The following is a 57671-nucleotide window of genomic DNA, read 5'->3' on the forward strand; positions in this document are numbered from 1 at the left end:
TGTTAATAAAGCACCTATTCTTTAATTTCAACTACAATCCTGACCTTATATTTCTCAATTTCAATCTGTTAATCTTCCGAACATGACTGGGCAACGCCCAGGTATACAGGTGCAAGGGTTTTAGCAGAAACGCTTGAATTTCCTTGCACTTGACAGAGCAAATATGTTGTTCAATTATTAGGGAACCAGATGTTTATGTTTTATTCAGCAAGCCCTATGCTAGATTTTCTTCAAATAATAAATTCTCAGAGACATACTAAAACATTTTTGATAGCCTCATTTTTTCAGAATGCTTTCAATTTATAGACTTAGACGATATAAAGTAAATTTTATTTTCATTTTTTATTGAAAAAGAAATAATAGTACTACTTTTAAAACCAGTTTTTTATCAAATACTTATAATCTAAACTATTTACAGTATGAAAAAATTATCTCTCACCAATGCAGAGTTTAACCATTTGCGCGACATTTACTTAGGCGAATTGGATAAAGCATTAAAAAGGGTTGAGCACCTAACAGCCATACTAAAGAAAATTAATGCCGATTTTGATCCCCCCAAGGAGGAGGAGCTTATGGCTCAATACCAAAAGCTAAAGCCAACCAAACCTTCGGCAGAGAAAAAGGCTGTGCCCAAAAGAAAAGTTGCAACAAAGAGTGCAGCAAAAAGAAAAGCTGGAGCAAGAACCAGAAAACCAATAGTTGATAAGGGGAGAGGTAAGGATAAAGTGAAATGGAACGATTTTGTTATAAAAGCTATCAGCGATAAGAAGTCGCCATCTTTATCGTCCGAAATTTATGAGCTGGCACTAAAGGAGTTTAAGGTTCCTCAAAGCGATGCCCCCAAGGTAAAGAGGGTAATTTCTGGGGCACTATCTAAATTGGTTACCATGGAGAAGAAGTTGCAAACGCAGAAACTTCCCAACTCACGCGAGAAATGGTATGGTTTGCCCGGTTGGTTCAACGAGAAGGGTGAGCTTAAGCCCGAGTTTGCTGCTAGGGAGAGTAAGTAAAGAGAATTGCATAAAGCCAAAAACGCAGGATCTCTTCCTGCGTTTTTTATTGCCTATCGCGATGCTGCCACCAGTTCTTCGAGTAGGTGAGGGTTCTTTTCGATGGAGTTGCCAACCACAACCATCGATGCGCCTGCCATTCGTATTGCGTTAGCTTGCTTTGGCGTTTTTATGCCTCCTCCTACTATCACTGGGATATCAATACTATCGCAAACAGTTTTTATAAACGTTTCGGGAATGGAGTCCTGGGCGCCGCTTCCCCCTTCGAGGTATATGGTTTTTAAACCCAGCTGTTCGCCAGCCAATGCCGTTGCAAGGGCAATGTCGGGTTTGCTGCTGGGAATAGGCGATGTGTTGCTCATATACTGTGCCGATGAGGTTTGGCCAGAATCAATCAGCATGTATCCGGTAGGGATAACCTCCATCTTGCTTTCCTTTATTGCTTGCGAGGCGATTACGTGATTGCCGATGAGGTATTCAGCGTTACGACCCGAGATTAGCGAAAGGAGTAGTATGGCATCGGCAGTTGGGGTAAACTGAAAAACACTACCGGGAAACAGCACCGTTGGTATTCTGCAGTTACTTTTTATGGTTGCTATGGTTTCCTCCATTCCTCGTTTTACAAGGCTGCCTCCAACCAGTATTAAATCAACACCAAGGCTCTCCGCCTTTGTAACCAAATCGGGGAGGTTGTCCGTTTGTTTATCGGGGTCAATAAGTAGCGCAAATGCGCCCCTTGAGCTTTTTATGGTGGAGTATACCATGGCTTACCAAACTAAAGTTTTAGGATTACAGCACACCCATACCACGTTAAAGTACTCCAAGTATTGGTAGTTGAGAAGGAAGTGTTGAATGGTATTGCCAAGGCGAACCGAAGCCTCTAGCTTTCCTTCGTCAGATAAATGTTCGATAGGTTTTAGCTCCATATCGGAGCCGCCAAGGCCACTCATCCCCGGTAGCTTGTAAATGGCTTCCTTTGCGCTCCATATCAGAGCAAGCCTCCGATTGTCGTCGTTATCAACCCATTTCTTTTCTCGTTTCGAGAGATATTTATCCTTAACCTGGGCAAATGGCCGGGCAAACGATTCAATATCGATGCCTACATGGAACTTCTCACTCATGATAACCGCAACAAATGGATAGGAGTGTGTTATGGAGATGTGCGACCGCGAATGGGCTAAAAAGGGACGCCGGGTAGGGTGATACATCACATGCCCCTCGTACCCAAACTCCCTAAGTAGCGAGCGTGCGGCCAACCACTCAAGCCTTCGTCTTTCGTTGGTAATACGGGCAAGCCCCGGAAAATATGTGCCACCTACCTTCTGCTTTAGGGTCTCCTCGTCCTCTTCAAGTCGCCACACGCCAAGTATAAAGTCTTCAGTTCTATGTAGGTGTTTTATGGCCATAGTAATTATTCTAGTGGTTCCACTCTATGGTTTCCATTATGTGTACAACATCTTTCCCAAAGAAATCGATGGCCGGTGAGAGTGAATCCTTATTGGGATTTACCGAGAAGTAAAGGGCTCCTCTAACAAAGTGTTTTACCGAGTCGGTTACATAGAACTGCCATGAGCTGGCAGTATTCCCCTTTAGGTTATATAGCATTCCGTAAACCTTTTTCTCTGGATCTTCAAAAAACTTCTCGCTAATTGCTTCGGCCTTAAGCGCATGCTTGTAAGCTAGGGTGCGAGAGTCTTCAGTTAGCGAATCGAGTCGGTTTTGTGCCTCCTTATAGCTTATGTGTATACGCGCCTTGTACTGTGGAAAATCGATATTCACCCAGTAATCCTCTGCAATTTTTGAGTCGTCGTTAACAAGCGTTCCGTAGGTTGGGTAGGAGAAACGGTAGGGATAGTGCGCCGAGTCTAAAAGTTGGTACTCCTTCTCAGGAAAGTCGATACGGAAGTAGCCACGGGGTTTGGGCGTTGAGCCTCCACCACAAGCCTGGAGAAGGATTACTCCAAGGATAACGAAAAATATGATTCTGATTCTACTCATGCTGATTTATATGCTTGTCGATGGACACTTTTATTCTTCGAATACGCTTGTTGTCAACCGAATCGATGGTGAACTTGAAGTACTTATGATTTATTGTATCGTTTTTACTTGGCAGGTGTCCAATCATTTCAAGTATAACGCCGGCAAGAGTTTCGGCCTCACCCCTTACATCATCAAAAACCGAATCGCTTACATTTAGCACCTTGGCAAAATCGTTGAGCAGTATTTTCCCCTCGAAAAGGTAGTTGTAATCGTCAATCTTAGTGTACAACGATATCTCCTCATCCGATTCGTCCGATATCTCCCCAACTATCTCCTCCAGTATATCCTCCAACGACACTATCCCGCAGGTTCCTCCATATTCATCTACCACAATGGCAAGGTGAATACGGTTTGCCTGGAATTCCGACAGGAGCACATTTATCTTTTTGCTCTCGGGGATAAAGTATGGCTCCCTAAGCAGCTTTTGCCAGTTAAAATCGTCTGGTTCGTCAATGTGGGGTAGCAGATCCTTAACGTATAGCACTCCCCTTACCTCATCGAATGAGTTCTCGTAAACGGGTATTCGGCTGTACCCCGACTCAACCACTACCGATTTTAGCTTGTTGAAACCAGTTGTTTTATCGAGGGCAACAACATCAAGCCTTGGCTTCATGATCTCTCTAACCTCGGTATGCCCAAAGGTCACAATCCCTTTAAGTATCTTTTTCTCCTCGGGATGATGCCCTGAGGTAATCTCAAGTGCATCGCTAAGCTCATCGATAGATATATTTCGCTTTTGGGAGAACCTCCGATTCATTTGTGCCGTTGACGAAACCAGCAGGTAGTTGAAGGGCCTAAACACCTTGGTGATGATAAAAAGTGGAAGGGCCATAAAGCGAGCAAAGGATAAGGACTTGCTCGTTGCCAGAATTTTTGGTATTATCTCGCCAAATAGCAGTAGGATAAATGTTATTACCACAACTTGAACAACAAAACCAATGATTGGCGATTGGCTAAAATCGATTGTTGCGTTGGTAATGAATGCCGAAAGTATAACAATACCAACATTGATGAAATTGTTCGCAATAAGTATGGAGGCAAGTAGCTGCTCCGGTTCTTGGAGCAGCTTTATCGCCACAGCATTGGTTTTGGTAGGGTTATCCTCCAGGTACTTTAAGTTAGCAGGACTTAACGAGAAGAATGCCGATTCTGAACCCGATACTAAGCTAGATAATACTAGGAGAATCACTAGCACTACGATGCCAAAAATTATTCCCAGAGTGATGGGGTAAAACGAGATGTCGGCCAAGATTAATATGTTGGCTAAAAAATGATCGCCAGATTCCAAAATGCAATAGTTTTGTTAAACACTAAACCTCCTTGATTTAGAAAGGAAGGTCATCTTCGGGTTCAGGCATAGGTGGTTCGGGCTTGTCGGTTCTTTGGGTGTTGGTTTCTGGGGCGTTTTGCTTAGTATTGTCCTGAACCTCACCCGTTGAAGGGCCTAAAAACCTAAAGTTTGTACAGTACACCTCGGTGAAGTACTTTTTCACACCGGTCTCCTTATCGTCGTATGAACTTGTGCGTAGCCTGCCCTCTACATAGAGCAACTTGCCCGACTTTACGTACTTCTCCACAATCTCAGCCTGATTTCGCCAAACCACAATGTTGTGCCACTCGGTTTGGGTAACCTTCTGACCGTTCTTGTCGGTATACGTTTCGTTAGTAGCCAAGGGAAAACGCGCTACGGCAATGCCACCCTCTAGGTGCCTTACATCGGGGTCTTTTCCTACATTGCCCACCAGAATTACTTTGTTTACGCTCATAGCTAATTTAATTTAGGGTTTGTACAACATACAAATATAAGCATAACAATTAAAAATGAGCACACCTAAAGGTTTAATATGCTATCTGTCATTAACCCAGTTGATACCTATTCGGCTTGTTTTTTTCGCCATCCTACTTCGTAGTAGGTTGGCTTTTCTTCAATGGCTTTTTGCAAAAATTCTTGCGGATAGCCTGTACCCTTTGGCCATGAATCTATCCTAATCTCCTCCCGAATATACCTGTCGTTGTATTTAACCAGCAGGTGCTTTGCAAGCTCTCTCCATTGCTCAGCAACTTGCTCTGCATTGTCGGCGCTAAACGATGTGAGGTAGTCCTCCATCACCAATTTGTTGGTCTCGTGTAGCACTTCGGCTGCCTTGTCGATGGCTGGAACCATAGCAAATACACGATCCTCCAGCTGGCGCTGCACCTTAAGGATATCATCAATAACAAGATTGTACATACCGTACGAGATATTATTAACGGTTGAGAATACCCAGAAGGCCGATTCCCATGAAAATTCAATGGGGCTTCCTCCCTTGAGCGATGGGGGTACTGCATTGGTTGCCATGTAAAACGGCATCCAAACGGTGGAGTAGGTGTCGTCAACCGAGTACCACGCTATTCCGCCTATGGCATCGGGTAACCAGCTTCGTGCCTGTGTGATGTACGAGAAAGCTGTTTGGGTTTGCGATACGGTGCGCTCCCAAGCGTATTGGGTTGAATCGCCTTCGAGGGTAAAGGTTAGGGGACGCCAGCGATATGGATTACCAAATGGGCCAGCTGCGATGCCTTCGCCTGTATAGTATGGTGTGTTATGGAAATGATCGCGATGGAAAGCAATTACATCCTGAACGCTAATCTTCTTGTCGGGCTTAATGAATAAGGGGTAGGGCTCGGCACCCTCAACGCATCGCCAGTAATCGGCCGAATACTCTGCCGATGGAGCAGCTCTGTTGAAGATGCTCCAAACACGGCCCTCGCACATTAGAAGCGAGCGTGGAGAAACCGGGGCGTAGGCATCAACAAAGCTAAAGTCTTTGTCTTTACCCTTGAACCAACCCATTTGGCGAGCAAAATCAACCACATCGTCGGCCCACATCCAATTGTCCTTATCTTTCCAATTAACTTTTCTAATCCTAGCTTGGTTTGCATGAGCAGCTATGTAACCATCGGGTACCCTGGCTGCTACCCACACTGCACCCTTGCCGTGTTCGCCTTTCCCAATAAATTCGAGCACCCATGCTTCGTTCTTATCAGCAATGGTGAACGACTCGCCGGTATCGCTGTATCCATACTCCTTAGCGAGTTCATCCATTATTCGAATGGCATCGCGAGCAGAACTTGCTCTTTGCAGGGTTATGTAGATTAGGTTACCGTAATCGATAAAACCATTTCCACCATGAAGTTCTTTTCGTCCGGTGAAGGTGGTTTCGCCTATGGAGACCTGCTTCTCGTTCATATTGCCCACTACCTTATAGGTTCGTGGTACCTGCTTAATGGTGCCAATGTATTTACCCTCACGGAAGCTATATAGCCTCAGCGAGTCGTCATTGGCATACTCGCCCCCTGGGTAAAAATGTAGTGGAGCCATAAAACCAACCACATCGTAGGTCCAGCTGGTTATTACGCTACCATCGGCACTGGCGCCTTTCGAAACGAGAACGCTTGTGCACCCATTGCTAGGCATAGGAGCTATTAGTAATAAGAAGGTAATTGACACGAATAGTTTGGCAAGCAAAGTTTTCATAACTTAATTTTTTATTGAGAAAGCTACAAATATAAGTCCTTGCTTTTTGCTAAAAAAGTAGAATCGTGCTCAATTCGTGTTCAATACTTAGAAAGGCTGCACCACGTTGGGCTAGCCGTTGTTCAGAAAATATTTGGCAGCTGGTTCTGCAGCCAAAAAATTATCGATAAGCTTGGGGGTGGAGTAGTGGCTTACCTCGGACGTTGGCACCATGGTGCACTCCTGGGATAGCTTTTTGGAAATGGAATTAGTTCTTCTATTTATACAGGTTTAAACGTTTACTACTCAACTGCATTGGATACACTCTTTGTTAGCAAGTGTTGTTTATTTGAAACCATGCTTTTTATCTATTCAATAACTTGTTTTATTATGGCAAAGTAAATTTCAAGTGGGAACAAACCTACTTCAGCCCTTCTTTTATCAACATTTTCTGGTTCAATTAGAAATGGTGCATAGTATTCTCCTGTTTCTTTATTGCGTTCAACTTGAGTACCGTATATCTGCTTTTCCCCATTTGCTAATGCAACCCGATCCTCTAGGTATGCCAAATCTTTTGAAAAAGCATTTCCTTCCTGAACCGCCTGTCTCATCATTGGCAAATATTTCTCTTGAGTTGCAAGGTCAGAATGCTGAATAACAAGAAAAAGAGTAGAATTACCTTTTTCGCCTACGACATCAACGCCAAGCCAGCCATTCTCATCCAGTATATTTTTAACTACTATTTGATTTAAAGAGTCTTTTTCATTGATGATTTTCCATAAAGATTTTACTTCATCAGATTCCCCACCGAATTTCTTTTCAATTTCTACTAGTAGGTTGCGATACTTTTGGTCTTCATAATAAATGCTATCAAGGATTGCTACTAGAATTTCGTTTTCTTTCTCCCCTGTATTTACTTTTGTAACCGTTACTTGACGTTCTTCCTTTTGATTAAGATTGTGAGTTTTCTTAATCTTATCAAAACACATTTCTGGTTCTTGTCCATTTGTGACATTAAGAATTGTCAGGCTTAAGGCTATCAGTAAGTTGATTCTTTTCATTCTCTTTTTTCTTCGATGTAGTTTTAATTATGGCTTTGATTTCCCCTCCAAAAAGCATTTGCACCCAAGTGCACTAAAGGGGATTATAAAAGTACTTGTTTACCTTATTAACCCAGACTCTCCAACTATTGATATTTTTAATAAAAATTGGTACTTTGCAATAGCCCCTGAAAATCTATTCCAATTACTGTCCTAGCGCCGAAAGGTGTAGTGTGGTGCCACTAAGCTTAATTTTATAGGGCCATTGTTCTTCGAGTACAGGCTCGGCTTTTCTCCCCCACTGCATCTCTATTGGCCAATGATCAGTAGGTGCCCCGCTAACAACCAGCCATAAGTGTTCGGTATCCTTAGGGACATCAAATTCAACTTCATCTTTTGGCTTGCTATACATTGGGCTATAAGCACGTTTACCGTTTTTTAATGAAGCCACAAACCCATAGCGCCATCCAGCGAATTGAGTTTTTATCTGATTGTAGCCTTGAGACCCAGCAATCCCTTCAAACATAAGCTTAATCTTAGTTCCACTAGCAGGCAAGTTTAGTTTAATGCCATTATAGCCATAATTTTGGGGGCATTTAGTTGAGTCGATCCTAAACCAATCATCTTCCATTTGAATAAGTGTTGTGTAATGCTGATTAGCATAGTTACTTGCTATCTCATTAACTCTTTTCAGATCCCAAGTTATGAATTTGCGTGATGCATCAAAAATTTCATCATTAAACTGTTCCTGCGAGATATTGGTTATACGCTTGTATGTTGCAACTGGGTCTTCATCAGCCTCAGTTCTTCTACTTAGCTCTCCATAAAAATCTTTTCCATGCTTTTGGGACCAGTACTCTAACACGTAAGGCGAATGATACATATTTGTGGGGTGCAGGAACGCAAAATGCGTCTTTCCCATAAACCCTTCAAGGTGATAGTTTTCAAATGTCATCCACTCAGGATATACCTGCCAAAGCATATACTGAGCAGACATCTCCATAATTGGGCCTCTAGGACCAACTCCACAATCAAATCTACTTAAATACTGGAAACTATGAGCCATTTCATGAGCAAGAGCTCCGTAGGGAGTTTTGTTAATTCTAACGGCAGGAGTCCAAATAGCACCCACCTTTTCCTCTAGTCCACCGCCAAAAGCCGTAGCCTCATCGCCGCCAAAAACAAATACAAGTAGCTTGTATTTATCGCTCAGCGATTCCCCTTTCTTCACCATCTTGAGCTCATTCACATAGTATCTATAAATCCTGTCGCATTCATTAAGCGCGAATGTTACATCGAAGCGTTTACTTTCATCGGGGTTAAGCAAGGGATTTGCACCATACTCTTTATGCCAGAAAATGGCCACATTATTGGTTTCCTTCATTCGTGAAAAGCTAAAATCGCTTTCGTTGTTCTCGTAATCATTCCCTTCGGGCACATATATTATCTGAGAGGGTAGGTACAACTCCTTCAGAGGTTCTTCAATTTTAGGCTCGCTCACATTGCAGCCACAGGCATACAAAGCCATTGCAAGTATAGTAATAAGCGCAACTTTCTGAAAAGTATTAATTCTTCTCATTACTTTTTGGGGTTAGAAATGGTTGAAAATAAACAGAATATTTAGTAAATAATTTCGATCCTGAATTTATAGCTATACTCCTGTGGGAATAGGGTATAGTGTGGGTATGCTCTTTGCCCCCAGCTAGTGTCGCCACCCACCCCCGTTTGGCCTAAATCTATGTTGATGCTTATCAAATCTCTTGGGGTAATATCAACATAATGCCTTTGCCCTTTGGTAAGGCCTGGGTCAAAATCGTCGATTCGATTATGATGAGCGCTAAAACTAATCAACGAATCGGCAACAAATCGTATCCCATTCCCTTTATCGTTGGTGAATTCAACAAAGCGCACATCGGTTCGGTAGCCATTTTCCTGTGGACGAATATATGGGAAATACAGCTCGCTCACGGTAGCATGGTAAACGCCCACGGTTGATGCTGTTTTTCGGTCACTATAATTCTCATGAGGGCCTCGTCCAAACCACTTCACGTTGCTGTACTCCGATAGTATTTCGAGATTGGTGCCAAACCTGGGGAGCTCGGGCAAGTTGTCTTGGCCTGGGGTAAATTCTGTTTCAACCCAAATCCCATTTTTTGTTGAGATTGTGTATCGAGTTTTAGCTGTTGAGGCAACATCGGGTAACCAGAAAGTAAACTCTACATAAACGCTATCGGGTGTTACAAGCTTTACTTCCTTGCTAGTCAAAATTCGGTTCTCGCTTGCATTCTTCCAAGGCTCGCATCGCTTTTGCATTCCGTTACCAAAATCATTATCGGTAGGAGCACGCCAAAAGTTGATGCTAGGGCTTTGCTTAAGTATATTCGTACCTCCGGCCTCAATGCTTTCAAGCGTACCACGCTGTGTGTTAAAAGATAAACCCCACGCTGAAGTGTTAATTTTCACCAACTTGTCATCTTGCACCACAGATATCTTTGCCTCTTTTTGAGCTACATGAGCACTTGGCGCTAGAGGGCCAACGGCAAATTGCTCATAGGCAACTAGGTGCCCTACAGGAACCATTGCGGTTTCTTTGGTTGTGAAAACATAAAAGTTTATATGATACTCGCTTTCTGGTGTAATGTGCTGCTGTAAGTGAGGTAGTTCAATGGTTTGAGTATGGTATGGCTTCAAGTTCATTATATCTAACATCCCCATAGTATGTTGCTTTCCATTTTTAAGCAGTTCCCATTCCACACGGTAGTCCGACAGATTTGTGAAGTCGTACATATTGGTAATGGAAAAACTTAAATTGGCAGGATTGCTTGACCTAAACAAAACGTTTTGATAAACCTTTTTCACCTCGTACAATGCGGGATGCGGGCTTCGGTCGGGGTTTACCAGCCCATTAAGACAGAAGTTGTGGTCGTTTCGAACGCCTTTAGGCTCTAGGTCACCGCCATACCCCCAAAACTCAACCCCATTTTCTTTTCGTGTAAGAAGTCCTTGGTCAACCCAGTCCCAAATAAAACCCCCTTGAACTTGTGGATGCTCGTATATAAAGTCCCACAAATCAACCAAATTGCCATTGCTATTTCCCATTGCATGGGAATACTCGCACCAAATGAAGGGTCGATCTTGAGGTTTAGAAAGGTACTCCTTACTAATATGATCCATTGAGGCATACATCCAACCAATAATATCGGTATGCCGTTCTAAAATATTAGTCATGCGTTCAGCACGGTCGTAATGAATTGGCCGTGACTCATCGCGCGATTTAATCCATTTGTATCCTTGTAGGAAGCTGATTCCGGTCCCCGCCTCGTTACCCATCGACCAGACAATCACTGAGGGGTGGTTCTTGTCTCGCTCCACCATTCTTTTCATTCTATCTATATGAGCAATTCTAAACTCTTCCCTGTTGGCCAATGTTTTGTCAATTTCGTAGCCGTACCCGTGAGATTCAATGTTGGCCTCATCCCAAACGTAAAGGCCATGCTCATCGCACAGGTTATACCATAAGGGATCGTTGGGGTAGTGTGATGTTCGTACAGCATTGATGTTATGCTGCTTCATTAGTTGTATATCTTTTACCATAGATTCTTCAGAAATAACATGTCCAGCTATAGGATCATGCTCATGCCTATTAACACCTTTCATTAAAACGGGTTTTCCGTTAATTAGCAGTTGCCCATTGGCAATTTCTGATGTTCTAAATCCAATCTTCGATCCTGTAAGCTGTACCGTCGCGCCCTTTCTATCCTTAAGTGCGAGTACTAAGTGGTAGAGCGAGGGGGTTTCGGCCGACCATGCTTTTACATCTTTTAAAATGTACGCAAATGACACAGATTCATCCTTGCTGGTGAAGGCCACAGGCTTAGTCTCTTCGTATACTAGTTTATCGTTATCGTAAAGCATGGCCGTAAGAGCCATACTAGAGGGTAGCCTTTGCTCGTGACTGTGCAGGTCAACCGTTAGGTCAAGAACTCCATTTTGGTAAGATTTATCCAACGTGGACATTGCAAAAAAATCGCGAATTCGAGTTTTGGGCGTTGAGTACAGGTAAACATCGCGCTGAATGCCGCTGAGCCTCCAAAAATCTTGATCTTCGAGGTAACTCCCGTCACACCAACGGTACACCTCTACAGCAAGGGTGTTTTCCCCTCTTTTCACATAATCGGTTATCCGGAATTCAGCAGGGGTTTTGCTACCTTGGCTATAGCCAACCTTTTGCCCATTAACCCAGATGTTGAAAGCGGAGTTAACGCTTCCGAAGTGGATAAATACTTCTTGATTCTTCCATCCTTTGGGAACGCTGAAGGTTACTCTGTACGATCCAACGGGATTGTATGTGCTATCAACATAAGGAGCATTCTTTGGGAATGGATACCCATTGTTAATGTACACTGCATAGTCATACCCGTGCATCTGCCAGTTAGCCGGTACGGGAATCTGATCCCAGCTCGACACATCATAGTTCGGCTTGTAAAATTCACTGGGGCGCTCACTTGGCTTGGCCGACCAATTAAACTTCCATTGTCCGTTCAGTAGGATAAAACTTTTGGAGTTGATGTAGTCGCCTCGTAAAGCCATATTCAGATTATCGTACTGCATAAATGTGGCTCGGGGAGGCTCTGTGTTAATGCTTATAACATTGGGGTTATTCCACTCATTGGCAGCTAAAAGTGAGCAGTTTACCAGAGGTAACAACATCAGGTACAGAAAAAATTGTTTTGAACTCATAGGGCGTATTTTTGTGCACAATAAATAATTCTACTCAATTGTCAGAGGGCATAAACCAAATTTTCTTTTTCTGATTCACTTCATTTGCTGTTAGCTAGTGGCTTACTCCCGGATGTGTCGTGAATTTCCAGCGAAACGCTTATGCAACCATTTGTTGAGGGCAATTAGTGTAAACAGAACCACAAGCCATTGCATAATCATGTTAGCTGTACTAGATAATTTTAGTGGATTCCACCAGTTCTGCGGATCGGAAACTACTGATCCATAGATTAACCAGCCCAAAATTGTAAGTATTACAAATGGGTTTAGGTAGGTCATTACATTGTACCACCGACCAATTGTAATTTTTGAGCCAGCCTGGTTTATATGATCTCTACGGAGTTTCTCCACACCAAACTTTATGATTACTACCGAAGTGAAAAGTCCGCTTAGCAGTAGAGCAACACCCCACACGGTGTCTTGGTTGTTAAGAAAATCAATGCTGTAGGCTGAAGGGATACCGCATATAAATGCAACTCCGCAAACAATAGCCACTGCTTTTTTTCGAGGGAAACCTCCTGTAGTTAGGTTGGCAACACCCACTTCAACTTGCGATATGAGTGATGAAATGGCAGCAAATGACAGGCACAGAAAGAAAACAATGGCAATTACAGCTCCTCCTGGCATTGAGGTGAATAGTTCGGACATATAGATGAACGTAAGCCCCACATTTCCCGATTCAAGGGCCTGTTGAGCGTACTGCATATCGGGTGCCAATGCAAAGATTGTTGGCAAAATGGCAAGACCAGCAATAACTGCAACCAGCACATCGGCCATTGCTACAATATACATGCTACCCCCAATGGGACTTTTTGGCTTGGTGTAAATAGCATAGGTCATCATGAGAGCCCACCCAGCACCAGTTGACCAAGCTGCTTGTGTAAAACCTTCGAGCCAAATTCTAGGGTTTAAGAGTGAACTTGTATCTACCTGGAATAGGTACTTAACGCCTAATGATGATCCTGGTAGGGTTAGCGCCCAAACAGCCGCTACAACAAGCAGTACTCCAAGTATGGGCATTAAAATTTTTGTAAAACGTTCTATCCCTTTAACTATCCCTTGGTAAAGTATAACAAACGTACCGAGCATTGCCAGAAAATGGTAAAATATTGTTTCTGTTGGGTTCGTTGAGAAGGTCTCCCAAAGAGCTCTGGTGCTAACACCTGATGTAAACTTACCTTGAAGGGCTACCATAACGTATTTTAATGTCCAGCCTGTGACCACAGAGTAGTAAAAGGTTATGGCAATGCATACAAATGCTAACCAAGCCCCCACCCAGGAGTGTCCTCTTCCTGCCACATCACCTATTGCTCCAATGGATCCTTTTCGGGAATATCGTCCAATTGCCATTTCAGACATTAGCAGAGGAACCGAGAAAACAATCACTGCAATAATTAGTACAATTAGAAATGCACCACCACCGTTAGCAGCAGCCATTCGGGGGAATCGCCATATGTTTCCTGTTCCAACGGCCATAGCCACTGCCGCCATTAAAAACCCTAACTTATTTGAAAAAAATTGTTGTTTCCCTTTCATCCTATAGGAGGTTAATGGAAAAATTGGATCAGATGAAGTTCGCCTATTCTAAATTGTAACCTTTAGCAAAACGCCAGGTCGATTTGAAGTTCTTCTTCACGTCTTGCTCAAGGAGTACTGCTCGTAAAAGTTCCACAGGGATATTATTCTGCTGCATAATCTTATCGTGAAACTCTCGGAAGGTCATCTTCCCCGAATCCACCAGTTCGGCCCGTAGCGCCTGAAACTGAATGCCCCCAATCATATAGGCAAGCTGGTAAAGCGGGTCGTAGCGTTGTGTAAACGACCGGCGTACCTCTGCCTCGGCATTAGCTTGCTCGTGCCCCACCTCATTCACCAGAAAGTCAATACATTCTTGTGGGGTCATCTCCTCCAGATGATACCTGAGTGAAAAAATTATACGTGCTGCCCTGTGCTTACGCCAAAACAGAAAGCCCATCTTGTCTTCAGGGGTTTTGGGCAATCCCTTTTCGTAAAGCAAAAATTCCCAGTACAATGCCCACCCCTCGAGCCAGAATGGGGTTCCCAGCTGGTTCCTGTAGGGCTTGTAGCGCTGGTTCATATATCCTTGAAGATGATGACCAGCAATTAGTTCATGATGTACGGTGGCCATACAGAAATGTGGATTGTTACCCCTCAGGCTCATCAACTTGGCTTCATGCGGCATGGTGTTGGTGGGATAGGATATACTAATTCGTTCTCCTCCCAAGAAGAAGGGATTGATCAACTGCATTTCAGGAGACATCATTTCCATCCGCCAGGTCTCTTTGGCCATATCGGGGATAGTAAGTAGGTTGTTGTCTTCAAGAAACGCAATAGCCTCCTCGGCAAGTTTGTTGATTGTAGCGGGTAAATCTCCTGGGGGGAGATACTGATCCTTAACGTGTTCAAGTGCTGCTCGCCAGTCGTTACCAAACCCCATCTCTCTGGAGGCGGCTATCATCTCTTGGGTACACCATTCGAATTGTTTTTCGCCTATTGCTAGCAGCTCCTCGGGTGAGTAAGGGATAAACTCGTACTGTAAACGCTTGATTAGGGCTTTTCTTCCTTCGGGTTTTCCCACGATGTCGCTTCCATCATCTTTTGCTAGCTGAGAAGTGTAGTGGTTTTTGAGGGCTTCCTCGTAATCACCTAATGCTTTTTCTAGGCTTTTGTATGCCGATTCGGTCCACCAAGTAAACTCTGGATGGTAACCAAAGTAAAATTTCCAAGCTTCGGTAAGGTTAAGCCGTAAATCCTTTACAACGTTCGACGCAAGCTCTGCTTCCATCCACGATGAAAACGCATTCTGTGGCGATAGCTGAGTGAGGGCGTACCTTACCTTGCCTTCGGTTTCATGAAATAGAGCCGCCTCTTTGGCTCCGGTAACAGGGCTGGCTCTTCGCCTTGCACGAATGAACGCGTACAAATCTTCAGCAAAACTTGTTACGTGTTGTACTTGTTTAAAGTCTTCAGTTCGCAGATTGTGTAGAAATTGATCCCTCTCCAACCTGTTCTTGAACAGCACATAGTCTACCTTTCCGTCTCCAGACAGGCCTTTGTAATCGATACTTTTTAAAACGTTAAGCCAGTAGGTGTAATGCTTGTTGATGCGTTCGTAGTATTCCTGTGTTTCCTTCAGGGTATATTTCCTTTCTAGAGCGCCACGATCGGCATGATACCTTGCGATGGGTTCATATAGGTCTGCTGGCTGGCCCAGTAATGCTATGTGGCTAAGGATGGTAATAAGAGTTAGCCCCCAAATTCTTTTCATTCTAGTAGCAATTAAGGTTAGTAACATCTCAAAGAAATGGAATGCATTTTTGCATTCCTATTTCTTTGAAAGACAAGCGTTGATCGGTGTAAATAACCCTCGGTTGGGGTAATTGCTCAAACGGTTTACTTCTTCAGAGTGAACCTATATATTGTTTGGGAGAAGTAAGTTTCGCCCGGGTTCAGTAACGTGGATGGAAAGTTCAATTGGTTTGGGGAGTTTGGAAAGTGTTGGGTTTCCAAACAGAATGAACTTCTGTGGGTGTATGGTTCACCTCTCTTTCCAGTTTCGCTTCCAGTAAGGAAATTCCCTCCATAGAATTGAATGCCCGGTTCAGTGGTAAGTACCTCCATCATTCTTCCTGTTTCCGGTGAGTATACACTAGCAGCAAACTCGAGCTCAGATGCTGTAGCACGGTTTAGCACAAAATTATGGTCGTACCCTTTCCCAAACTCTAGCTGGGTGTCCTCATCGTCAACTCTTGCCCCAATAGTATTATACTCTGTAAAATCAAAGGGAGTATCTTTTACCGAAAGAACTTCTCCTGTTGGAATCAGATCTGCATCAACAGGGGTAAAGGATAGCGCATTGATTTTAAGCTTATGGTTATTGATGGTTTTGCTACCCTCACCGTCTAGGTTAAAGAATGCATGGTTAGTAAGGTTCACGTGGGTTTTCCTATCCGTAGTAGCATTGTAGGTAATAACCAGCTCATTGGCGTCGGTTAGCGCATAGGTTACCTCGGTGCGTAAATCCCCTGGGTATCCTTCCTCCAAATGCTTCGAGAGGTAAGTTAACTTCAGGGTTTTATCGTCAATAAGTTGAGGTGTCCACACAACGGTGTGGAAGCCATTGTCTCCACCGTGCAGGTGGTTTGGCCCATTATTAATGGGGAGTTGGTACTGTTTCTCATCAATAGTAAAAGTAGCATTGCCAATGCGATTTCCATACCGGCCTATGATTGCTCCAAAGTAGGGCTCCCCCGACCTGAGGTACTCATTTATTGAACGGTATCCTGTAACAACATCATCAAACACACCATCCTTGTCGGGTACTATTATGCTAACAATCTTTCCGCCGTAGTTGGTTATATCAACCCTCATCCCATTGGCATTCTGAAGGGTAAATAGGCTTGTCTTTTGCCCATCAAGTTCGGCATCAAAATCATCAGCAGCTAGTAGCACAAGTCCGGGTGCATACTTTACCTTTTGGCCGCTATTGCAACTTCCTATGATGCAGCAAAACGAAAGGGCAATTAGCATAATTGTAACTTGTTTTGAGGTCATAACGAATATTTTTTAGCGTTTGTAACAGCATTGGGTTAATACATCTTTTCAATGTTATGGCCTAGCTGCTGGTATTTTTCGTAAAGCCGTTGATACATATCAACGTACTCTGGACGAGGAGTATACTCTTTCTCGTATCCATTGCCCATCAGCTCTTGTGCCTCTTCGAAGGTTTGATGCACACCTGCAACCACAGAGGCCGCCATTGCCGATCCAAGGGCACACGTTTGATCGTTTTTAGCCACCAGGATGGGCATGTTGAGTATATCGGTAACGATTTGCATTACGAACGGCGACTTTTTGGAGATTCCGCCCAGAGCAATAACTCCCTCTATCGGGATTCCCTCCTCTTTAAACCGCTCAACAATGCGTTTTGACCCAAAGGCTGTAGCTTCCACTAGAGCCCTAAATATTGCTGGGGAATTGGTTCCTAAGTTTAGTCCAGCAATTACACCCTTAAGGTTATGATTTGCATCGGGGGTTCGCCTGCCGTTGAACCAGTCGAGGGCAACAACACCTGTTTCCTCAGGATTTATTGACTCTGCTGCTTTCGATAGCTCAGCGAGGATGGAATCCGAAACAATATCAGTAATTTCCTGAGCTTGTTCAGGAGCTACTCCGTTGATATTGGGAATAATATGTTTAACTGGCCACATCAACACATCCCTAAACCATGCGTACACATCGCCAAAGCCTGACTGGCCAGCCTCTAGCCCCATCATACCCGGAATAATTGAACCATCCACTTGACCGCAGATACCTTTTACACACTTTTGGCTTACAGCAGCTGTAGGAGCAACCACCATATCGCAGGTTGATGTACCCATTACCTTGCTCAGGTAGAAGGGCTTAATCTGTGCACCAACGGCACCAAGATGTGCATCGAAAGCCCCAACACCAATTGCCACATCGGAAGGTAAACCTAGTCGATCGGACCATTCAGAGGAAATGGTTCCAAAAACCTGATCGGAGGTATAGGTCTCCGTGTATAGTCTTTCGCGTAAACCAGCAAGTAGGGGGTCTAGCTTAACCAAAAATTCTTCAGAGGGTAATCCATCCCATTCGGGATGCCACATTGCTTTATGACCTGCAGCACATCGGCTGCGCTTTATTTGATCCACATTTTTAGTACCACATAGCAGTGCCGGAATCCAGTCGCAATGCTCCACCCATGAGTATGCAGCGTTCCTAAGGCTGGGGTCGACTCTGAGCATATGTAAAATCTTTGCCCAGAACCATTCCGAGGAGTAAATTCCCCCCTCGTACTTGGTAAAATCCACACCGCCCCATGTTGCCGCTAGATTATTGATTTCATCAGCTTCTTTAAGGGCGGTATGATCTTTCCATAGAATGAACATAGCGTTTGGGTTCTCCTTAAATTCTGGTGTCAGAGCAAGGGGCACACCCTCCTTGTTAACAGCCACAGGGGTTGAGCCCGTAGTGTCTACCGAAATCGCAACAATACAGTGGGCGATTTCCTTTCCGGCCTCTTCTATGGCTTTCCCAACGGCTTTTTCAAGGCTCTCGATGTAATCAAGAGGATGTTGGCGAAACTGATTGTTAACCTTGTCGCAGTAAAAATTATGGCTCCATCGTTTGTAGTATGAAATTCCCGACCCCACTTCTTCTCCATTTTTGGCATTAACAATTATTGCCCTAACGGAATCCGTCCCATAATCGAGGCCTATAACATATTTATTCATTGAATCTGTTTTTTTTGTAAAGTAATACTTACTTCTTTTGTCCATAGTAGGCATCCTTCCCATGCTTGCGTAGAAAATGTCTATCGATCAGATGTTGGTCGATAGGTGTTTCATTACCAAGTAGTTCGGTGTGAAAGGCCATCTTGGCTACCTCTTCAAGTACAACTGCGTTATAAACAGCATCCTTGCCATCGTTACCCCAAGTAAATGGGCCATGGCCGTGGACAAGAACCGCAGGCATAGTTTTGGGGTCAATGGATTCAAATCTTTCGACAATTACATGGCCTGTGTTTTTCTCGTAATCATTTTGGGTTTCGTCGGCGTTCATTGGCCTTGTACATGGAATCTCCCCGTAAAAATGATCAGCATGTGTCGTTCCGTATGTTGGTATAGACTTTCCTGCCTGAGCTCGTGATGTTGCCCAGGGGGAATGGGTGTGAACTATCCCTCCAATATTGGGAAACTTTGAGTATAACTCTAAATGGGTAGCAGTGTCCGACGATGGATTTAACTCGCCAAACACCCTATTACCATCCAGGTCAACAACAACAATGTCGTCTACCTTCATATGCTCATATTCCACCCCGCTAGGCTTAATGGCTACCAGGCCTGTGCTTCGGTCTATGGCACTTACATTACCCCAAGTAAATACAACCAACCCATATTCCTTAAGCATCAGGTTAGCCTCAAGAACTGATTTTCTCAGGTTAAAAAGCATATGTATATGTTTTACTTTTTGTTAAGTTGATAATACATTTCGTTCCAACGTAGCTGATCTTTAAAACTATGGATCTCCGTCTTCTCATCAATTTGAAGGTACTCCACACCAGCCATATCAGCGAAGTATTGCATATGTGCTGGCTTGATGTCGAAGCTAAAGCCAGTATGGTGTGCTCCGCCAGCCAGAATCCATGCAGTTGCTGAAGTCCTAAGATCTGGATCAGGTATCCATAATGCTCTGGCAACAGGAAGTCTGGGGAGTTGCTCGGGCTTTACGGCTGTTACAGTATTTACAAGCAAGCGGAATCGATTACCCATATCGAGCATAGTTGCATTGAGAGCTTTCCCCTGTTTGGCGCTAAACACCAATCGAGCAGGGTCTTCTTTCCCTCCAATTGAAAGAGGGTGTACTTCAAGGCTTGGTTTGGTTTCGGCTATGCTTGGGCATACCTCAAGCATATGGGCTCCAAGAACTTTCATCTGATGCGGATCAAGGTGGTAAGTATAGTCCTCCATGAATGAAGTTCCACCATTCATCCCTTGAGACATCACCTTCATACAGCGAAGTAGGGCAGAGGTTTTCCAGTCACCTTCGGCACCAAAACCATAGCCTTTTTCCATTAAGCGTTGCACTGCCAGACCTGGCAGCTGCTTTAGTCCGTGCAGATCTTCAAATGTAGTGGTGAAAGCCTTGAAACCACCATCCTCAAGAAAATGGATCATCCCAAGCTCTATGCGGGCAGCTTCAACAAGTTGAGACTTATTGAACGAGTTGGCCAGGAATTTGGTATCGAGGCTGTAGGTTTGGGAGTACTCATTTATCAATCCCTCAATCTCAGAATCGGAGACCTTATTTACAAATCGAACCAGTTCTCCAACACCATAGCCAGCCACAGACCATCCGAACTGGATGCGTGCTGAAACTTTGTTTCCTTCGGTTACGGCTACATCGCGCATATTGTCACCAAGCCGAGCAACCTTTAAACTTTTTGATTCATTCCAACCTAGAGCTGCTCTCGACCAGCTGTTCAAATCAACTATTAGCTGTTCGTCTTGCCAGTGTCCCACTAGCACTGCGCGGTTCAAGTTCATACGGCTACAGATATAGCCAAATTCACGATCGCCATGGGCTGATTGATTCAGATTCATAAAATCCATATCCATATCATTCCACGGGATATCGCGATTAAACTGGGTATGAAGATGCAGGAATGGTTTCTGGAGAATTTCTAAACCGTTGATCCACATCTGAGCAGGCGAAAAGGTATGCATCCAACAGATAACCCCAATACAACTACGATCAGCATTAGCTTCAAGGCAAATCTGGGCAATTGCTTCACTTGAGGTTAAAACCGGTTTTGGCATAATTTGAACCGGAATATTTTGACTGTTAAAGAACTTAACAATTTCGTTACTATTTTGGGCAACTTTTTCTAATGTTTCATCACCGTATAGGTGTTGGCTTCCGGTTAGAAACCAAAGAGAGGTTGTGCTATTCATTTATTGTTTTTTTTGTGTAAATACTAAACCAGTTCAAAGTAGTCTCCATTGCTGATCAGGTAATCGTACTTTTCCTTATCAAACATGTAAAGGAATGCTCCTCTTTTTGAACTGGACTTATCCTTCTCATCTAGCATGGAAAGAACCTTCATCGACAGAATCTTCTTTCTAAAGTTTCGCTTATCAAGGGGGTGTTGATGTATTGCTTCGTATAGTTTTTGCAGCTGAGGAAGCGTGAACTTCTCGGGTAATAGTTCAAAACCAATGGGTTCAATCACAGTTTTTCGTTTCAGCCTTTTCATTGCTTTACTAACCATTTCGTTGTGGTCGAAGATTAGTGGAGGCAACTCATCAATAGGAAACCAAACGGCACCATGCTTCTGCCCTAGCTCCTCATCATAATCAGCTATGTTAATCAATGCGTAGTATGCAATAGATATTACCCGTGCTTCAGAATCACGTTTTACTTCCCCGTAGGTTTGTAGCTGTTCAAGGTAGATGGTTTTTAACCCTGTCAAATCTTCTAAGATACGGTAGGCAGCGTCATCAATCCCCTCATTCTCTCGAACAAATCCCCCCATAAGCGAGTAATTATCCTTATGCGGTTCAAATTTTCGTTTAATAAGCAGCAGCTTTAATTTACCTTCGTCAAACCCAAAGATAATGCTGTCTATTGCTACGTAATGCTTTTCAAATCCTTGATAGTGCGAGTGTTTTGCCATTGTTACCAGAAATAAATATAGAATACTATTGTAATACCTAAAATGATAATGGTGTTAATTACATCCCATTTATTCCAGCTGGCTCGAGTTTCGGCTAGTTGTTCAGCGGTTGCTGAGCCATATGTAAGGCCTACAGTTTTGGATGCATCAGCTGGTTTGGTAACGAAAGATACCAAAACAATAACTACAATACAAAGGAAGAACAGGTAAATTGAATAATGCAGCCAGTTAGGTTGAAGTATTACTTTATAGAAAAGGCTATCGGGGCTTAGGGAGTTGGCGAATATTGTAGCAACAAGCCTTGTCATTCCGAGAATAAACCCTGTAAGTAGACCCGTAAATCCAGCTGTTGGAGTAGCCCTTTTCCAAAAAACCCCAAGTAAGAACACCGATGCAATACCAGGGGCGAGTAATGATTGAACGTCCTGAAGGTACGCATACAGCACTTGGCCTATTCCTCGCATTACTGGGATCCAAAGCATACCCAGAATCACTATAACTACAGTTGCAATTCGACCAACTTTTACCAAATGCTTCTCAGAACTTTCGGGTCGAATCTTTTCATAGAAATCTTTTGTGAAGAGAATAGCTGAGGAATTAAATAGCGAAGCCAACGAGCTCATAAGCGCAGCTATAATTCCTCCAACCACAATTCCTCGAACCCCAGCAGGGAGCAAGTTGCTAACAAGAGTGGAGAAAGCAGCATCGGAACTACTAAGTTCAAGTAAACCCTTTTGACTTAGGGCGTATGCAATCATTCCGGGAACTAAGAAAATAAATACTGGTAAAAGCTTGAGGTAGCTGCCAAAAATTGTGCCTCGGCGAGCCTGTTTCTGATCCTTGCCAGATAGTACCCGTTGTACTATGTATTGATCGGTACACCAGTACCAAAAACCGATTATGGCAGAGCCGAGTAGAACCCCGGTCCACGGAAAGTCGGCATCGCTATGTGATCGCATTAGGCTTGTCATTGAGTCACCATGCGCTGTTACCTTTGCGCCACAAATGGTCATCATCTCATTCCATCCGCCAAGTTCCTGTAGGCCTACCACGACGATAACAATTGATCCAAGGAGCAACACTGGTAGCTGCAAAACGGACGTGTAAAGTACGGCTTTCATCCCACCCAAAACGGTGTATACCCCCGTAACTAGTACTAGACCAACAGCACCAATCCAGAAAAAGTCAATCCCCATCCATTCTTCAATACCAAATACTTCCTTGAAGACGATACCCCCTGCGTAAACCGTTACAGCAACTTTTGTTAAAACGTAACTAACCAGGGAGATAATGGATAGAAAATTTCGTGAAGCGGTATTATAGCGTCTTTCAAGAAATTCAGGCATAGTAAAAACTTTACTTCTAGAGTAGAAGGGTACAAAGACCCACCCAAGTATAAGTATTAACCATCCCTGCATCTCCCAGTGAGCCATGGCCATCCCAGTTTCGGCACCAGCACCAGCAAGGCCCACAAGGTGTTCAGAGCCTATGTTTGAAGCAAAAATTGATGCTCCAATAGCAATCCATCCTGCATTCCGCCCGGCCAAAAAGTAATCGGAAGAGGTTTCTTCTTTCTGGCGAACTACCCACCAGATTACAAGAATCATTAGAAGGATAAATGCTCCTAAAACCAGCCAGTCTAAAAGTATCATATTCTGCTAATTAAAATATTATCAATAATCCTAACTTGAATTACGTGTAAAAATAACACTAATATTCAAACTAAAAAAGAAATGGTAATCAATTATCAGATTGAGAAATTTTGCCAAATACTGGAGTTTACCCTTTTGTGTTTCTTTGTGAATTCTGTTATCAACAGTAAACAAAGGAGAAGGGTTTCATACCCTTCTCCAATGATAAACCAATAAAAAAGCGTAAACCTAAAACTTAACTCAACCTAAACCTAAACCTTATTTTATGAATTTCCCTGTCCTGGATAACCCGGATTTTGCTTCAAGTTGGGGTTAGTAAGCATTGCGCCTTCAGGAATGGGGAAAATTGATTTCTGTATAGAGGTAGGATTGTGGTTCATCCAAGTTTTGGTATGGAACACACCAAACCGGATAAGATCTTGCCTGCGCCTTGCCTCTAAAGCAAACTCCCATCCAAGCTCATCGAGGAAACGACCATACTGAATATCGGCACCTCCCTCGGGGCTAGTTACAACGCCATTCTGATACCATCCATAGTTGTAGCTACTGCCCATTTCTAACTCAGCACCAGTTACAGTGGCTTTACTGGGATTATCCTTAAAAGCACGTTCCCGAACCTCCGATACAATTAGTGCAGCAGGGCCTGATTGTCCCATACGAAGCAATGCCTCGGCTTTCATCATGAGTATATCGGCATAGCGGAAGATAACAAAATCGTTGCTTAAAGCAGCCTTGGCACCCACCTTTATTTCGTACTTACCAAGCCTATAACCATTCTCCATAGTAGGAAGATCACCGTAGTCGCCTCCCATACTGGGCAGGTAGTTATCGTAGGTAAAGAGCACCTCATCAGTGTTGTACTTATACTGATCGCCCATTATCCATGTATCCTGCTTACGGGTATCATCAGGATCGTAAGTATTAATAAACTGAGGAACTCCGCAGCTGCCTCCCCAAGGTTGTGACTCCATATTAAGTACAAGCCTGTGGTTGGGGTTTAGGCTCTTCATATGCTGACTCCATTGCGTAGCCAAAACATCATCGTAAGGCACTGCCCAAATAATTTCCTTCGACCCCTCGTTGTCGGTTAGGAAGCTTGTTTTGTAGCTATCCTCTAGCATATATGGTGCGTGGTCAATTATCTCTTGGGTATAATCTATTACCTTTTGCCAATCGGGTGTACCTGTGTATACCTCCTTATTTAGGTAAAGCTTAGCTAATGTAGTAAAGGCAGCCCACTTTGTAAATCGGCCATACGAGTTAGTATTCACCTCTGTTTCCAGATGATCTAGCACGTCAGTTAGCTCAGTTACAACAAAATCGAATACTTGTTGCCGTGTGAACTGTTGTGGTGGTTCTTCATCGGTAAAATCAGTTGCAATAGGAACATTACCATGGCTATCGACTAAAATGTAGTAGGACCATGCCCTAACACCTCTCAACTCCGCTAAAGTTTTATCGTAGATTTCACCCTCAAGAGGTATGTCACCGGATTCAATTTGGTAGATAACCCTGTTCGCATTATTAATAATGCTCCAGCAGTTATTCCACAGGTTGGTTGGTTGCCATTGGGTATATGTCCATTCATGGCGGTGCATACGGTGATAGGTTCCCCCATCATACCATCCATTTGGCCTCGCAGGAGTAACTACTATATCGGCGGGCTCCTCCATCACATCAAAATAGCCTTGCCATCCCATCATCATAGCTCGCATAGGAACATAAACGGGCGCAATTAGGGAAGCTAAATCGTTTTCCGTTGGGTTAAAATCCTGTGCTGCCAGCGATGAGTACACAGTTTCCTCTAAATCTGTACATGAAGGGGTAAAGGTAAGCAGAGGAAGCGCAACCAGAATTGCTGTTATTATTCTTTTATGTTTCATAACAATCAAATTTTGATAATTAAAACTTAAGATTTACACCAATGGTAAAAGTTCGTGTGGTTGGGTACTTATCCCTTTGGTCATTCCCTGGGTACAAACCAGTAAAGTTAACCTCGGGATCAATGCCCTTGTAGCCCGTAATGGTAAAACAGTTCTGAGCAGCAACATACACTCTTGCCGAGCTGATATGCTTAATGTTTTGCGTAGCAAAATTGTAACCTAATGCAATATTGTCAATTTTCCAGTAATCACCGTCTTCAACGTAGTGGCTTACGTATGCAAGGTCGTTGTTTAACACAGCTTTATCGTACACTTTATCGTAAGCTGAGGCAAGCATATTGTATTGGGTTACTCTGGGGTTCTCGTAGTATAAGCGAGTGAAGTTTAAAATTTGATACCCAAAAGCACCGCGCATCGATATGTCAAGATCAAAGTTCTTATATGAGAATTGGTGATTCCAGTTAAGCACATGCTTAGGAATACCATTGCCTAGCACCTGCTTGTCGTCTGGAGTAGATTGATCTATTGGAATGCGTGTCCCGTCGGGCTTTTCTATAATCCAACGGCCATTCTCGTCAATATCAACCGACTTATATCCCCAGAAGTTGCCAATTGAACCACCTATCTCAATACGGTGGGTGTACTCCTGTACTGGTTCACCTGTATGGCCCTCGTAGAAAAAGTCTGCATCGGTTGAGTAGGTGTCGTTCGATAGTGATAGAAGCTTCATACTATTAGTAGAGTAGGAAATACTAGTACTCCACTCAAAATCTTTCCCCCTAACTGGCACCAGACGGATAAGTGCTTCAATCCCTTTGTTCTCAGTTTCGCCCACGTTAGCCAGCATACTGCCAAATAGGAATGGAGGAACGGGCACGGTGTACCACCAAAGCATATCGGTAGTATGCCTTTTGTACATATCGAAACTACCGCTGATCCTATGATTTAGTAAAGCAAACTCCAGTCCAAGGTTATACTCCTGTTTTTGCTCCCAGCGTAAATCTGGGTTTGGGTTCTGTGCGGGTGTTAACCCTTGTATCCACTCGCCCTGATAGTAGAAGCGCGAAGCGTAGCTCAGGGTGGTTAGCGACATGTATGGGTCGTTGGGTTCAGTTCCTGTTACCCCAAAGCCTGCACGTACCATTAGGTTATTAAGAATTTCAAGATCTTTTAAAAACGACTCTTGGCTTATTCTCCAACCAGCCGAAACTGAAGGGAAAGTTCCCCACTTGTGGTTTGCACCGAATTTCGAGGATCCCTCCCTACGTACGCTGGCCATTAATAAGTAGCGATCGTCGAAGTTATAGTTTAATCGGCCAAAGAATCCGATTAGTTTATTCATACTTCTATAACTGCTTATTGGAGCTTCGCCACGAATTAAGGCGTTTCCTGACCCCATATTGTTGTAAGTGTAGTTGTCGGTTGGGAAGTCCCAGTTCTGCATCCAGAAGTTGTCGTACATACTCTCTTGATAGCTATATCCACCTAGAGCTGTAAAACGGTGCTTATCTAGCTCAAGGTTATAGTCGGTGGTGAATTCTAGCAGTAAATCATCTGAATTAGTAGCTCCTCTAGAGGCAAACCCATTCCTTCCATACTTGGTGGTAGATACGTGGTTCTTAGTTTGATAGAATCCAGTAGCATTGCTATTAGAACTTTTCGACACCAGTAGCTTGAGGTTCAAATCTTTTATGGGCTGGTAAATGATATTACCAGATAACCTTTGGCTTTTCCGCTTGAATTCACCATCGGTTTCCTGGATGTAGGCTGATGGGTTGTCGTAGAAATATACATCACGTTCAATCCAGTTTCCTTCATCATCCATTGGCCTATCCGTTGGATTGCGGATTAGTGCTTGGCGATATACATAGCTGTTGAAGCTATAGCCATCGCCTCCTGTCCAGTAAGTTTGCTGGCGAGTTAAAAGATTAACATTGATCTTTAACTTATTATCGAACATCGAATGGGTTGCATCAAGGCGTAGTCGGTAGTCCTGATTGTCCGATTTAAGGAAAAGACCCTCTGTTTCCCTGTAGTTGAAGGAGCCAGTGTAGCTAGAACTTTCCGAAGAACCCATAACCGTGAGGTTGTGGTTGTGACTAATTGGATTTGCTCTGGTAACCTCCGAAAGCCAATCGGTATCATACCCGTGATCAATAAAATCATACCCCTCACTTATCAAGCGACGATAGTCACTGGCATCGAGGAAATCGAGTTGGCGAGCAATGGATTGAACGGCTACATATGAGCTGTAGTCAACAGTAGAAGTGTTCCTTTTGGCCTTGCGGGTAGTAATAAGAATAACACCATTGGTACCCCTTGTACCATAAATTGCCGCAGCAGAACCATCCTTTAAAACATCGATGGATTCAATGTCCTCAGGAGCAACTGTACTAAGGCTGCCTGGGATACCATCAATAATTACAAGCGGACTGCTAATACCGTATACGGTTGAGAAACCACGTAACGATATTTCGGTACCTGCGGTTGGATCACCACTTGTAACCCCAACCCGTAAGCCAGCAGTACGACCTGCAATTAGCTGAGCGGCATCGCGAACACTACCCTTTTGAAAGTCTTTCTCGTTCACACTGGCCACCGAACTGGTGATGTCACCACGGCGTTGTGTACCGTATCCAACAACCACAATCTCATCGAGTTCAGTCATTGCGGTATAAAGCGACACATTGATAATTCGTTTTGTACCCACTGTTTCCTCGTGTGTTTCGTACCCAATAAACGAGAAAACAAGAACGTCAGTTGGCCCACTAACGCTCAGCGTGTAGGAACCTTTGTCATCGGTTGATGTGCCAGCGGTTGTCCCTTTTATAAAAACCGACACACCAGGCAAAGGCTCGTTGGAGAGCGCATCGCTAACTTGCCCAGTTACTACATTGGCCTGTTGAGCAATAGCAAGAACATGCTCTGTTTCAGAAGTAGTTGAGGCATAGCTACTACTCCCAAAACTAGGCAATAACCCGATAGTAAGAACCAGAACTAGGATGTGTCTGGCTCGTAAAACTGCGAGTTTACTCATCTTAATAGCTTTTTGATTCATGTGATGTTTTTTTTGTTTAACATACTTTTTAGGTGGAGGTCTGTTTCCCGGAGACCAAGACCGGCATTTTTGCTTAAATAGGTTACCTACTTTATAAGTGTCAATTTATAGGTGTTGCATATACACTTATTATATAAAGTGTAATATTAACACTTTTTTAATATAACCGTAAGAAAACATTAACTTTTTTTGACAATACAACCCAATATCTAATTAGTCTAAATTAATGCAGTGGTTTTGGACTTTATGAGCAGTGAGCAAATCGTATTAAACCTTTAGTTCCAAGTGTTCAGGCTAGTATTATAATGCATTATGAGAGAGTAATATATGAACAAGTTTAAACTCTAAACTTTACTCTTTCATAGCCTATGATACTTCAATGTTGTAGCAAGTTTTCATTACTAATTACACATGAAATTTTAGTACTTTGAATAATGCCTTTTTGCCGAAAGTATCTTTGTTTCATTACTTACTATAGAAAAGGAAGGGTTGTGTAGTCGGGGAAAGGCAAATGAAATAAACCTAACGATTTGTTATGCGGAAGGGATTGTCCAAAAAGGGATGGTAGGGAGAATAAATGATTTATAATAGTATACAAGACCAATTTAGTGTTTTGCCTGTTTATTGTTTATGGGTTTGGTTACATAAAATCCGTCAGGTGAATATACATGTTGAGTAAATGGGAAAAAACTATGCGGGGCAAAGCGAATCTCACGCTTGCCCCGCATTACTTTTCGTTGCAGTTATTTCGTTTGCGAGCGTTCTACTTTAGCGTCACATCTAGATAAACTGAGTGTCGCCCGTAAGTGTCGTAAAAAGGTTTGAACTTAACACCCTCAATTGTAAACTCCAATTTTTTGGGGTCGCCAGTAATTGACTTGCTAATATCATTAGCATCTAGAGATACCTTACGCCATTCGTTTAATGGGGTAGATTCTTGAGCGGCGAGTAGAACTGGCCCGTAGAATAAACTTGCTATGTTTTGCTGATCCATAACGGGCTTAAGATAGAAGTGAAAGGGCATATGCAGATCAACAGTGTCGCCATTCTTCCAATTTCTTCTTAGGGTAAGGTACGTACCTGGAACAGCCTTAACTTTTTGGCTCTTGCCATTTATTTTCACATAGAATCCTTTACTAGCCCAATGCGGTACGCGGACACGAAGGTCAAATTTTCCTTTTCCTTCAATGGTTAAGCGTGTATGATCATCGTTTGGGTAGGAGGTTTCTTGGGTAATTGTAATATTTCTTTCTGTCCATTCTAAGGTAGAGGGGACATATAGATTTACATATAGAGCTTGGTTATCGGTGCTTCTAAAGTAGATTGAGTTGTGAAGCTTTGTATTGCTCTCAATGGCTGTTCCGTTACAGCAGGTAAATCCCTTCATATGCGGGTTGCCAAACTGTTTAATGGAACCTGGTCTCAACGGCACATGGTATGTATTTGCTGGAGAGTCCTCTGCAACGGATGCTAGAATATGATTGTAAAGTGCTTGTTCGTAGTAATCCATTAGCTCTGGACGCTGGTCGAAAAGGAATAGTTCCCGGGTTAGCTTTAGCATGTTGTAGGTAGCACACGTTTCATTCTGTCCACCTGCAGAGAACCCGTTTTCGTAAAGGGTTGCTGGTTGAGCAGTAAAGCACTCAGCATTAGCAGGATTGCTGGCTCCAGCAACTCCTCCAATATTATACATATAGTCGTTGGTAGCCATTCTCCAGAAGTTGTTGGCTATGTGGAAATACTCGGGGGCACCTGAGGAACGATACACTTCAAGTGCTCCGAGAATTTGCGGAATGTGTGTATTGGAGTGCAATCCCCTGAACATATCAACATTTTTGGCTAGTCCATGGGAACGATTGGAGTCACCAAAAAACATCCTAATATTATCGAAAATCTTTGCAGTTTCCAGGTATGTTGGATTGTTGGTCAACCTATACAATCGTGCCATGGCATCATTCATTCCCCCATATTCTCCAGCAATATATCTGTTCCACATGCTTATAAGGGTTTCTGTAGGTAGTTTGCTTAGACGGGCATATACCCAGTCGCTCATGCCTTTGGCCGTTTCTAATGCCATCTCATTGCCACACACCTCGTAAATATCCATCAATCCGGCAAGGATTTTATCTAATGTATAGTAGGGTGCCCATATTCTGGTATTGTCTGTTCCGTAGGTTGCACCATGCTCAAGCATGATAAACTGATCGGGTGGGTACGCACTAATATATCCTAGTCCCCAATTCCAGTAATCTGTTCTTATGCCATCCTCGCTTAGGTCTGAGTCGTAACCCAATTTGCCTGGGGCAGGGGGAACAGCCGTTGGGTCGGAAACAAAATCTCCGCCGGCTACACTGGGGTGTCCAGACATTTGGGCCAGTTCATAAAGCGTATTCACCATGTAGTCAATCTTTTGGAGAAAAGTTGCCTGGAGCGATGGATCGTAGGAAGCGCTCTCGTAGGCTTGGGCTAAGGCAGTTAGGTAATGCCCTGTTGCATGGCCGCGAAGTTTTGTTAGCTGGCTATCCCACACGCCCAAAGGTTCTGCACCTTTAGGTTGTGCTTGCCCAAAAGCGTTTCGGAACATGTAAAGGAAGTTGTCGGGATTGGTTTTAGCAAGAACGGTTACAAATTTATCGCGGTTTTCGATAAACTTGGTGTCGTTGTTTTCAAGATCAGTTTTTAGGATAACTCGATTCAGGCCAAAATCTCCCAAGGTTTGATTTGGGATGGTTATTTTTTTTGCTTCCGATACGGTAACAAAAGCAGTGGGCTGTATATGAGAGCCAGCGATCCTGCCTTTAACGGTGTAAGTACCTGGGGCAAGAACTTGCTTGTTATCCTCGGGTGCGGGCCAGATAACCCTTACGCTTGGCCCCTCAATGCCATCGCTGTAAACACCTTGTACATAAGCAGGAAGGCTGGGGAGATGCCCCACTGCTGTTTCCACTTTGATGTCGGGAACGCTTATTAGGTAAGCATTGTATAGCTGAGGAGTATTTTCGGAATACTTTGGAAGGCTGGGATCGGCTTCGTCTCGCACTCTAACGACAGGTTGATCCAGATTCAAGGCATTGGCATGAATTCTGGCTACTTGACCATTGTTTAAGGGAATACGGTAGATTCTAAAATCATGCAGCTTGGCATTTAGGTTTTTGTGGTTTGGGGCTATCGATTTTCCAATGTAGAGTTTATTGTTACTAACGGTTCTGTTGTCGAATAGATGCTGCAAGTTCACTGAAACATTACGAGTCTGACCCACTAGCATACCGTTTATATAACTACTAAGTGTTCTAGTGGGAATATTAATAACTACGGCTAAATGATTCCATTTATTCAATTCGAGGGCGGGAGTTTGAACCACAAACTTATCTTTTTCGGTTTGGATTTGCACCATATACCCTATCCCGTCGTTTTCCTTAACGGTTTCAGCTTGGAGGTGTAGCTGGCTATTTTGCCCAAAATCGAAAAGTACTTGGCCTACTTCTGATGAACGTAAGTAGATCCAGCCTGTGATGCTTAGTGATTCTAGCCCAGTAACGGATTCGCCAGGGATAGTTATAAATACTTCTTGATCTCCCGATAAGGATAGGACATCGCCAAACACGTTATCCTTCTCAAATCTGAAATCGGAACCTTGTATCCTTGAATGAAGGTTATTTCGAGACCAGTCGTTTAGGTCTCCTCGGAAGATATAGCGGGCATTCAAGTCCGTTTCCCCTATTCCATCAAGAATTTGGTCGCCGCCCTGCGCAAACACATGATTTGCACTCATAATACATAGACTGAGTATCAGTCCCAAAAACAACTTTGATGTTTTCATAATTGAGTTCATATTTAGGAATTTTAAAACAAATAATTAGTGTTGTTATCTCTAAAGCTTAAAAACTTACATTTATACCAAAGGCAAACGTGCGGGTGGTTGGGTATTTCTCCAAATCGTCAAAACCAGGAGCCATTCCAACAATGCTAACCTCGGGGTCGACACCCTTATAGCCGGTTATTGTAAACAGGTTGCTGGCCGAAGCGTATAGCCTTACATGCTGCACATATCGATTCTGTGCCTTACAGGTGTAACCAAGTGTAAGGTTGTCGAGCTTAAGGTAGTCGCCATTCTCAAGGTAATGGCTTACAAAAGCCAGAGGGCTTGAAAGGGTAACACCATCTATAGGATCGAAAGCCGAACTTAGAACATTGTAATAGGGTGCTCGCGTCGAATTTTCATAGTACATACGATAGGTGTTGATTAGTTGAAAACCAAATGCGCCGCGAAGCGACACGCTTAGGTCGAATGCCCGGTAGCGAAGCGTGTTAGTCCACGATAGGGTATGCTTCGGTACCCCGTTTCCAATATACTGTCTATCGTTATAATTAGCATCTAAAATTTCAACAATTTCCCCATCGGGTTTTTCTATTAGCCAGTCTCCCTGCTCATTAACGCCAACTGACTTATACCCCCAGAAACTTCCAATAGCCTTACCAACTTGGATTCGTTGGGAATGCACTCCAACAGGTTCAGAAAAATACCCAGCATCAATGTAATCGAGAGAGGTTTGAAGCTGGCTGCTATAAAGGGAGACTACCTTGTTTGCATTGGTTGAGTAAGCAACCATAGTATTCCAGCTTATGGCGTTGGATTGAGTTACGGCAAAATCAACAAGAATCTCGAGCCCAACATTCTCAATTTCAAAACCATTTGCAAGAATTCTATTAGTAAAGGCAGGAGGTGATTTAGTAAAATGTTCATAAACCAAATCGGAATTACTCTGCTTATAAAAATCTATCGACCCCGATAGCCGCTGGTTTAAGAGGCTAAAATCAACACCTATATTCTTCTCAACGCTTTGTTCCCATTTCAGGTTGGGATTGGGTGAATTTGCTGGCACAAGAGTTGGAATCCACTCCCCATTAATAAAAGCATTCGCCGAGACAGCATATATGGGAAGGTTAGGCTGCGAAAGTGAAGGTTGTAAACCGGTAACACCAATCCCAAATCGAACTTTTAAATCGTTAATGTAGCTAAAGGGGCTCATGAACGATTCCTGGCTTACGCGCCAGCCCAGCTGTACCGCCGGGAAGTGTCCCCAACGGTTAGATTCCCCAAAAGTAGAGGAGCCCTCGTACCGGTTACTTACCTGCAGCAGGTATTTACCGGAGTAACTGTAGTTAACCCGCCCAAAGAAACCGATGGTACGTGAGGGGGTTGACCATCCATTTACAGAGGTGTTCTCATCATATTGCCAACTAGCTGCACCTAGTTGGTTGAATCCCATTAGATTAATTGGCGATTTGATTTTACTCAAATTTAGCCCATCCATTGCAGAACTTGAATAGCTATACCCTCCCAGAACTCGGAACTCGTGATTGCCAATTGCCTTGCTATAACGTGTTGTAAACTCAAGAATGTCGTCGCGCGAGGTCGCTATACTATATGAATTGGTTCTACTTGTACCTATAGAATAAGGATGCTGCTTGGTTATGTAGTTGCCATTGGCTTGGCTACCCAGGCTTCGGGCCACAAACAGCTGCATATCCAAATTCTGTATGGGTTTGAAATTGATGCTCCCATAGAATCGTGCATTTCTATTCCTTTCGGGTATGGAGCATTCGGTGATCATGGCAACGGGATTGTATGTCAAATAAGGTATGGGGTAAAACCAGCTCCCATCATCATTTTTTAATGGCATGGTGGGATTATTTTTTAATGCCTGGTAGTATGCCTGCTCAAAATCGTTGTTCGATCGGTTTTCCATCCCGGCAATGGTTCCCATGCTAATGGTAATCTTATTGTCAAGCATAGTGTGCGTAAGGTTTAACCGAAACTTGGTTGACTCCCTAGCCGATTTAAGGAATATGCCCTCGTTCAGGTTGTAGTTAAGCGAACCAGAGTACCAAGTGTTGTTACTGCCGCCGCTAATGCTTATGTCATGCATCATGGTCATTGGGGTTCGGGTTATCTCCCTCAACAAATCGTTACTATCCCCATAATCGGTATAGTTGGTGACTCCCTGCTCGTTTAGTCGTCTAACATCCTGAGCGGTAAGAAAATCGGGTCTGCCCACAAGGCTCTCGGTACCAATGTGCGATCGATACTCGACCCTTAGGGGCGAGTTCCGATGCCCCCTGCGAGTGGTAACAATGAGTACCCCGTTGGCGGCACGGCTACCATAAATGGCCATGGCAGAACCGTCTTTTAGCACCTCTATGGTTTCAACATCCTGCGGGGCAATCGTATTCAGATCTCCGGGTATTCCATCGATTAGTATAAGCGGTGAACTACCTAACGAAAAAGATTTTGTTCCCCTTAAGCTGATTTCCACATTATCTAAAGGATTTCCGCTGGGCATATTAATGCTAAGACCTGGCACACGCCCCCTTAGCAGTTGCCCAATATCCCTAACAGGCCCTTGGGTAATCTGTTCTGAGCCAACGGATGAGATTGCACCAGTTACACTTGCTCGTTTCTGGGAATCGTAAACTATATTGACTTCTTGCTCAAGTCGATTTGAGGTAACTGAACTAGTATCATCTGTTGCTGTTTGGTTTGCTCCCGAATCGTTGGTATGAAGAAGGATATCCTGCTTGGCAACAAGAGTATCGAGAATAGCCTCAACAGTAAGTAAAACTTGGTTGGGGCTACTTGTCATCTTTGAAATTTCCTTAACATATCCGCCCGTTGGGGTATATGACGGGATTTGGGTTTGACCAATAGTTTCCCCATTAGCAGCTATATGTAAGAATGCCAGGCAAGCAGTAAAACAAACTACGATAATCTGTTTATGATTGGAATGCATTCCGCTTACTTTTGCTAATGATTTGGAAACTATTGCTTTCATTTGTAGGGTTTAGGTTAAGGGTGACCTCTGATTATAAATGCTATTTTGCCCTTAGGATGGCAGCGTACCCACCTCCAGGTTTCATATCGATGGTAATCGTGTCGTTGGGTGTTAGCGTCTTAGCTGTTTTTTTATAGTCTGGTGCATACCTGTCGGCATTAATGCCATCGCTCATAATGGTGGCCTCAAAGGTCCCTTTTAAAAATGACAAGGGAAGTTCAAAGGATCGAGGAGTCCAATCGGTCATAGCTGCAATAAACCAATCGTTTCCCTTTCGGCGTGCGATAACAACGTAATCGCTTATTTTAGCCTTGAAAACTCTGGTTTCATCCCAAGTTGTTGGGATTTGTGCGATGAAATCGGTACACTCCTGTTCCCTGATGTAGGTCGATGGCGACTCGCACATCATCTGTAGGGGGGCATCGTATAGTATAAACATTGCAAGCTGATGACAGCGTGTGCCTTGGCTCATGGGTCGATCGTAGCTTATGGCAAAGTTACCCTTAGTGGTATTAATCATAGAGCCTGGAGTATAGTCCATTGGGCCAGCAGCCATTCTTATGAAGGGTATGGTTAGGTTATGGTCGGGCGTTAAGTGGTCGGACCACTTATTGTGTTCCCCGCCTTTTACTCCCTCAAAATTCACCACATTGGGATATTTTCGTTGCAAACCTGCTGGCTTGAAGCTGCCATGGAAATTGACCAGAAGCTCAAGGCTGGCTGAGATTGCTGCTATTTTTTCGTATGAGCTAACCATAGCCTGATCCGAGCGTTGCATGAAGTCCACTTTAATGCCTTTTGCCCCCCACGATTGATAAATCTGCAATATTTCTTCAGTATTTTCGTCCAAAGGTTTCCAAAGTACCCAAAGGATAATGCCTACATTTTTACTTTTTGCATAGTTAATAAGCCACTTCACATCCATTTCTGGATTAAAATCGAGAATTTCTGTGGTGCTTTTGGTCCATCCCTCGTCGAGGATTACATACTCAATGCCATTGTCGGAGGCAAAGTCGATAAAGTATTTGTAGGTTTGGGTGTTTAACCCCGATTTAAAGTCCACTCCGTAAATATTGTTAGCATTATACCAGTCCCAAGCCACTTTACCAGGCTTTATCCATTGGGGGTTTTTAATTTCCGATGGTTCGCCAAGTTGGTATGCAAGAGTATTGGTTAAGATTTCGCTATCGTTGCTGGCAATAAGAAAAACCCTCCAAGGGAATTTACGAGGCGATTCAACAACAGCAATGTAATCGGCTTCGAGCGTTATTACTTGGTTCCGGTCGGGGGAACGGTTGCTGTTTGGAATGGCTTCGAGCACATACTTTGGAAATTGCGATACAAAACCTTGCTTGCCACTATCTTTCCGAAGAAACATGTTGGGATAGTGGCTCAGCGCAGTTTCGGTAAATACCACTTTGCTACCATTTGACAATTCGAACATAACGGGAAGGCTACAGAAATCGACTTCGTCGATACTGGTTATTGGGATTCGAGGGTACGAGTTCTCATTGTGAGAATACATTGACTGCTCCTTCGGAAACCAAGAACTGGTTCCTTGCGGAAATTGCAAATTGAGCGGCTCATCCTCTACCTGTAAAGTGGACTTGGAGCTTGTTCCAAAAGCATACGCCAGGCCGTTGTTGTATGCCCTAAACTCTAGGGATAGTCCATTGTTGAGAGTTAAAGCTAACTCGTTATAATGGTCTAAAATTTCACTAAACTTATAGGGAACCTCGGGCTTAATGGTGTTTTTAACTTCTTTCTGCTTCGCGTTTCTTACCTTTCCTTGGCTTGCTCGTACTCCGTTCTTAAGCACTATATCAATGGGAGATTCGTCAACTACTATAGCTCCGTTAAGCTTTGCACTCCAAACTATTCCCTTGTTAACCTTTACCGATACTTCTATGCTTTTATCGGGAGAAAACAATTTATATTCTTTTGCTAGTGAATTGTTTGCTACAAGTGTTAGTAGTATTACACTTAACGATAAATTGCGAATTGTTAGCATGGTATTGAGTTTATTATGGCGTTGTACACCTTATGTTTTAATGGCTAATTCAGCTTATAAAGGGTTTCCTTGCTAACAGATGGGTTACTCTCAGAAACAACTGACAACCTCACTGTTGCGTTGGGTGAAGCGTTTACATCCTTAGAGAGATAAACCGAGATTCGGTCTTCATGGCCCTGTTTAACAGCGACTAGCTCATTAAGCAGCTGAGCCTTATAGCCATCGCCTTCAACTACTTCTGCTTTTACTCGGTAAATATCGTACAGCAGGTGCCTTGCCACATCGCCAGATGGATGAACACTTGACATGTCTGCGACTGGGCGATCATCGTTCCTAATTGTGAAATCGAGCCTTTTTATCCCCTTTGAAGTTGAAACCTGCTTTGGGTTTTCGAGTAAGAATGAACGAGTACGCTCTTTTTCACCATCAAGCGAGCGTACTCCAAGCGAATACGACAGGATTCCTTGGCTGGAGCGGTGTATGTCAATAACATAGAAATGCAAACCGTTAGGTTCGTCAACAAATTCAAATTTGCTTCCCGAATTTAGCCCGGCATGGAATAGGGCATCGTTAAGCTGGCGATAATCGGCAACGGTCCGCATAACCTTTGAGCCATCTGGTCTGACGAAATCAACCATATTGATATCCTCAGGATTAGCATCAATTACCCAGTTGAAAAGGTTGAATGAGTTAGGGCCACCACTATGCCCTTCTTTATCTTTGTTTAAAGCCAGAAGCACCCCATTGTCAGGGCAGAATGAGTCGTACCCAATTCTTTGCACCACTTCCATGGAGTAGAAATTGTAGGTAGGTACGCCAGGAGACATTGGGTTTGTTGCTGGATCTGAGGCTGGGGTTCTGTCGTGGGGTAAATCCCCATCGAGCCTTACAATTAAACCCGCATACGAATCCAAAAGGGGTTCAACTGCTCTGGCGGTAACATTTGCCACAACGGTTCCCGTTTCTACAAGTCCATCACGGCTAAGAATAAGCACATCGTTAGGAGAAATAAAGTCGATAGCCATTCTGTTGCGCAGCATAAGGCCAGCAGGCATTGCTGCGCCAGCAATAGGTGGAACTACCCAGCGCATATGGGGGCCTCCCGGGCCATTAAAACTTCCCCGATCCATCATATCCCAAGGACCCGATCCTGCTCTGCGGTAAGGGGTAACATAAGGATTGTTATTATTATCGCCTATGCGGAACTTTAAATGGCCAATTTCATGGGTAATTGTCCCAGAGTTTTCTCCTTGCCGCATCGATGAAATCCCCCATTGCATTTGAGCTGCTTTCCATGAGGTCCACTCCACGTATCGGGTAGCTGCCCATCGGGGTTTGTCGGGGTTAGGATTGCCCCACTCAGCAGGAATATCCTCCTTTGACAAGAACTTCATCTCACCAAACTCCTGCCAAATACCTGTCTCGTCGTAACCTGCATATATTCTAAGTATAGCATCGTAGTTCTTGCGCAGATCTCCAACATCGGCTATCCACAACGAGTCCACATCGGGCTCCATTCTATTATTCACCACGCTACCATCGGGAGTGAACTCATTTTGCCCCCACTCGCTCAATCCGTACTCCCATAGATTTTTGGGCATTCGGTAGGGGCCATAGGGCACTAGCTCAGTAACGCCAAATTTCCCCCTAGACTGCTCCATCCAGTAGCCGTTAATGGTTTGGCCATTGTTTACAGCACTGGGTTTGAGGAAGAAATCGGCGTAAAACTGAGGGATTTCTTCCCTGCTCACCGGATCTATTTGGGGGTTCCCAAATAGATCAGAATGCTTAGGAAGGGTCATGACAAAAGGCTGGTCGTCAAAGTCAACTGCTACAAGAGCGATACGATACCCTTTTTCGGGTTTTAGAGTTGGATCGGCCCAGCTAATTCCTGGGATTGGTTTATAGTCGGCCCAGGTCATGTCGTCTTGGTCAACCACTACCATTGGATCTATAGGAGCAAGAACAATATCAGCATCCTTCGGCTGACAAGCAGTGAATGCTAGCCCTAGGAGAAACATCATTTTGCATCTACTAAGTGAACTTAATTTTAACTTCATCATTGTTAGGAATTAATTTCAAAAACATAAACGATATGCTATAAGCTACTTATGTACTAACTCTATTTTGCTTACCACTTCGGAAAGAGGAACAACATAGGTGTCGCGATCCTTAGCGTAAGTACCTTTTGGTCTATATATTCCAATCCGGGAGATCCGCTTAGGCTGTTCTATCCTTAGCAAAGCGTTGGGAGTATGGCTATCGGTTGGCTCCAAATATAGGGTTACAGTTCCCTTAGACACATTGAAATCGACTTTATCAATACGGCCTGCATCCAGGGTTAACCATAGCCCCAAGGGGGTGATAAATAGCCTTGAACGGGAAGCGGTGGTTGGAAAGATGCTTATAATCTTCTTGTTTTGAACTAGGTTTCCGCCAAAACTTAGCCACCCAAATTCCTCGTGGTTTGTGACGTAGGTGCCAGAATTTACTGAGTAGCCAAAGAAGTTAGGCCCGTAATCACCATTGATACCATCAATCCGAAGTGTTGAGGGAAAAGAGTGAAATGCTGCTGGAGCAAATCCTTCCTGAGTAATATTAGCAATGGATCCCATAAGTCCAGCATGGCCAACCCTAAGTAGATAGAAATCGTCTGGGTTTTCCCGATACTCTGATAGAACAGGAATCGCGTTTAGTCCCGAACCATAGTGATGAAGTTGGCGTTCAATCCGACTGAGCTTACCAGCATATACAAAATCCCAGTATCGACGAGCACTGCCGTTATACCCCCAGTGTGGTAGCGTGGGCATATAGGCTAAAATGGCATTTAGTGTTACATTGGCCTTTTCATGATAACCAAAATATTTCGACCATGCGTATACTTCTTCCTGTCCAGTTGAATCCCACGGCATCTCACTTCCAAATGGGTATGAAAGCGAATCCCAAACGTCGGCACGTGCTTTCATAACCTGCTCCAGTTTTTGAGCCATTTCGGTCATCCCCTCTCGATGTAGATCTAGGAGAATCAGTAGAAAAATTGTTCCCTCCATTTGACCAAACTGAGCATAGTAGGGTGCTTGTTCAACCATAGCAATTGATGTATGAAAGGCATTCTCGAGATACCATTGCCATGACTCGTTCGCGGGGTAATCGTTATAAAACCTAGCCATACGATAGAATACCCAGTGAGCTGCTGCTACGTGCGGGTAGTTGTATGATCTACCAACCGATGTGGCTTCTTTTCGATTCCAGGCAGACCATGTGCTGTAGTTTACATCGGGGCTGTAGGTTCCATCTGGGAATTCGTCGGGTTCGTACATAAAGAGGCTCTTGCGTACCCCATACTTATTGTCCCCTTCGCTATTCTGAATCCCTCCCCACAGGGTTTCATGCATAAATCGTTGGAGTTTCTCCAGCTCCTGTCTATCGGGTACCACCAGTTGCTTCATAATAGCTGCTAGCCATGAACCTGCACCGCCCTCATCGCTTAATCCAGCAATCCAAGCTCGGCTATCCTCAAGGACTAAGTCCATCTTCTCGTAGTCAAATGTCATTACTGAAGGGGAGCGCCCAAACGGATCATCTGGATTATTGTACCACTGCTGATTGGTTAGAAATGAGCCCATATCTGCAATCACCTGCTCTTCCGGTTTAATAACCTTGTAGTTAATCGTTTGTCTTACCCCATCGACATACGTTACAGTTAACCGGGCTCTTCCCCAATCAACACCCTTTACATCGAAGCTGTACCAACCGTTACTTGTTGAGGTTTGCTGATTAATTACAAGTGCTCCAGCAGGCTCAACGTCAATTGATCGAATTGCCTGATGATAGTTCAGTAGTAGCCTAGCATTCACGTCAGTTGGAAGGGCATACCCGGGAACCCCAACTGCAACGGGCCTTTTATGTTGCAAAAGGGTTGTCTCAATGCTACGAACGGATTCGCTTAGCACGAATTTCAATGCATAATCCCTGCTTTCGCCTGGTAGCAGACGGTAGGAGGTGGGGCTATTCCAAGGTACGGCTTCGCTCCAGTCTGTTTCAGCATGAGCACGGCTGTGGATCATCCATTCATGAAACCCTTCGAATGTAACACCTTTGGGGGTAGGGTCGTCGAGTAAGGGACCGTACGCTTCAAATGGTGCGTTTTGATGTGGCATAACCAGCAGTAAAGGCCCTTGCCCATGCAGCCTAACCACCTGAAGGTATCCTGCATCTTGCCCTATGTATGGATCGTAGAATACACATTCGGCATGGGCTTGGTCGAGTCCTTTGCCATGTAGTATATTGTTGAATACCATAGGGATTCCTAGAGATCCGATTTCTACTGGCGAGGTGGAATTGTTTGTTAGGTTAAAACGCAGTACCAAGGCATCGCCATCACGCTCCCAACTTCGTATGATTTGCAGGGGCATATCCGCAGGAAAGGTGTTCCTTAGATTGGCCACTGCCAGCTGTGACCCTTTTGGCGTTATGGCCAAAATATTTGCCCTGTTAGAAGCCGAGGAGTAAGACTTCCACTCTCTCGATTCACCCTGCCTGATGCGCAGAGTGATATCGCCTAAATGGTACATATTATTCCGACTGCGGAAATCTAGGACATCACCAGGAGAAAAATCAAAACCAGATGCTTTTTTAGGTTCAAGTTGTGCAATGGTTTGAGATGACTTTAATAGCTTAATGTTAAATTCAGCAGTTTGTACCTCAATGCTACCTTGCTCATGCCCCAGTACTTTTGGCTGGTCAGTAAACCTGTTCCATACCGATTGACTCGTAGAAGTAAATGGTAGCAAAAGCAGTAAGCCGAATGCTAAACTCTTTGTTACTTTTCTTTTCATATTTGTTGTTTATTAATTGTAATTCGTTGGCAAAAACTAAAACTCAATTCTGTAAATACAACAGTTATCACCTTTTAAAACTGATGATATAATCGAAGCACTGACAGGTAATTCAAGTACTACTGAAAACATCTTCTCAGCAAAACCTTCGGAGCAGTAACACATCGTTGAACCGGCTATGGGATTCGGTGTTTTAATCATTGGGCAAACGCAATAGCTTTTGTTCTCATTCGCAATAATCGTTCTAGCTAGCTTGTTGTAGCTAATTCTCCACCCCCATGTTTTCTCAAGAAAGTCTATAAAACTCTCAATATTCCCAACATAGGGTTTTAATAGCATATCCATTGAAAGATGCTCATAGTGAGCTTCTGCGCATGATTTCAGAATTGACTTAATCCTATCTTGGCTAAGATTTGCATCCAAACTCGAAAGCAATGAAGCAACCCAAGCGTGGTGAATTTTTCGAGAATCATTATCATTCACGTCGTCCAGAACCTTGCAAACAGAATATTCATTAGTCATACCAACCGCATTTAGACCTCCCATGCAAATCCCAAAGGCACAAGCTTTCTGAAGGAACTCCTTTCTACTTAAGTGGCTCATATCCTAATCAAATTTTTAAGGTTGCTTAATGCTGCTCACTGATGTTTAGAAATGTATTCTCACGTTTTTTCTTCTAATCCACCATATTCCAGTCGGGTGTAGCTAGGTGAAGTAGATGTTTTACAAAGAAATCTCGCTTTTTTCGCTCCCCATATTTACCCCCCGATCCATGGCCCTGCCCAGGGAAGATAAGGAACTCAAAATCTTTATTGGCCTTAATAAGTGCATTAACCACCTGAAGCGTGGACGATGGGTCAACATTATTATCCATTTCACCCACGGTGAGTAGCAGTTTTCCTTGCAGCTTGTGGGCATTCACCACGTTCGACGATTCATCGTAGTGAGGGCCAATGGGGTATCCCATCCATTGCTCATTCCACCATATTTTATCCATACGGTTGTCATGGCATCCTACAGACGAAACGGCCACTTTGTAAAATTCGGGATGAAACAGCAGCGCTCCCATAGCATTCTGGCCACCGGCCGAACCTCCAAAGATGCCCACTCTTTCCGCATCCATATAGGGATATTTTTTTGCTGCCGCTTTCATCCAGAGTATACGATCGGGGAAACCTGCATCCTTTAGGTTCTTCCAGCAAACATCATGAAATTCCTTGGATCGATGGGAAGTGCCCATCCCATCAATTTGCACGATGATGAATCCGAGCTCAGCCATCGCACTAAAATGCCCGAACGAAGGACGAAACGTTTTGGGGACGTGCGCGGCATGGGGGCCTGCATAGATAGCCTCGATAATGGGATATGATTTCCTCGGGTCAAAGTTTGTGGGGCGATAAATGTTACCCCAGATATCCGTTTTTCCATCTCTCCCCTTTGCCACAAAAACCTCTGGGGTTTTCCATCCCTTGTCGATTAGGTCAGAAATATCGGCCTTTTCAAGCTCCATGACTACTTTTCCATCGGTTGTTTGCCGAAGAACCGTTGTGGGGGGCATATCGATACGGGAGTAATTGTCGACAAATAGTGTGAAATCAGATGAAAATGTGGCCGAATGCTGGGCATTCTCAGGTGTTAGCTCAATTAACTCGGTTCCATCGAAATTCACGCGGTAGTACTTTACCAAGTATGGATCCTCGTTCTGGTTTCGCCCTGAGCCCCTGAAAACAATGTATCGCTCATCATCGTTCACGTAGTCAACTCCCCTTACAACCCAATGGCCTTTGGTTATCTGATTCTTTACTGTCCCACTGTTACCCTCGAAAAGGTATAGATGATTCCACCCATCACGCTCCGAGGCCCAAATTATTTCTTGTCCATCGTTTACATCGTGGCGATAGCGCTTCCCGCTATAGTCGAAAAACGTGGAGGTTTGCTCGTCTATAAGTATACTAACCTGTCCATTGGAGGCGTTAACTTCAACCACTTGGTAAGCTTGATGCCCCCGCTGATTGAACTCGAATGTGAAAGCTCTGCTGTCATTGCGCCATTCCGGTGTACTAACCCTGTACTGGTGTTCAAATTGTTGAGTATCTACCTCAATTTTCTTTTTCTGCTCAACATTAAAAAGAGATGGTTTACGAATCTGAAGAGCATCACCAGGTTTTGGGTATTCCAAATCGTGGTATTTAGGTTGGAGTTGATCTTCAGGTGACGACTCAATAAAGTGGATTACTCGCACATAGGGTTTGCGTATTTTATTTACCGCTATGTATTTCGAGTTTGGCGACCACTGAATATAGGTTGAATAGTACTCTCCCTCAGAGCCATCGAACGATAGCTGGTATTCCTGTTTCGTTTTTCGATTTTTGATGTAGATGTTAAAATTCTTGGTGTATGCTACCCAAAGGCTATCGGGCGATTTGGATTCGGTATTCTTTAGTTCGTGATCTACCGCCGCCCAATGACGTTGGTTTTGCTTTCGTGGCTTGAAGTCGGTATCCTTGTTTAACCTCTTTGATTTCAGGTTGAGCACCCATTTTTCTGAATCTAAAAGGAACTCCATTTCCGTAAGGGTCTTGTTGAAGGATATTTCCCTTAGTGGTAAGTCAAAAGGCTTGTATTCCTTACCCGTTTCTTTACTAAGCCGTTCGGCCAGCTTAAAGTGGTCAAAAGCAGGCTTTCTTGTGAGTTTCACTCCATCAACAAGAAAATACTCCTTGCCCCTACGGGTTTGAACTTCATACCAAAATGATGATGTGCTTTCTACCCAGGTTGGAGTTAGGAAGGCGTTGTATACTAATTTGCCAAACGTATCAGCTGAGTCGGCTCTGAGGTAATCATCAGCCGTTAGCTGTGAAAAGGTGTTGGTTGTTGAAAGGGCAATAAGAATAAACCCTAAGGCTTTAAGAAAAAATTTCATAATAGCTGTTCTTTAGATGATGATTGATCAAGTTCAAATTTGAAAATGCAAGCGCTCATGGCTGGTACCTCAATAGAATTTCTCGATATGCTAAACCGTTTCTGTTTTTCCACAATCTTAAAAGCTTCAATCTCATTGTATGCATAACGATCCGGCCCTGTTATTACAAAGAGTTGTCCTTTTTGGGGCATATTGTTCTGCCGAAAATCCAGCCGCAAATTTTGCTCTTTATCCGTGGCATTTATTACTGATATGGCGAGGTGTTTTCGATCCTTTGTAAGTGCAGCAGATACGTCGAGTGGCGCTGTATTGCCTGATAATTCAACAGGAATACTACCAAACTCCCTGCGGTAAAGTTGAAGAACCTCACCAGTCCCCTCCATGAACACGTCGGTAGAGGTTGCCTTAATGGCTCCAATAACATTCACGGTTTGAGCGTAGTTTGCCATGTAATAAATATCGGATTGTCGCATAAACTCGTTGATCCCTGCTGCAATACCAAGAGCATCTTGAAGAAAGTACCTAGTTCCAAGCAAACCATGAACATGGGGACCATACCAGTAGTTCCACTCATCAAGGGCAATTAGTATATTCTTTTCATCCAAGCCAACTATTTCCCTTCGGGCACGCCTATGCTCATCGGCAATGTAGCGAATGGCATCTGGGATTTGCTTCACATGAGTCATAAGTCCCCCGGCGTGCCAATCCTGACGGTAAAAATGCTCGCTGATGTAGGTCATCTTATCTGCACAATGGGTGTACATCATATTGTTCCAATGCCCTGGATAACCCACGGCGATGAGCTCAATGGTTGGGTCAACGGCCCACATTAGCCGTGCCGTTTCGTTATGCTTTTTCACATACTCATCAATGGGCATCACTCCAAGCTGCCAATCGCCAAACATCTCATTGCCCACCGCCCAGAGCTTAACATCATAGGGGTTTGTGTGACCATTGGCTGCTCTTAATTTCCCCATTGGGCTTAGAGGACTTCCGTTTACGTATTCAACCATTTCAGCTGCAAGTTTAGGAGTCCCTAACCCAGTATTAACAGCAATATTTGCTTCGGTTTTTAAAATTTGACATAAACGCATAAACTCATCAATGCCCACATCGTTGGGTTCAATGCCATCCCAAGCCGCCTCGTAACGAGTTGGGCGTTTATCTCTGTCGCCAATACCATCTTTCCAGTTGTAGCCGCTTACAAAGTTTCCTCCAGGCCACCTGTAAATAGGCGAGTTCAGCCTTTTCATTTGTGCTAAAACATCTGGACGAAAACCGTCTATATTGTTTGCTGGCATCAACGATATGGCCCCTATGCGAACCAGCCCTTTCCCCTTTGGGATAATACTTAACTGGCCCTGCTCTGTTTTGGCATCTGAAATAAAGGCTAATGGGATAGTATGATACCCATCCATATCGATGTTGTTAATAATACATCGATCGGCCTGATGCTCTTCGTCTCCCCAGGTTAGCGCCACCTCGATGGGCAACGCGTCAGCACTGGCCCATAAGGCGATATGTCCATAATACTCCATCTGCTCCAGTAACCCTAGCCGACTTTGCAAAATCCCATTGCTCTGCTTGGTTGTATTGTTAATCACAACGCTTTGTTCACCAGTGTATGGCCTCTTTTTGTCCAGATACACCAAGGAGGTGTCACCCAAAACCTTCCAAGGAGATTTCTGGTGCCCAGGTTTGTAGAAGAACTTCCGATCGCTTATAACCTCTGCCCAAATGCCGCCATAGATACATTTTCCCATATGCTCGATAAACTGCCCGTAAATGTAGTCGTTCATAGGGTGCAATGTCTTCTGAATATCTATAGTTGCTTCTGGGAGTAGGGTTTTTGAGGACATCCTCTCGAGATAAATCTCATCAAAATACACCCTACCCTTTGCTTGGGATTCTTTTCCTAGAACACACTCAATAAAGGCACTGTCGTCACCTTCGGTGTCAAAAAATATCTCCACATAGGTCCACGGGGTATTTCCTGCATAAACCTTATTCCCTTCTGTGGTTAGCCTTCCGACCCTAAACCCTGCCCCTCCACCAGGTTTGCCCGGCACTACCTCCTCGGTTTTGATCCACCCTGAGAGCCTGTACCTTGAGTATGGAGTTACGGGCTGATTTACGTACCACCGAGAGTATGTAAGGGAATCGGCGTCGATGATAAGAGCCATAAACTTTGACCTATCGGAACGATCAAAGGAGTAATGCTGTTGCTTACTCCAATACTCTTTATTCCAAATTGATGGAATAGTGTCGGAAGTGGATAGTGCTGAAAGAAGCCACTGGCTTTGTCTCTTTGACGGGTCTCCGCATGATGTTGAAAATATGAGCAGTATACCCGATATTATCGTCAGCATATATTTCCACGACGATAGGACAGAGAAAGAGGTGGGGCAGATAAATTTTGACTTTTCCATAATACTATGTGATGGTTTATAAAAACGATGCATTATTAAGGAATCCGATCCCTTTAACGAGTTACTCTACGGCCCACTCATGTATGCCCGTTGAATGATTCTCGGGAAGAACTATTTCCATCCGCACAGCGCTTGTGGTTACAGGTTTAAAACGAATATGGTTAAATGTATCTTTTTTCACATCGGACTGTTCTTCAACGGCAACAGGAATCCAAGTCTCATCCTGCTTGTAGAGTATACGCCATTCTTTTGGAATACGACAACCGCCCCATGGGGCATCATCGAACCAGTAAACTGTAGATGATGATATCGCTTGAGGCTTCTCGAAATCGTACTGCACCCATTCGGTGGTATTTACTCGTGGCCACCAATGTAGGTAGAGGTTACTCCGGTCGGCAGAACTAGTTGGAACAAGTTGATTATTTATTGCAAAAAGGGTTCTACTGTTAATGGAACACGATACCTTACTAGTAGTGGAAATGGTTGGAGTCGGTTTCGGTCTGGCTTTATCGACTTCAGAAGCCATCCATACGGTCATTTGCCCAGCCCCCCGATGTGCCCAAGCATAATAGGGGATTGCTTTAAACCCTCGAGGGTATAGTGTGTAAAGCCCATTCTCATCTCGCTTAACCCCTTTTACTTCACCCTGGATCGTAACCATACCGTCCAAAAAATCAGGTTCATAGTGGGAGCGGAAAGCCGCTTGATTATCAACCAAAATATCGAGGATGTAGTCGTCCTCAAAATCGGGCCATTCGGCAGCATATACCAAAGGGCCACGCATTAAGGCTACCTTTCCTTTATTCTCAAGAACAGCAGGATGTGAAATAACTCTGTTCACATCCAATGGCAAATCCACTTCAATTACATCTCCCTTGCGCCACTTCCTATTTACAGTAAGGTAGCCCTTTGTGCAAACAAGTTCGTCGTTGGAGTAGGATACCGTTTTCCCATTTACCTTTATGCCAACTTGACGATCAGAAAGGCTCGCATAGGAGTACAAATCGCTAGGAACGAGTTGGTTTTTTGCCCACCCCGGTATTCTTAGCTTAATATTGGCATATACCGGTTTTTCTGGGTTTATCAGAATTTGCATCGCTCCACTCCAGGGCATATTTCCTTGCTGGGTCATCCGTATGCTCTTTCCACCAACCGCAAAGTCTGTCTCGCTGGCTACGTAAAGGTTTACGTATAGGTCATCGCCCTTCTGGGCGTAAATGTAGTTGGGCATTGAGGGGATAAAGCGGGCCTCGTTTGATGGACAACAAGCACAGCCAAACCACTCGCTACGTTGATGCTGACCTTGCGACTCCAAGGGGTTGGGATAGAAGAATTTGTCTCCACTCATCGCAATGCCTGATAGCACTGTATTATATAAAGAGAGTTCAAGTACATCGATGTACTTGCTATCCCCTGTCATTAGAAACATACGATGATTCCAGAAGATATTCCCTATAGCTGCGCAGGTCTCAGAGTAGGCCGACATGTTAGGCAGTTCAAATGGCCCACCAAACCCTTCATGAGAACCAATGGCTCCAATGCCCCCAGTTAGGTAAAGCTTTCGATAAACCACATCATGCCATAGGGTTTCCATGGCCTTAATGTATGAGAGATCGTCTGTAAGTGCTGCAACATCGGCCATTCCACTCCACATATAGGTTGCCCTAACAGAATGGCCAACAGCTTCGCGCTGTTCAACTACAGGTAGGTGCGACTGGTCGTACTCCCTGTGAAGTCCAATCCCTTCTTGCCCCCTATTATCTAAAAAATACTTGGCAAGATTCAAGTAGTGTCTTTCTCCTGTAACATTGTACAGCTTAACTAATCCCAACTCAACCTCCTGATGGCCAGGCACACTTTGCAATTCGCCCGGCCCAAAATCTTTGTCAATGAGGTTGGCAGCCTTTATGGCAATATCAAGTAACGACCTTTTGCCCGTGGCCATATAGTGTGCAGCCGCCGCTTCGAAAAGATGTCCTAAGTTATATAGTTCATGGCTAAGTTCATGCGTTTTTTCCCATCGAGATTTACCAATCCAACTATGTCCGTTGGGCCCATTGATGGTGCGAACGGTAAATAGGTAACCATCTTCTTCTTGAGCCTCACCAACATATTGAATTAGTTCGTCCATCTTAGCCTCCAACTCGGGGTTTGGAAGCACTTGGATAGAATAGCTTGCTCCTTCAAGTATTTTGAAGATATCGGAATCGTCGAAAGGGTACTCGGTTTTAAAGTTGCCATCCATTAAGCCCGCTGCAATTTTAAAATTGTCTACGCGCCCTGTTTCTTCGCTTTTTTGAATGGCGATGGGAATAGTAACTCGTTGGTTGGTTATAACTCGACTATACCAGAAATTGTCTTGAAGTTTTACTTGGTTAAAGGGTACGGGTTGAACAGGGTAGTGTTCACCGGCAATCTGAGCTTGGCTAACTCCGTTAACGAGCAAGTTAATACCGATGTAAATAAGTACAATACGTTTCATATTTATGTTGTTTAGGGTTACTAATCAATAGAATCGCTCCATCGAATATTGCTTGAAATATTTCCCCAAAAATATAAAGTGTAATAATAACACTTTATATTTTTTAAAGGAATAATTGATCAAACAAAAAGAGGTCAGTTGCTTTATTTATATCGATTCTAAAGAAAGAGTAAGGAGGCAGGCTAGTGAAAATCTTGGGGAGACAGAAAATATTTGGCAGCTGGTTCTGCAGCCAAAAAATTATCGATAAGCTTGGGGGTGGAGTAGTGGCTAACTTCGGACGTTGGCACCATGGTGCACTCCTGGGATAGCTTTTTGGAAATGGAGTCAATCCGAATGATTACAAACCGAGTGTGAAGGGTTTGGTGGCTTAGCAGGTGTTTAACCATATCGGATATATATATTATGGTATACCCTTTTGTGCCAACCCATTCTTTCAGCGCCTTGTGCTTATGTAGCAGGTTGGGCGAGAGCGCCTTTTCGGTCTCAATAAGTGGAAATTCGTAAAGCGAATGCCAAATATCCTTCGACTTACGTTTGGAAATAAAGGTGTTGTATCCGAACTGTATAAGAAGGTATGTGAAGTACCTGTCGCGAGGGATCAACTTTTTCCCTTTAACCGGGAGCGAATCGATCATGTTGTTCCGGTAAGCATAGCAGTAATCCTGAAAAGGGCAATCGCCACACTTTGGGCTTTTGGGTACACATTGTAATGCACCAAAGTCGAGTAGTGCTTGGTTAAAGGTGTCGGGAGCTTCCTTGTCCATTAAGTCCATTACAATTTGGTGAAAGTCTTTTTTGCCTTGAGCCGAAGTGGGTAGGCTAAATACACCAAATATACGCGCAATGATACGGTATACGTTGCCATCTATAGCCGGAACAGCTTTTTTAAACGCAAACGATGCAATGGCACCTGCGGAGTAATCACCAATCCCTTTAATCTTGATTAGTTCGCTGTATTCTGGCGGAATTTTGCCATTGTGTTGATTTACAATTAGCTTGGCTGCATTGTGTAAGTTCCGCGCGCGAGTATAGTACCCCAATCCCTGCCACACTTTTAGCACTGTATCCTCGTGGGCATTGGCCAAATCATATATGGTCGGGAAGGTGTTTGTAAATCTCTGGTAGTAAGCCAATCCCTGAGCAACTCGGGTTTGCTGTAGAATAACTTCCGACACCCATATATAGTAGGGATTACTGGTGCTGCGCCATGGTAAATCGCGTCGATTTTGCTTGTACCAGCCAGTAAGGATGCTTTTAAAATCCATTAAATCAATTGTTAATGAGCTTAATTTCCACAAAAATAGTTGTAAAGTTTTTTATTTATCAATTTAAAAGACTTATATTTGCAGTCCGATTTGAGATTTCTAACCTTAATTTATTGATAATTAAAGATTTTTTAAAATGACAAAAGCAGATATCGTAAACGAGATTTCCAAGAATACTGGAATCGAAAAGGTAACTGTTCAAAAGACAGTTGAGGCCTTTATGGAGACAGTTAAGGATTCTCTGGTAAAGGAGAAGAATGTTTACCTAAGAGGTTTTGGTAGCTTTATCGTTAAGAAGCGTGCGCAGAAAACTGCCCGTAACATTTCAAAAAACACTACCATTATTATACCTGAGCATTTCATCCCCGCTTTCAAGCCCGCAAAAACTTTTGTGAACAAGGTGAAGTCTCACGTTAAGTAATTTTTTTTATCAACCTAAGATTATAATACCATGCCAAGCGGAAAGAAGAGAAAGAGGCATAAGATGGCAACACACAAGCGGAAGAAACGCTTGCGCAAAAACCGTCATAAGAAGAAGAAATAGTGCTTAGCAACTATTTTGGCGAGCCTATTTAACCTAACTATCCAACCTAAGGAGTCGTAGTGCTCTTTAGGTTGGTATTGTTTATAACACCTTACCGAAACTCACAAATATTTTTCACAGTGAATACAGAGCTGCTTATTGATGTACGATCATCTGAAGTTGCCATCGCTCTGCTTGAGGACAAACAACTTGTGGAACTCAACAAGGAGAAAAGCAACGTTCAGTTTTCGGTTGGCGACATCTATTTGGGTAAGGTCAAGAAAATAATGCCTGGGCTAAATGCGGCGTTTGTAGATGTAGGGTACGAGAAGGATGCCTTCCTTCACTACCTCGATCTAGGGCCGCACTTCAGGTCATTTAACAAGCTGGTTCAAACAGCAAACTCCAAGAAGGGGAAAGCTACCCCGATCTCCAAAACAAAGCTAGAGCCCGAGATTGATAAGGATGGTAAGATATCCAGCGTGCTAAACTCAGGGCAAACGGTGCTGGTTCAGATAGCCAAAGAGCCCATCTCAACCAAAGGGCCACGACTAAGCTCCGAAATTTCTATCGCCGGTAGAAATATCGTGCTGCTCCCATTTTCCGATAAGGTTTCCATATCGCAAAAGATTACCTCGCCCGAAGAGCGCAAACGCCTTAAGCGCCTACTGGAGAGTATTATGCCCAAAAATTTTGGGGTAATAGTTCGTACTGCAGCCGAAGGGAAGAAGGTTGCAATTCTCGATGCTGAGCTCCGCAGCCTAATTAAGAAGTGGGATACAGCATTCGATAAGATTAAAACAACGCCTGTTCCCGGGATATTGCTTAGCGAGCTTAAACGCACCTCGGCAATAATACGCGACATGCTTAACGTCTCGTTCAACAGCATATACGTTAACGACGACGGGATTTACAACGACATTAAAGAGTACATTGGTACCATTGCCCCCGAAAAGGAGAAGATCGTTAAGCTATATAACGGTAAAGTACCCATTTTCGAAAACTTTGGAATTGAGAAGCAGATAAAAGGGCTGTTCGGCAAAACCGTTTCTTTTAAAAGCGGAGCTTACCTTATAGTTGAGCACACCGAAGCGTTGCACGTTATCGACGTGAACAGCGGCAATCGCTCAAAGGCGGGCAACGACCAAGAAACGAATGCCCTTGAGGTAAACCTTGCAGCTGCAGATGAAATTACTAGGCAGCTTAGGCTCAGGGATATGGGGGGAATTATAGTGGTCGACTTCATCGATATGCATCAGAACGAAAACCGGCAAATGCTGTTCGATAGGATGAAGGAACTTATGGGCAGGGATAGAACTAAACACAACATTCTTCCCTTAAGTAAGTTTGGCCTGATGCAAATTACAAGGCAACGGGTTAGACCCGAAATGCATGTGGCGACATTGGAGAAATGCCCCACCTGTAAAGGTACCGGAGAGGTCTCTCCTACCGTTCTGCTCGACGAGCAGATAGAAAATAAGCTTGCTTTTCTGGTGAACGAGAAGGAGATCAAAAGTTTAATCCTTAAAACTCACCCTTACCTTGCGGCCTATCTTACCAAAGGGTTAATTAGTAAGCGTTTTAAATGGGCACGAAAGTACAAGTGCACGCTTAAGGTTGTGCCCATCTCGTCCTACACATTCTTGGAGTATCATTTTCTTGATCAACACGACAACGAAATAGATTTATAAGACCAACCCTAAGGCCGCTGCTAGCTACAGCGGCCTTTTTTTTGCCTCATCAGGTAAAGCAACTTCTATTTGCCATTTTAAAATGGTTTAATACTTTTGCTTGAACTTTTAATTACTATGTTTGTTACGATTCAATACGCTAACTAATTAAAGATAAAATCGATGAAGAAATCACTTTCGTTAATAGTTTTGCTGGCCATCACAATGGCTTCACAATTTGCCTTTGCGCAAATTGAAGATCCTGTTAGTTGGAAATTCTCATCTAAGCAATTAGAGGGTCAGAAATATGAAATTGTGTTTGAGGCCACAGTTGATATGGGGTGGCATCTTTACTCATCGGATCTTCCCGATGGTGGCCCAATTCCAACCACCTTTATTTTTGCCGAGAGTGATAAGTATGATGTTGTAGGAGAACTAAAAACCCTTAGCAAGGCTAAGCTCGAGTTCGATGAGATTTTTGGGATGGAGTTGGCATACTTCGATGCATACGCACAGTTTACCCAAAGTATACAACCTAAGGAAGGTGTGGCAGGAGCTAATATTACAGGAGAGATAGAGTACCAAGTTTGCTACGAGGATAAGTGTATTTTTCTTACCAAGGATTTTTCGCTGGTTGTAGGCGATGCTCCTAGACCTTCGCAGCAGCAGGCTGCGGTGGCTGAGACAGAAACCGCTGAAGCACCAGCTTCGGAAGGTACCGATTCATCGCTCCTTATTTTCTTTTTCATATCGTTTGCAGCAGGTTTGGCAGGGCTTTTAACGCCATGCGTCTTCCCAATGATCCCTATGACCGTTTCTTTTTTTATGAACAAGCAGAAGAATAGGTTCAACGCAATACTTAATGCCTTTGTCTTTGGTATCAGCATTATTGTGATTTACTCATCAATTGGCCTGTTGGTTTCGCTTACCAGCGTAGGGGCAGGATTTGCTAACCAATTGGTGTCGCACTGGCTACCAAACCTAATATTCTTTATCCTTTTCATGGTGTTTGCAGCTTCGTTTTTTGGGCTATTTGAGATTATGCTACCCAGCAGCCTATCGACCAAAACTGATAGCCAAGCTGAGAAAGGCGGATTCATCGGTTCATTTTTTATGGCCTTAACCCTTGTTATTGTTAGCCTTTCATGCGTTGGTCCTATTGTAGGGGCCATACTGGTTGAGTCGGCTGCTGGACTAGGTTTGAAACCCATTGTGGGAATGTTTGGGTTCTCGCTGGCATTTGCCATACCCTTTACGCTGTTCGCTATATTTCCATCATGGCTAAACAAGCTGCCCAAATCGGGCGGTTGGCTCAACTCGGTTAAGATTGTCCTTGGCTTCATCGTGCTGGCGTTTGGTATGAAGTTCCTTTCGACCATCGATTTAACTTACCACCTGGGGATTCTCGGGCGTGAGGTTTATCTAGCCATCTGGATTGTTATCTTCTCTATGCTGGGGCTTTACTTACTTGGCAAAATCAAGTTTAAGCTCGATTCAAAAGTTGAGCATATAGGTTTCTTCCGTATGCTGCTTGCTATCGCATCGTTCTCATTTGTAGTGTACCTATTGCCCGGTATGTTTGGTGCACCACTATCGGGGTTGTCGGGGCTTATCCCTCCCAAAACAACACACAGTTTCGACCTTGAGCGAATGATTGGACAGCAAAGGGTGACAGCTGTAGAGGATAAATCAACCATTTGCGAAGAGCCCAAGTATGCTGATATTCTGCATCTGCCCCACGGCCTCCAGGGTTACTTCGATTACGATCAGGCCTTAGCCTGTGCAAGGGAACAGAACAAACCCCTGTTTGTCGATTTTGTTGGCCATGCCTGCTCAAACTGTAAGGTGATGGAGCAAAGGGTGTGGAGCGACCCCAGGGTACTACAGCGCTTGCAAAACGATTTTGTGGTGGTGGCGCTTTATGTAGATGAGCGTACCAAGCTACCTGAGGACGAGTGGGTAACATCAACGGTTGACGGAAAGGTTAAGAATACGGTTGGTCGAAAAAATGCCGATTTTCAGATATCGCGTTTCAACGTGAATAGCCAGCCATACTACGTGCTCCTTGGAAATGATGAGGAGCTACTTACCGCTCCCTATGGTTTTAACACCAATGTTGATGAGTTTATAAAGTTTTTGGACAAGGGTATCGAGCAGTTCAAATCTACCGGGACAATTGGAAATATTCAACCAATCCAAATTGGTGGATAAACGGTTCGCATAGCACAACTCGGAAGAGCGTCGGTTACACTGAACTGACGCTCTTTCGGTTTATATCAGCCCCAGATTAAACTCTAATTCAGAAAAGTGTTCTAATAGGTTACAAACTAATTCACAAATCTTACCCGTATGAAAAAGATTCTCCTTGTTGCCACTGCTATCCTTTTGTTATGTTTGGGTAGTGTACAGGCTCAACGCGACCCAGTTATCGACCGAATAATTGAGATTGGCCAAACCGATAATCGTACTATGCAGCACCTCGATGTGCTTTCCAATAGAATTGGAGGCAGGTTAATAGGTTCTGATGGTTACGCTACAGCGGAGAAATGGGCTGCGCAAAAGTTTCGTGAGTGGGGTATGGAGGTGATAATTGAGGAGGTGGGTACACTGCCCGTTGGCTTCAACCGTGGTCCTTGGTTTGGCCGTATGCTTAGCGATAATGGGATGACACTTCACTTTGCAACTCCGTCGTATACCGTTGGTACTAAAGGAGTGCAGATTGGGCACGTTATGTTAGAGCCAAAATCGCGTGCGGAGTTTGAGCGTATGAAGGGCAAGCTATGCGGGGCTTGGGTGCTAATAGCAGGCAAAAGCGATGGCTGGCCAATTGACGTTTCCGAGGAGGGCAACAAAAGGCGTGCTGAGATAATTGCCGAGAATGAGCAGATTGACAAACAGAATAATGAGATTAGACGCGAGAATAGAGCCAATAGGAACACCAACATACCGCCCAAAGAACTTTTGCCCCTAAAGGAGGAGCCTGCCCTTTTCTACAAGGAGATGGTGGAGGCAGGAATTCTAGGGATTATCCAATCGGCATCAAATCCTATAGTTGCACTGTACGATAGGAAGAACCATATGAACTTCACCTTCGATAATTTACCGCAAGTACCCGATATTAAGCTCGATGAGCACCAGTTTGCTGTAATTGAGCAGATGGCCAAGGAGCGCCAGCGCTTTTTCCTCGAGTTCGATATTCGTAACCATTTCCGTATGGGGCCCATTCCATACCATAACGTTATTGGAGTAATTCCTGGCACCGAGTTTCCCGATGAGTACGTTATAATGGGTGGACACCTTGATGCTTTCGATGTGGCAACGGGCGGTGTCGATAATGGTTCAGGCGTTACACCGGCTATGGAAGCCGCAAGGCTAATTATGGAGGCTGGCGGAAAACCCAAGCGAACTATCTTGGTATGCCTATGGACCGGAGAAGAGTTTGGCCTGTTGGGATCAAGGCACTGGGTTGAGAACCATTACGACAAGTTGGATAAGGTATCAAATATGTTTAACCGCGATGGTGGGCCTACGGTGGCCAGCAGCTTAAGCGTTACCGCCGCCATGATGGAGGATATTCAAAAAGTGTGTGAACCGCTGAATGATATCAATCCCGATTTCCCTTTTACAGTAACCGAAAGGCCTCCTATGGAACGTCCAAAGGTGGCTTGGGGAACCGATAGCGGCCCGTTTGCAGTAGCAGGAGTGCCTACCCTAAGCTTTGGCACAACCGATCCCAAGGGCTACGACTTTAACTACAGGGAGATTTGGCATACCGAGCGCGACTTGTACAATATGAGTATTCCCGAGTATCAGGAGCACACATCCATTGTAACCGCCATAGTGGTTTACGGAATTGCTAATCTCGACCACCTGCTATCGCGCGAGGGGTACTGGAAAGAGGAGCAACCCGAGCCCGAGAATACTAGCCGAAGGAGACGGAGGTAGTTAAATAGAATGAATATTACAAAGGCGGATGGGGCATTACTCATCCGCTTTTTTTATGTTAGCCGTTTGTACAGCACTGCTGATCGTAAGCCCATGGCTGCAACCAATGGGAACATTGGGAACGGGAGCGCTTGTGGTAGAACGAACCATAGTACAAGTAGCAATAGCATAAGCACAGTATTAACCCCAAAGTAGTATCGTATTATGCCTTTAAACCTCGATATGGTTAAAAGTATTGCAGCCACTAGGTGTATGGGGTGTGCCCAAATAAGGTTGTAGTTATTGGCCATTACTGTATGGTCCGAGCCAAACCATTGGAACGCAATCACAATCCCCAGTAGTCCCACCAGACCAAACAGAACTCTGTCGAACCAAAAAAAGTTTTGCCCTTTCTTTAGGTTGATGAATGTTACAAGTGCAGCCAGAAGTAAAACTAATGTAAATACCATTAACGGGGCGTTTCTAAATCTACTTTTGGGTATATCGCTTCCCTTTAGTAGTACCATTGGCTCCTGCATTAGCGGTATATTGCCATTCTCCGTCTCAATGGTTGCGTAGGCAAAAGCGGTTA

Annotated in this window: 35 protein-coding genes (1 of these 35 running past the window's edge); 5 read left to right on the top strand and 30 right to left on the bottom strand. The window is 43.9% G+C overall.

Annotated features, from left to right (window positions below):
* The first annotated feature begins 419 nt into the window (after positions 1-419).
* The gene (locus G8O23_RS12375) at positions 420-1010 is read left to right on the top strand and encodes a hypothetical protein (protein WP_166365280.1); all 591 of its coding nucleotides are present in this window, start codon (positions 420-422) and stop codon (positions 1008-1010) included.
* A gap of 53 nt (positions 1011-1063) precedes the next feature.
* Here the strand turns inward: G8O23_RS12375 and G8O23_RS12380 are convergent, their stop codons facing one another.
* The 29 genes from G8O23_RS12380 to mutY form a co-directional block, all read right to left on the bottom strand.
* A complete protein-coding gene (locus G8O23_RS12380) occupies positions 1064-1774 on the bottom strand; it encodes a geranylgeranylglyceryl/heptaprenylglyceryl phosphate synthase (protein ID WP_166365282.1) in 711 nt (236 codons plus the stop codon).
* A gap of 3 nt (positions 1775-1777) precedes the next feature.
* On the bottom strand, positions 1778-2416 hold the full coding sequence (locus G8O23_RS12385; RefSeq protein WP_166365284.1) for a 4'-phosphopantetheinyl transferase family protein: 639 nt from the start codon (positions 2414-2416) through the stop codon (positions 1778-1780).
* Positions 2417-2426: 10 nt separating this feature from the next.
* Complete coding sequence (gldD, locus tag G8O23_RS12390) at positions 2427-3008, bottom strand: gliding motility lipoprotein GldD (RefSeq protein WP_166365286.1); 582 nt, start codon at positions 3006-3008, stop codon at positions 2427-2429.
* A complete protein-coding gene (gene gldE / locus G8O23_RS12395) occupies positions 3001-4338 on the bottom strand; it encodes a gliding motility-associated protein GldE (protein ID WP_166365288.1) in 1338 nt (445 codons plus the stop codon). Before gldE ends, gldD begins: the two co-directional genes overlap by 8 nt.
* Positions 4339-4375: 37 nt before the next feature.
* Positions 4376-4816: a single-stranded DNA-binding protein gene (locus tag G8O23_RS12400; protein WP_166365290.1), complete on the bottom strand. Its 441-nt coding sequence runs from the start codon at positions 4814-4816 to the stop codon at positions 4376-4378.
* A 107-nt stretch (positions 4817-4923) separates the two neighbouring features.
* Positions 4924-6567, bottom strand: coding sequence for a dipeptidase (locus G8O23_RS12405; protein WP_166365292.1), 1644 nt, complete (start codon positions 6565-6567; stop codon positions 4924-4926).
* 347 nt (positions 6568-6914) lie between these two features.
* Complete coding sequence (locus G8O23_RS12410) at positions 6915-7607, bottom strand: DUF6624 domain-containing protein (protein ID WP_166365294.1); 693 nt, start codon at positions 7605-7607, stop codon at positions 6915-6917.
* A gap of 184 nt (positions 7608-7791) precedes the next feature.
* Entirely contained in the window at positions 7792-9165 is a 1374-nt protein-coding gene (locus tag G8O23_RS12415) for a DUF6055 domain-containing protein (RefSeq protein ID WP_166365296.1), read from the bottom strand.
* Between the two features lie 41 nt (positions 9166-9206).
* Positions 9207-12326 carry a glycoside hydrolase family 2 TIM barrel-domain containing protein gene (locus G8O23_RS12420; RefSeq protein WP_219932508.1) on the bottom strand — a complete coding sequence of 1040 codons (3120 nt, stop codon included), beginning with the start codon at positions 12324-12326 and terminating at the stop codon, positions 9207-9209.
* Positions 12327-12428: 102 nt separating this feature from the next.
* A complete protein-coding gene (locus tag G8O23_RS12425; protein WP_166365298.1) occupies positions 12429-13901 on the bottom strand; it encodes a sodium-dependent transporter in 1473 nt (490 codons plus the stop codon).
* Positions 13902-13944: 43 nt separating this feature from the next.
* Entirely contained in the window at positions 13945-15654 is a 1710-nt protein-coding gene (locus tag G8O23_RS12430; protein WP_166365300.1) for a DUF885 family protein, read from the bottom strand.
* 125 nt (positions 15655-15779) lie between these two features.
* A complete protein-coding gene (locus G8O23_RS12435) occupies positions 15780-16940 on the bottom strand; it encodes an aldose epimerase family protein (RefSeq protein ID WP_166365302.1) in 1161 nt (386 codons plus the stop codon).
* Between the two features lie 35 nt (positions 16941-16975).
* Positions 16976-18643 carry a ribulokinase gene (locus G8O23_RS12440; RefSeq protein WP_166365304.1) on the bottom strand — a complete coding sequence of 556 codons (1668 nt, stop codon included), beginning with the start codon at positions 18641-18643 and terminating at the stop codon, positions 16976-16978.
* Positions 18644-18671: 28 nt separating this feature from the next.
* A complete protein-coding gene (gene araD, locus G8O23_RS12445) occupies positions 18672-19361 on the bottom strand; it encodes an L-ribulose-5-phosphate 4-epimerase AraD (protein WP_166365306.1) in 690 nt (229 codons plus the stop codon).
* Between the two features lie 11 nt (positions 19362-19372).
* Positions 19373-20863, bottom strand: a complete 1491-nt coding sequence (gene araA / locus G8O23_RS12450) for an L-arabinose isomerase (protein WP_166365308.1) — start codon at positions 20861-20863, stop codon at positions 19373-19375.
* Positions 20864-20886: 23 nt separating this feature from the next.
* Entirely contained in the window at positions 20887-21585 is a 699-nt protein-coding gene (locus tag G8O23_RS12455) for an NUDIX hydrolase (protein ID WP_166365310.1), read from the bottom strand.
* A 2-nt stretch (positions 21586-21587) separates the two neighbouring features.
* On the bottom strand, positions 21588-23237 hold the full coding sequence (locus G8O23_RS12460) for a sodium:solute symporter (protein WP_166365312.1): 1650 nt from the start codon (positions 23235-23237) through the stop codon (positions 21588-21590).
* A 263-nt stretch (positions 23238-23500) separates the two neighbouring features.
* On the bottom strand, positions 23501-25120 hold the full coding sequence (locus G8O23_RS12465; protein ID WP_166365314.1) for a RagB/SusD family nutrient uptake outer membrane protein: 1620 nt from the start codon (positions 25118-25120) through the stop codon (positions 23501-23503).
* 19 nt (positions 25121-25139) lie between these two features.
* On the bottom strand, positions 25140-28157 hold the full coding sequence (locus G8O23_RS12470; RefSeq protein ID WP_166365316.1) for a SusC/RagA family TonB-linked outer membrane protein: 3018 nt from the start codon (positions 28155-28157) through the stop codon (positions 25140-25142).
* A 784-nt stretch (positions 28158-28941) separates the two neighbouring features.
* Positions 28942-31950, bottom strand: coding sequence for a beta-L-arabinofuranosidase domain-containing protein (locus G8O23_RS12475; RefSeq protein WP_219932509.1), 3009 nt, complete (start codon positions 31948-31950; stop codon positions 28942-28944).
* 106 nt (positions 31951-32056) lie between these two features.
* Positions 32057-35011 carry a SusC/RagA family TonB-linked outer membrane protein gene (locus G8O23_RS12480; RefSeq protein ID WP_166365320.1) on the bottom strand — a complete coding sequence of 985 codons (2955 nt, stop codon included), beginning with the start codon at positions 35009-35011 and terminating at the stop codon, positions 32057-32059.
* A gap of 40 nt (positions 35012-35051) precedes the next feature.
* Positions 35052-37022: a glycoside hydrolase family 97 protein gene (locus G8O23_RS12485; RefSeq protein ID WP_166365322.1), complete on the bottom strand. Its 1971-nt coding sequence runs from the start codon at positions 37020-37022 to the stop codon at positions 35052-35054.
* Between the two features lie 44 nt (positions 37023-37066).
* Entirely contained in the window at positions 37067-39046 is a 1980-nt protein-coding gene (locus G8O23_RS12490) for a metallopeptidase domain-containing protein (RefSeq protein WP_166365324.1), read from the bottom strand.
* 81 nt (positions 39047-39127) lie between these two features.
* Positions 39128-41860, bottom strand: coding sequence for a DUF5695 domain-containing protein (locus G8O23_RS12495; protein ID WP_166365326.1), 2733 nt, complete (start codon positions 41858-41860; stop codon positions 39128-39130).
* 36 nt (positions 41861-41896) lie between these two features.
* Positions 41897-42463 carry a DUF6144 family protein gene (locus G8O23_RS12500; RefSeq protein ID WP_166365328.1) on the bottom strand — a complete coding sequence of 189 codons (567 nt, stop codon included), beginning with the start codon at positions 42461-42463 and terminating at the stop codon, positions 41897-41899.
* 73 nt (positions 42464-42536) lie between these two features.
* Positions 42537-44783 carry a S9 family peptidase gene (locus G8O23_RS12505; protein ID WP_166365330.1) on the bottom strand — a complete coding sequence of 749 codons (2247 nt, stop codon included), beginning with the start codon at positions 44781-44783 and terminating at the stop codon, positions 42537-42539.
* A complete protein-coding gene (locus tag G8O23_RS12510) occupies positions 44780-47212 on the bottom strand; it encodes an alpha-L-arabinofuranosidase C-terminal domain-containing protein (protein ID WP_166365332.1) in 2433 nt (810 codons plus the stop codon). The genes G8O23_RS12505 and G8O23_RS12510 overlap by 4 nt, the downstream gene beginning before the upstream one ends.
* A gap of 61 nt (positions 47213-47273) precedes the next feature.
* Positions 47274-49694, bottom strand: coding sequence for a glycoside hydrolase family 127 protein (locus G8O23_RS12515; RefSeq protein ID WP_166365334.1), 2421 nt, complete (start codon positions 49692-49694; stop codon positions 47274-47276).
* Positions 49695-49876: 182 nt separating this feature from the next.
* Complete coding sequence (mutY, locus tag G8O23_RS12520; protein WP_166365336.1) at positions 49877-50962, bottom strand: A/G-specific adenine glycosylase; 1086 nt, start codon at positions 50960-50962, stop codon at positions 49877-49879.
* 136 nt (positions 50963-51098) lie between these two features.
* Here mutY and G8O23_RS12525 point away from each other — a divergent pair, with 136 nt between their 5' ends.
* From G8O23_RS12525 to G8O23_RS12540, 4 genes are all read left to right on the top strand, one after another.
* Entirely contained in the window at positions 51099-51383 is a 285-nt protein-coding gene (locus G8O23_RS12525) for an HU family DNA-binding protein (protein ID WP_166365338.1), read from the top strand.
* A 242-nt stretch (positions 51384-51625) separates the two neighbouring features.
* The gene (locus tag G8O23_RS12530; protein ID WP_166365340.1) at positions 51626-53176 is read left to right on the top strand and encodes an Rne/Rng family ribonuclease; all 1551 of its coding nucleotides are present in this window, start codon (positions 51626-51628) and stop codon (positions 53174-53176) included.
* 162 nt (positions 53177-53338) lie between these two features.
* Positions 53339-55366, top strand: a complete 2028-nt coding sequence (locus G8O23_RS12535) for a protein-disulfide reductase DsbD family protein (protein ID WP_166365342.1) — start codon at positions 53339-53341, stop codon at positions 55364-55366.
* Between the two features lie 138 nt (positions 55367-55504).
* Complete coding sequence (locus G8O23_RS12540; RefSeq protein ID WP_166365344.1) at positions 55505-57100, top strand: M28 family metallopeptidase; 1596 nt, start codon at positions 55505-55507, stop codon at positions 57098-57100.
* 53 nt (positions 57101-57153) lie between these two features.
* Here G8O23_RS12540 and G8O23_RS12545 read toward each other — a convergent pair whose 3' ends face one another.
* A protein-coding gene (locus tag G8O23_RS12545) for a lipoprotein N-acyltransferase Lnb domain-containing protein (protein ID WP_166365346.1) crosses the window boundary here: on the bottom strand, positions 57154-57671 show its 3' end. 646 nt of this gene lie beyond the right edge of the window; the window shows 518 of its 1164 coding nt (coding positions 647-1164); the start codon falls outside the window, past its right edge; it ends in the stop codon at positions 57154-57156.

This window comes from Perlabentimonas gracilis, assembly GCF_011174675.1.
Lineage (GTDB): Bacteria > Bacteroidota > Bacteroidia > Bacteroidales > Tenuifilaceae > Perlabentimonas > Perlabentimonas gracilis.

Excerpts from the sequence above, each read along its gene's own strand:
- G8O23_RS12505 (WP_166365330.1), bottom strand. The coding sequence starts at position 44,783 with ATGAAATTTTTTCTTAAAGCCTTAGGGTTTATTCTTATTGCCCTTTCA.
- G8O23_RS12440 (WP_166365304.1), bottom strand. The coding sequence starts at position 18,643 with ATGAATAAATATGTTATAGGCCTCGATTATGGGACGGATTCCGTTAGG.
- G8O23_RS12430 (WP_166365300.1), bottom strand. The coding sequence starts at position 15,654 with ATGAAAAGAATTTGGGGGCTAACTCTTATTACCATCCTTAGCCACATA.
- G8O23_RS12405 (WP_166365292.1), bottom strand. The coding sequence starts at position 6,567 with ATGAAAACTTTGCTTGCCAAACTATTCGTGTCAATTACCTTCTTATTA.
- G8O23_RS12480 (WP_166365320.1), bottom strand. The coding sequence starts at position 35,011 with ATGAAAGCAATAGTTTCCAAATCATTAGCAAAAGTAAGCGGAATGCAT.
- G8O23_RS12415 (WP_166365296.1), bottom strand. The coding sequence starts at position 9,165 with ATGAGAAGAATTAATACTTTTCAGAAAGTTGCGCTTATTACTATACTT.
- G8O23_RS12515 (WP_166365334.1), bottom strand. The coding sequence starts at position 49,694 with ATGAAACGTATTGTACTTATTTACATCGGTATTAACTTGCTCGTTAAC.
- araA (WP_166365308.1), bottom strand. The coding sequence starts at position 20,863 with ATGAATAGCACAACCTCTCTTTGGTTTCTAACCGGAAGCCAACACCTA.
- G8O23_RS12385 (WP_166365284.1), bottom strand. The coding sequence starts at position 2,416 with ATGGCCATAAAACACCTACATAGAACTGAAGACTTTATACTTGGCGTG.
- G8O23_RS12375 (WP_166365280.1), top strand. The coding sequence starts at position 420 with ATGAAAAAATTATCTCTCACCAATGCAGAGTTTAACCATTTGCGCGAC.
- gldD (WP_166365286.1), bottom strand. The coding sequence starts at position 3,008 with ATGAGTAGAATCAGAATCATATTTTTCGTTATCCTTGGAGTAATCCTT.
- G8O23_RS12410 (WP_166365294.1), bottom strand. The coding sequence starts at position 7,607 with ATGAAAAGAATCAACTTACTGATAGCCTTAAGCCTGACAATTCTTAAT.
- G8O23_RS12510 (WP_166365332.1), bottom strand. The coding sequence starts at position 47,212 with ATGGAAAAGTCAAAATTTATCTGCCCCACCTCTTTCTCTGTCCTATCG.
- G8O23_RS12535 (WP_166365342.1), top strand. The coding sequence starts at position 53,339 with ATGAAGAAATCACTTTCGTTAATAGTTTTGCTGGCCATCACAATGGCT.
- G8O23_RS12525 (WP_166365338.1), top strand. The coding sequence starts at position 51,099 with ATGACAAAAGCAGATATCGTAAACGAGATTTCCAAGAATACTGGAATC.
- G8O23_RS12460 (WP_166365312.1), bottom strand. The coding sequence starts at position 23,237 with ATGATACTTTTAGACTGGCTGGTTTTAGGAGCATTTATCCTTCTAATG.
- G8O23_RS12425 (WP_166365298.1), bottom strand. The coding sequence starts at position 13,901 with ATGAAAGGGAAACAACAATTTTTTTCAAATAAGTTAGGGTTTTTAATG.
- G8O23_RS12420 (WP_219932508.1), bottom strand. The coding sequence starts at position 12,326 with ATGAGTTCAAAACAATTTTTTCTGTACCTGATGTTGTTACCTCTGGTA.
- G8O23_RS12380 (WP_166365282.1), bottom strand. The coding sequence starts at position 1,774 with ATGGTATACTCCACCATAAAAAGCTCAAGGGGCGCATTTGCGCTACTT.
- G8O23_RS12400 (WP_166365290.1), bottom strand. The coding sequence starts at position 4,816 with ATGAGCGTAAACAAAGTAATTCTGGTGGGCAATGTAGGAAAAGACCCC.
- G8O23_RS12455 (WP_166365310.1), bottom strand. The coding sequence starts at position 21,585 with ATGGCAAAACACTCGCACTATCAAGGATTTGAAAAGCATTACGTAGCA.
- G8O23_RS12470 (WP_166365316.1), bottom strand. The coding sequence starts at position 28,157 with ATGAGTAAACTCGCAGTTTTACGAGCCAGACACATCCTAGTTCTGGTT.
- G8O23_RS12500 (WP_166365328.1), bottom strand. The coding sequence starts at position 42,463 with ATGAGCCACTTAAGTAGAAAGGAGTTCCTTCAGAAAGCTTGTGCCTTT.
- G8O23_RS12495 (WP_166365326.1), bottom strand. The coding sequence starts at position 41,860 with ATGAAAAGAAAAGTAACAAAGAGTTTAGCATTCGGCTTACTGCTTTTG.
- mutY (WP_166365336.1), bottom strand. The coding sequence starts at position 50,962 with ATGGATTTTAAAAGCATCCTTACTGGCTGGTACAAGCAAAATCGACGC.
- araD (WP_166365306.1), bottom strand. The coding sequence starts at position 19,361 with ATGCTTTTTAACCTGAGAAAATCAGTTCTTGAGGCTAACCTGATGCTT.
- G8O23_RS12475 (WP_219932509.1), bottom strand. The coding sequence starts at position 31,950 with ATGAGTGCAAATCATGTGTTTGCGCAGGGCGGCGACCAAATTCTTGAT.
- G8O23_RS12435 (WP_166365302.1), bottom strand. The coding sequence starts at position 16,940 with ATGACCTCAAAACAAGTTACAATTATGCTAATTGCCCTTTCGTTTTGC.
- G8O23_RS12485 (WP_166365322.1), bottom strand. The coding sequence starts at position 37,022 with ATGCTAACAATTCGCAATTTATCGTTAAGTGTAATACTACTAACACTT.
- G8O23_RS12465 (WP_166365314.1), bottom strand. The coding sequence starts at position 25,120 with ATGAAACATAAAAGAATAATAACAGCAATTCTGGTTGCGCTTCCTCTG.
- G8O23_RS12540 (WP_166365344.1), top strand. The coding sequence starts at position 55,505 with ATGAAAAAGATTCTCCTTGTTGCCACTGCTATCCTTTTGTTATGTTTG.
- G8O23_RS12490 (WP_166365324.1), bottom strand. The coding sequence starts at position 39,046 with ATGATGTTTCTCCTAGGGCTAGCATTCACTGCTTGTCAGCCGAAGGAT.